This is a genomic window from Microbacterium sp. Leaf288 (genome assembly GCF_001422925.1).
In the GTDB taxonomy this organism is placed as follows: domain Bacteria; phylum Actinomycetota; class Actinomycetes; order Actinomycetales; family Microbacteriaceae; genus Microbacterium.
The window spans coordinates 226,932-283,074 of record NZ_LMNI01000012.1 but is presented as its reverse complement, the minus strand read 5'-3'; the positions used below and the strand labels follow the sequence as shown (position 1 = coordinate 283,074).

Genomic DNA, 56,143 nt, shown 5'->3' with positions numbered 1-56,143 from the left:
GTTCGACGAGTCGCTGCCGGTCGTCGTCACCGGCCGGGCGCCGTGGCGTGCCGACCTGGAGGCCCGCGGCGTGACCGTCTCGCTGCGGACCATTCCGCTGCGCGACCACGGCACGCGCATCGGCGCCATCGTGCTCTGCCGCGACGTCACCGAGATCCGTCATCAGGAGCAGGAACTCATCACCAAGGACGCGACGATCCGCGAGATCCACCACCGCGTCAAGAACAACCTCCAGACGGTCGCGTCGCTGCTGCGCATCCAGGCCCGCCGCTCGCACACCGACGAGGCCCGTGAAGCGCTCACGCAGGCCATGCGCCGGGTCTCGGCCATCGCGGTGGTGCACGACACGCTCTCGGAAGGCCTCGCGCAGAACGTCGACTTCGACGAGGTGTTCGCCCGCGTGCTCAAGCTCGTGGCCGAGGTCGCCGCGGCGCCGAACACACGCGCCAAGACGCACTCAACGGGCCGCTTCGGCACCCTGCCCAGCGAATACGCGACGCCGCTCGCGCTCGCCCTCACCGAACTCGTCACGAACGCCGTCGAGCACGGGCTGGCGGGGCAGGAGGGCGACGTCGAGATCATCGCCGAGCGCACCGACGACCGCCTCGAGGTGCGCGTGCGCGACACCGGCTCCGGCCTCCCCGAGGGTCAGGTCGGTCGCGGCCTCGGCACGCAGATCGTGCGCACCCTCATCCAGGGCGAGCTCGGCGGCACCATCGACTGGCACACCATCATGGGCAGCGGCACGGAGGTCACGATCGACATCCCGCTGCGCTACATCGAGCGCGCCAAGAACTGAGTCTCACGCGCTCATCCTGCGACATGCAGAACGGATGCCGCGGGATGCGGCATCCGTTCTCTGCAGGTTCTCGCTATGAGGCGCGGCGCGCGCGGGCGGCGCGGCGCTTGAGCGCGCGGCGCTCGTCCTCGGAGAGACCGCCCCACACGCCCGAGTCCTGACCGGTCTCGAGGGCGTACTGCAGGCAGATCTCGGTGACGGTGCAGCGTGCGCACACCGACTTGGCCTTCTCGATCTGATCGACGGCCGGACCGGTGTTCCCGACGGGGAAGAACAGTTCGGGGTCGACGGTCAGGCAGGCGGCCTTGTCGCGCCAGTCCATGGTGGTGCTCCTTGTGACAGAGGGGTGGGGAATAAGGGCCCGGTTCGGGTCCGGTACCCTGTGGGATGTGCGAGAAGAATCTCGCCCCACGTCGCTGTGGGAGCACACGGCTTCACCAATCGTCCCATAGCGGTTTACCTGAATCAAGGGTTCATCGGCGGGTTTGTGTAGGACTTGCTGAGTGTTCCCCAGGGGGTGTGGAGGGTTCGCACAAACCGCTGTCGGTGGAAGAAGGAGTCGACGGAGAATGCGGACAAACCTGTCCGGAAGGATCGCCGCCGTGCTGGTCGGGCTCGAGGGACTCGGGCTCGCCGCGCTCACGGTGCGCGAGATCGTCGCGATCGCCTCGGGCGACACTGGCGCGATCGAGAGCGCGATCGCGCTGGCGGTGCTGACCCTCGTCGCCGCTGCCGCGGTCATCGCCTTCGCGTTCGCCATCTGGCGCGGCCAGTCGTGGGGGCGTTCGGGCGGCATCGTCACGCAGCTGCTGATCCTCGCGGTGGCCCTCGGAGCGGCGACGGGCGCGTTCGCCGATCCCGCAGCGGCGCTCGCGCTCGCCGCCCCGGCCGTGGTCGTCCTGGTGCTCCTGGTGCTCGCCGTACGCGACGCCGGCCGGGCGGCGCGCCGGCAGCGCGACGAGGAGGCCGACGGGCAGGCTTCGGGCAGCGCTTAGACGCCCAGGAGCGTCCGCACGCGCGCGACGTGGCCGGTGGCGCGCACGTTGTACAGCGCGTGCGTGAGACGGCCCTTCTCGTCGATGACGAAGGTGGAGCGGATGACGCCCATGAAGGTCTTGCCGTAGTTCATCTTCTCGCCCCATGCGCCGTACTTCTCGAGCACCTTGTGGCCGGGATCGCTCAGCAGGTCGTACGTCAGGCCGTCGCGCTCCCGGAACCGGCGGAGCTTCTCGGGCTCGTCGGGAGAGATGCCCAGCACCGTGTACCCGGCCGCCTGCAGCGGGGCGAGGCTGTCGCGGAAGTCGCACGCCTCCTTGGTGCAGCCGGGCGTCATCGCCGCCGGATAGAAGAACAGGATCACGCGCCCGCCCCGCAGGTCCTTCAGCGTCACGGCCCGCTCGTCCTGGTCGACGAGGGTGAAGGCGGGGGCGAGGGAGCCGGGTTCGAGGCGTGTCGTGGTCACCGTCCCACTCTAGGCGCCGTGCTCCTGGCCCTTCTTGGCGAACGTCTCGAGCAGTCGCTGCAGTGAGTCGAGTCGGGCGGCGCCGCCGGGGCCCAGCCGGCCCTCCTCGACGGCCTCGACGATGGCGCAATCCGGCGCGTCGGGGAGGTGCGTGCACCCGCGAGGGCACTCCTCGGCGATCGCGTCGAGGTCGGAGAAGGCCCGCAGGATGTTCGCGGGATCGACGTGGCCGAGGCCGAACGAACGCACGCCGGGGGTGTCGATGACCCAGCCGTTGCCGCCTTCGCCGCGGTAGCGCAGCGACACGGTCGAGCTGGATGTGTGCCGCCCACGACCGGTCACGACGTTGACGTGGCCGGTGGCGCGCTTCGCATCGGGCACGAGCGCGTTGACGAGCGTCGACTTGCCGACGCCCGAGTGTCCGACGAAGACCGTCGAGTGGCCGACGAGCGCCGCGCCGACGCGCTCGAGCGGCATCTCCTCCCGCCCGCTCGTGAACACCTCGAGGTCGAGGCCTTCGAAGTGCGCGAGGAACTCCGCCGGGTCGGCGAGGTCGGTCTTGGTGACGACGAGGAGAGGGCGGATGCCGGCATCCAGCGCCGCGACGAGGTAGCGGTCGACGAGCCGCGGGCGCGGCTCGGGGTCCGCCGCGGCGACCACGACGAGCATCTGGTCGGCGTTGGCGACGACCACGCGCTCGACCTGGTCGGTGTCATCGGCGCTGCGTCTGAGCAGCGAGGTGCGCTCCTCGATGCCGACGATGCGCCCCAGTGTGCCGTCGTCGCCCGACGCGTCGCCGACGACGCGAGCGCGGTCGCCCGTCACGATCGGCGTCTTGCGCAGTTCGCGCGCCCGGGCGGCGAGCGCCGTGCGCTCGGTCGGCAGGTCCTCGTCGACCAGCACGGTGTACCGGCCGCGGTCGACGCCCAGCACGCGCGCGATCTCGGCGTCGCTGTGGGCCGGGCGGCGTTTCGTCCGGGGGCGGTTGGCCTTCGGATTGGGCCGCACGCGCACGTCGGCCTCGTCGAACTCCGGCTCGTCGTCGTCGAGGTCGTCGAGCCAGCTCACGGTGTCGTCCCGCTCATCGAGTCATCCCGGATCGGTTCACGCTGGTCATCCCGATCGCTCCGCGAAGGTGTCCACGCGCCCTCTCACGAGACGCGCATCGTCTCCTCGGAGACCCCGCCGTCGGCGTGCTCGCCGTCGAGCATCCGCTGCCAGATCTGCGGGAACTCGGGCATGGTCTTCGCGGTCGTGCCGATGTCGTCGACCTCGACCCCGGGCACGGCCAGGCCGATCAGGGCGCCCGTGGTCGCCATGCGGTGGTCGTGGTACGCGTGCCAGGTTCCGCCGTGGAGAGGGCGGGGGACGATGCGGATGCCGTCGGGCAGCTCCTCGGCCTCGCCGCCGAGGCCGCGCAGCTCGGCGACGAGCGCCGCGATGCGGTCGGTCTCGTGGCCGCGGATGTGACCGATGCCGTGCAGGGTCGAGGGGGAGTCCGCGAAGGCGGCGAGCGCGAAGATGGTGGGCGTCAGCTCGCCGGCGGCCGACAGATCGAGATCGACCCCCTGGATGCCGGCTCCGGCGGTCACGGTGAGCGCGCCGCCGCGGCGCACCACGCGGGCGCCCATGAGCGACAGGATCTCGGTGAGCATCGCGCCCGGCTGGGTGGAGTGCGCGGGCCAGCCGGTGACCGACACCGCACCGCCGGCCACCATGGCCGCAGCCAGGAACGGCGCTGCGTTCGAGAGGTCGGGCTCGATCGCGACGTCCTTGCCGCGGATCGGACCGGCCGGCACGATCCACTCGCCCACGCCTGGGCGCTCGACGTGCACGCCGCGGTGCCCGAGGGCTTCGACGGTCATGTCGATGTGCGGGATGCTCGGCAGCCGCTCGCCGGCGTGACGCAGCTGCAGCCCGACGTCGAAGCGCGGCGCCGCGAGCAGGAGACCGGAGACGAACTGGCTCGACGCGCTGGCGTCGATCGTCACCTCGCCGCCGCGGACGTGGCCGTGGCCGCGGATGATGAACGGGAGCGCCCAGTGGCCGCCGTCGTCGATGTCGACGCCGACGTCGCGGAGCGCCGTGATCATGGCGCCCATCGGGCGGTGCAGCGCGCTCTCGTGCGCCGTGAGGGTGACGTCGCCGCGGGCGAAGCCCCCGAGGCCGGCCACGAACCGCATGACGGTGCCCGCCTGCCCGCAGTCCACGACGGTGTCGCCGCGCAGCGGCCACACCGGTGTCACCTCGATGTCGTCGCCGTACAGTCCGTTGCCTTCGACGAGCTCGATGCCGACGCCGAGCGAGCGCAGCGCGTCGATCATGCGGGCGGAGTCGTCGGAGTGCAGCGGCGCGATCAGGCGGCTCGGGGCGTCCGCGAGGGCGGCCAGGATCAGCTCCCGGTTCGTCAGCGATTTCGACCCGGGGACGGTCACCGTGGCGTGCAGTGCTCCGTCCGCGACAGGCGCGGGCCAGGGGCCGCGCTCGATCGGCGCGGAGGGCGGGGAATACGCGTCGGCTGTCATCGGGTTCTACCCTACTGAACCCGGTGGGCACGAGCCGGGAGCAACCTACTGAGCGGAGCCGGATGTTCGCCACCCTCGAGCGTCTCGATCGTGAGGCGCCCCTCCTCGCAGAGCGCGACGCGCCTCTTTCAGGCGGCCTGGAACAGGCCGCCGTAGACTGGCGCGTGATGAGCGACTCGACCGACCAGGCTGCCGAGGCGGACCGCGATCAGGATCCCCGCGCGCAGTTCGAAGAGCAGGCGCTGCCCTTCATGGACCAGCTGTACGCCGCGGCCATGCGCATGACCCGCAACCCCGCCGATGCGGCTGATCTCGTGCAGGAGACCTTCGTCAAGGCGTTCGCCTCGTGGAAGACCTTCACGCAGGGCACCAACCTCAAGGCGTGGCTGTACCGCATCCTGACGAACACCTATATCAACACCTACCGCAAGAAGCAGCGCGAGCCGTATCAGGGCACGATCGACGACCTCGAGGACTGGCAGCTCGGCGGTGCCGAGTCGACCACCGCGACGAGCACCCGCTCGGCCGAGGCCGAGGCGATCGACCACATGCCCGCGTCGGTCGTGAAGGACGCGCTGCAGTCCATCCCGGAGGACTTCCGGCTGGCGGTGTACCTCGCCGACGTCGAGGGCTTCGCCTACCAGGAGATCGCCGACATCATGAAGACCCCCATCGGCACGGTCATGAGCCGTCTGCATCGTGGCAGGCGGATGCTGCGTGAACTGCTGGCCGACTACGCAAAAGAGCGCGGCATCACCCCCGCCGCCACGAGGAGCACGAAATGACCGACTGCGGCTGTGAGAAGGCGCGGCGCGACCTGGAGGAGTACCTGCGCCACGAGGTCTGCAAGACCGAGCAGAGCGACATCGCCGAGCACCTGGCCAACTGCGAGGGCTGCCGCGACGAGGCGCTCGTCGCGACCACGCTGACCGAGGTGCTCGCCCGGGCGTGCAAGGAGAGCGCGCCCGAAGAGCTGCGGGATCAGGTGCTGGCCAAGCTGCGGGCGGTCCAGGCGGCGCACTGACGCCGCTGCCCGCCGGGTCACCCCGCGGGCGTGAAGATCGTGAGCGCGCCGGGCGCCACGTCGACGGTCACAGGCAGCGCGCCGATCGGGTCGCCGTCGGCGTACGCCGTGACCCCCGGTGACGACAACCGCACCGAGCGCACACGTCGCATCGCGACCTCCGACACGCCCGCGTGCGTGCCCTTGTACACCCGGGGGAGGAGCCGCAGCAGGCGCAGTCTCCCGGCGGGACGCACGAGCACGACGTCGAGCAGGCCGTCGGCCGGGTCGGCATCGGGACAGATCGGGATGCCGCCGCCATACGTGCGCCCGTTGCCGACGGTCGCCATCACGAGGTCGCCGCCCACGTGTTCGCGCGTGCCGTCGGCGAGTTCGAGCTCGACCTCGTACGGGATGCCGGCGAGCGTCAGGAACTCGACGAGGATCGCGATGTTGTAGCGCGAGCCGCCGCGCGGCCAGCGCATCGCGTTGGCGCGGTCGTTGACCTTGGAGTCGAACCCGCTCGCGAGCACCGATCCGAAGTACCGCGTCGATCCGTCCTCGCGGGTGACGCGAGCCAGGTCGATCGCCCGGGTGACGCCCGCGGCGATGGCGTCGGCCGCCGCGGTGGCGTCGAGCTCGCGCAGCCCCAGCGTCGCCGCGAAGTCGTTGCCGGTGCCCGACGGCACGATGCCGAGCGGGATGCCGGTGCCGGCGACCTCCTGGATCGCGAGGTTCACGGTGCCGTCGCCGCCGGCGACGACGACCGCGTCCACGCCCACCCCGATCGCGGTCCGCAGGAGTGCGGACGACTCCGCCGCGCTGCCACCGCTCAGGATCGACGTCTGGACGCCGTGCGCGCGAAGGCGCTCGGCGGCGCTGGTCGCGGCACCGGTGTGGGCGCCTGCCCGCGCCGCGGGGTTGACGAGCAGCGCGACCTTCATGGGCGCTCCGTCGCAGAGGCGGCCGGTTCGACCAGTGCGCCGGGGTTCATGATCCCGCGCGGGTCGAGCACGTTCTTCACCGCGCGCAGCACCTGCACGCCGAGGGGTCCGATCTCGGCCTCGAGATACGGCCGATGATCGCGCCCCACGGCGTGATGGTGGGTGATCGTGCCGTGGGCGTCGCCGATCGCGCGGGACGCGGCATCCTTCGCCCTCATCCACTGGGTCTCTGGATCGTCGGTGAGCGCGGCGACCACCGTGAAGTAGAGCGACGCGCCCGCCGGGTACACGTGCGAGATGTGGCACAGCACGAGGGGCTTCGTGCCTGCGGCGGCGAGGCTCGCGGTGAGCGCGGCGGTGACCGCGGCCTTGAGGGCGGGCAGGTTCGCCCACGTCGTCGCGGTCTCGAGGGTCTCGGCGAGGACGCCGATGTCCATGAGGGTGTCGCGCAGCGCGGGCGAGGCGAAGCGGCCGCGCTCCCACGACCGCGCCGGGTCCTCACCTCGCGACGTCGCGCCGTGCGCGCGGAAGACCGCGTCGAGCGCATCGCGTGTCGCCTCGGCCTCGGCGGACGTCGCGCCCTCGAAGGTGGCGACGGCGAGGCATCCGCGCATCCGCGTGAGGTGCCCGCCCATCGCTGCGTTCACCCGCGTCTCGGTCTCGTCGCTCAGCCGCAGGACGGTGGGACGGATGCCGCGCTGCGTGGCTTCGCGGAACGCCGACGCCCCCGCGGCGAAATCGGGGAACGACCAGGCGCGGTACGCGGTCGCCGCGGGGACCGGGCGGATCCGCACGGTCACCTCGGTGAGGACGCCGAAGGCGCCCTCCGAGCCCAGGAACAGCTCGCGCAGGTCGGGGCCGGCGGCGCTCGCGGGGGAGCGCCCGAGGTCGAGGTCTCCCGCCGGAGTGGCGACGCGCAGCGCGTGGACGAGGTCGTCGAAGCGGCCGTAGCCGCGCGAGGCCTGGCCGCTCGACCGCGTCGCCGCGTACCCGCCGAGGGAGGCGTACAGGAAGCTCTGCGGGAAGTGCCCGAGCGTGTAGCCGCGGGTGCCGAGAAGCTCCTCGGCCTGAGGACCGGTCGTGCCGGCGCCGAACGTCGCGAGAAGCGCCACCTCGTCGAGCGCGAGGAGCGCCGCGGTGCGGCTGAGGTCGAGGGCGATCACGGCGCGCTGCGCGCCGCGCACGGGGTCGACGCCGCCTACGACCGACGTGCCCCCGCCGAAGGGCACGACGGCGATGCCGCGCTCGCCGCACACGCGGAGCACGGCGGCGACCTCGGAGTGATCCGCGGGCGAGACCACCGCGTCGGGAGCGGCCTGCAGGTCGTCGAGCCGGCGGCGCAGCAGGTCGGGCGTGCTCTTGCCCCCGAGGTGCATCATGCGCACCGCATCGTCACGCGTCGCCGCGTCGGCGCCGACCACGCCGGCCAGTGCCGCGAGGTCGCCGTCGGGCAGCAGCGAGGGCGTGAGGACGGGCGCGGTGCGGCGCGCAACGGGGTGCGCCTTGCCCGGCAGCAGCGTCGCGACGATCGCCTTCGCGGCCGTAGGCAGACGCGCGGGCTCCGACCCCCAGGCGTCCCACTCGCCGCGGGGGCGGGGCGTCGGGACGGCGAGCGGACGCACCGGGTCGCTCGAGGGATCGGTGGGCACCGTCGCAGCCATGGCGACAGTATGACACATTCTGTATGGTTGTCACATGGCCGATGGAGTGCCCGATACCGAGACCGCGATCCTCGACGCCGCGCTCGCCGAGGTGCTGGCGCACGGCATCCGCCGGACGACGGCCTCCGACATCGCACGGCGCTGCGGGATCGCCCGCCAGACGCTCTATCGCTACTGGCCCGACGCGCAGGCGGTGTTCGCCGCGCTCGTGACGCGCGAGCTCGTCGCGGCGCTTCCCGCCGAGGCCGGGGATTCCGCCGACCTCGGCGAGCTCGTCGCACTGCTCGTCGAGACCGCCGACCGCGTGCGACGTCTTCCCCTCGTCGACCGGCTCCGCGACACCGATCCCGAGCTGTTCGCCCGGTACATCCTCGATCGGCTCGGCACGAGCCAGCGGGCGATCCACGCCGAGACCGCCCGGCGCATCGCCGCGGGCCAGCGTGCCGGCTTCGTACGCGCGGGCGAGCCGCCGCAGCTGGCGGCCATGGTGCTGCTCGTGGCGCAGTCGGCGGTGCAGTCGGCGCCGCTCGTCGCCGAGTGGCTGCCCGAGGGCGCGTGGCGCGCCGAACTCGTGCACGCGCTGCGCGGCTACCTCGCACCGGCCGTGGGGGAGCAGCGATGACGACGCGCATCGTGGGACGCACGCCCGGATCGTCCGCGCTCTCGGCGGGCCGGCGCTCGCGCGAGCTCGACGCACTCGCCGACCGCGGCGAGATCGACGTGCTCGTCATCGGCGGCGGCATCACCGGAGCCGGGATCGCGCTGGATGCCGCGAGCCGGGGCCTGCGCACGGTTCTGGTCGAACGGCACGACCTCGCGCACGGCACCAGCCGCTTCAGCTCCAAGCTCGTGCACGGCGGCCTGCGGTACCTCGCGTCGGGCCAGATCGGGATCGCGCACGAGAGTGCGACAGAGCGTCACATCCTCCTCACCCGGACGGCGCCGCACCTCACGCGCGCGCTGGCGCAGGTCGTGCCACTGCACGACCCCGGGCACCTCGCGCGCGGTGCGTACATCGGCATGGGCTACGAGCTCGGCGACGGCCTGCGCCGCGCGGTCGGAACCCCCGGGTCGCTGCTGCGGCCGCCCGGCCCGATCGGCCGCGACGCCACCCTCGCGCTCGCGCCCGCCGTTCGCGCCGAGGGGCTCCGCGGCGGGGTGCGGGGCTGGGACGGACAGCTCATCGACGACGCCCGGCTCGTCGTCGCCGTCGCGCGGACGGCCGCCGGGTACGGGGCATCCGTCCTCACCCGTGTCGAGGCCGTCTCGGTCACCGGACGCGAGGCGACCCTGCGCGACCTCGTGACGGGCGAGACGCTCCATGTGCACGCGCGCGCCGTCGTGAGCGCGACGGGTGTGTGGGCGGGAGATCTCGACCGCGACGTCCGCCTGCGGCCGAGCCGCGGCACGCACCTCGTGGTGTCGACGGCCCGCCTCGGCGGTTCGGACGTGTCGCTCACCGTGCCGGTCCCCGGGTCGTCGAGCCGCTTCGTCTTCACTCTGCCGGCGCAGCACGGTCGCACCTACATCGGCCTCACGGACGTGCCCGCCGACGGGCCGATCCCCGACGTCGCGCACGCGACCGAGGCCGAGATCGACATGCTCCTCGGCACGGTCAACACCGTGCTGGAGGAGCCCCTCGTCCGCGCCGACGTGCTCTCCACCTTCGCCGGCCTGCGGCCGCTGCTCGCCGGCGGCGACGACCACGACACCAGCGACCTGTCGCGCCGTCACGCGATCATCGAGTCCTCCAGCGGCGTGCTCAGCATCGTCGGGGGCAAGCTCACGACGTACCGGCGGATGGCGGAGGACGCCGTCGATGCCGTGATCCGGCGCGACCCCGGGTTCGCCTCCCGCCCGTCGCGAACGCGTTCGATCCCGCTCGTCGGCGCGTGGCCGCGGCACCGTCTCGGCGAGATCGCCGCGGCGCCGCGTCTGGTGCGCCGGTTCGGTGCCGAGGCGCCCTACGCCGCCGCCCTCCCGAAGGGTCCGGCCGCCGCGTGCGGCGTGACGGCCCAGGAGCTGCAGTGGGGGGTCGCGGTCGAGGGCGCCCTGAGCGTCGCCGACCTCCTCGACCGGCGTACCCGCCTCGGTCTCGTCGAGACCGACCGTGAGCAGTCGACGGATGCCGCCACCGCCGCCTTCGCGCGCGCGGGTGTCGAGCCGATCGAGGCCTGAGCCGCAGCTCGCAACCGATCCTCGGTTGAGGAGCATTGCCGATGTGAGGGGCGACATGCCCTGATTCGGTCCGCATCTCGGAGCAGAACCTCGTGTGAGGAACGTCCGTACGCGGGTTGGCAGGAATCCGCTCCAGGACGGCGGCGCAGGCGGGTCGGGGTGTCGCACGTCCCCCTCACACTGGAACGGTGACTCACAGCGGAACCCACGGCGGACTCGGCGTCGTCCAGGGCACGGCGCTCTACATCGCGTCGGTGCTCGGAACCGGGCTCCTCGTGCTTCCCGGCCTCGCGGCCGACGTGGCGGGTCCGGCGTCCATCGTCTCGGTGCTGGCGGTCATCGTGCTCGCCGTGCCGCTGGCGGGCACCTTCGCCGCCCTGGCCGCGCGCTACCCCGATCCGGGCGGCGTCGCCAGCTACGTGCGCCGCGCGCTCGGTCGCACGGCCGCCCGCGCGACCGGCTACTGGTTCTACTTCGGCGTGGCCGCGGGGTTCCCGGTGCTGGCGGTCCTCGGCGCCGAGTACCTGAGCGCGATCCTGCACATCGACCGCGTCGCCGTGCCCATCCTGGTGTTCGCGATCCTCATCCCGCCGTTCGCCGTCAACATGCTGGGTGTGCGGGTCGCCGGCTGGGTGCAGTTCGTCCTCACCGGCCTCCTCGTCGGCATCGTCGTCTTCGTCGTCGCCACGGCCTTCCCCGCCGTCGAGGGGTCGAGCTTCACGCCGTTCCTGCCCCACGGCTGGTCGGGCGTCGGCACGGCGATCAGCCTCTTCGTCTGGGCGTTCGCGGGCTGGGAGGTCGGCACGCACATCTCGGGGGAGTTCCGCGACCCGCGCCGCAGCATCCCGATCGCCACCGCCATCGCGCTCGTCGTGACCGGGCTCGCGTACCTGCTGCTGCAGGTCGTGACCGTGGGCGTGCTCGGCGAGGACGCGGGCGCCGGTGCCGTGCCGCTGCTCTCGCTCGCCGAGGCGGTGGCGCCCGGATTCGGTCCGACGGCGATCGGCGCCGTCGCCGCGATCGTGGTGCTGGGCGTGATGAACGCCTACCTCGCCGCGTTCGGCAAGCTGGGCGCGTCGCTCGCGTCGTCGGGCGATCTGCCCCGGGTGCTCGCGCCCGGTGCCGAGTCGGGTGGAGTGCCTCGGCGCGCCCTGATGCTGACGTTCGTGATCGCGATGGTCTACTGCACGATCGCGCTCGCGACCGGCGGCGACCTGCAGACGTTCATCCTCATCCACACCAGCAACATGGTGTCGATCTACGCCGCCGGCATGATCGCGGCGACGCTGATCCTGCCGCGCTTCACGGCGGGCTGGTTCATGGCGGTCGTCGCGGCCGTCCTGTCGGTGGGCCTGCTGCTCCTGGCCGGAGCGAATCTGCTCCCCGCCGCCGCGCTCGCGCTCGCCGCGATCCTCGTGACGGTCGGGAAGCGGCTGCGGCGCTCGTCGCGGCAGGCGGTCGCGCTCGGCGGCGAGACCGTGGCAGCAGAAGCCGCAGACCCCGGGTCCATCGTCGAGGTGAAGACGACGGCGGTCCCGGCAGAACGCAGTTCGGCCCTGGAATCCTCAGCGCAGGGCTGAGTCCTCCAGGGCCGGACCGGCGGAGCGCTCCGCTTACAGCGTGAGCGCCTGCTGCATGATCGCAGCCTGCTCGGCGGCGTGCACCTTCGGCGAACCGGTCGCGGTCGACGCCGCCGACGCGCGCGAGACGCGGCTGATGGTGCGACCGTTGAGGTTCTTCACGACCTCGAGGGCGATGAAGGGCCATGCGCCCTGGTTCTCGGGCTCGTCCTGCACCCACACCAGTTCGGCGTTCGGGTAGGCGTCGATGACGGCGTTGAGCTCGTCGATGGGGGCCGGGTAGTACTGCTCCAGGCGCACCAGGGCGATCTCGGGGTTCGGGTTCTTGTCGAGCTCGGCGCGCAGATCCCAGTGGATCTTGCCGGCGTGCAGCAGCACGCGCTTGACCGCCGACTTGTCGAGACCGCGGTTGTCGTCGATCACCGGTTCGAAGCGGCCGGTGAGGAAGTCCTCGACCGGGCTCGTCGCGCCGCGCAGGCGCAGCATCGCCTTCGGGGTGAAGACGATCAGCGGGCGGCGCGGACGCGCGTACGCCTGGCGGCGCAGCAGGTGGAAGTACGACGCCGGGGTCGACGGGCGCGCGACGGTCATGTTGTCCTGCGCGCACATCTGCAGGTACCGCTCGATGCGTGCCGACGAGTGGTCGGGTCCCTGACCCTCGTAGCCGTGGGGGAGCAGCAGCACGACGCTCGACTGCTGGCCCCACTTCTGGTCGGCAGCCGAGATGTACTCATCGATGACCGACTGGGCGCCGTTGGCGAAGTCGCCGAACTGGGCCTCCCACAGCACGAGCGAGTCGGCGCGCTCGACCGAGTAGCCGTACTCGAACGCCATCGCCGCGTACTCGCTCAGCAGCGAGTCGTAGACGTAGAAGCGCCCCTGGTCCTCGCTGAGGTTCGTGAGCGGGATCCACTCCTGGCCGTTCGCGCGATCGTGCAGCACGGCGTGGCGCTGCACGAAGGTGCCGCGACGCGAGTCCTGACCCGCGAGACGCACGTTGGTCTTCTCGAGCAGCAGCGAGCCGAAGGCCAGCAGCTCGCCGAAGCCCCAGTCGATCGAGCCGTTGCGGCTCATGTCGAGCCGCTTGTCGAGCAGCTGCTGCAGCTTGGCGTGGACCGTGAAGCCGTTCGGCTTGTTCACGAACGTGTCGCCGATCAGGTTCACCATCTCGCGGGAGACGCCCGTGGTCGCCGGCTCTCCGGCGGCCGGCACGTCGCCCGCTTCGGGCACGAGGATCGGCGAGGAGCCGGTCTCGGCCGCGTGGGTCTCGGCGAACGCGATCTCGAGGCGGCTCTGGAAGTCCTGCTTCGCCTTCTCGTACTCTTCTTCGGTGATGTCGCCGCGACCGACGAGAGCCTCGGTGTAGAGGCGGCGCACGGAGCGCTTCGCCTCGATGAGGTTCGTCATGAGGGGCTGGGTCATCGACGGGTCGTCGCCCTCGTTGTGACCGCGGCGGCGGTAGCAGACGACGTCTACGACGACATCGCGGTGGAACCGCTCGCGGTAGGCGAAGGCCAGCTGCGCCACGCGCGTGACGGCCTCCGGGTCGTCGCCGTTCACGTGGAAGATCGGCGCTTGGATCGTCTTGGCGACGTCGGTCGCGTACACCGAGGTGCGGGCGTCGGTCGGCGTCGTGGTGAAGCCGACCTGGTTGTTGACGACCACGTGGACGGTGCCGCCGGTGCGGTAACCGCGCAGCTGCGACATCTGCAGCGTCTCGACGACGACGCCCTGGCCGGAGAAGGCCGCGTCGCCGTGGACGAGGATCGGCAGCCATGTGAACGTGCCGATGGGCTTGCGGTCCTGCTTCGCGCGGACGATGCCCTCGAGCACGCCGTCGACGGTCTCGAGGTGCGACGGGTTCGCGGCGAGGTACACCGGCAGCTCGGACTCGTTGTCGGCGACGAACGTGCCCTCGGTGCCGAGGTGGTACTTGACGTCGCCCGACCCGCTCTTCGAGCCGATCGCGACGGAGCCCTCGAACTCGCGGAACACCTGGCCGTACGTCTTGCCGGCGATGTTCGTCAGCACATTGAGGCGACCGCGGTGCGCCATGCCGATCGCAGCACCGTCGAGGCCCGCCTGGGCCGCGCCCTGCAGGATCTCGTCGAGGAGGGGGATCAGCGACTCGCCACCCTCGAGGCTGAAGCGCTTCTGGCCGACGTACTTCGTCTGCAGGAACGTCTCGAACGCCTCGGCCTGGTTCAGCTTGTCGAGGATGCGCAGCTGCTCGTCGTGCCCGGGCTTCTGGTACTTGACCTCGACGTTCTCCTGGAACCACGCGCGCTGCGTCGGGTCCTGGATGTGCATGTACTCGATGCCGATGGTGCGGCAGTACGAGTCGCGCAGCACGCCGAGGATGTCGCGGAGCTTCATCTGGCGCTTGCCGCCGAAGCCGCCGGTGACGAACTCGCGGTCGAGGTCCCAGAACGTGAGGCCGTGCTGCTCGATCTCGAGGTCGGGGTGCGTGCGCTGCTGGTACTGGAGCGGGTCGATGTCGGCCATGAGGTGACCGCGCACCCGGAACGAGTTGATGAGCTCCTGCACGCGCGCGGTCTTGTCGACGCGCTCGGCGAGGTCGACGTTGATGTCGGACGCCCAGTGGATCGGCGCATACGGGATGCGCAGCGCGGCGAAGATGTCCTCGTAGAAGCTGCGCTGCCCGATGAGCAGCTCGTGCACCTTCTTGAGGAACTCGCCCGACCCGGCACCCTGGATGACGCGGTGGTCGTAGGTGCTCGTCAGCGTGATCGTCTTGCCGATCGCGAGCTCGTTGAGCGTCTTGTCGCTCGCGCCCTGGAACTCGGCGGGGTACTCGAGGGCGCCGGCGCCGACGATGCAGCCCTGGCCCTTCATGAGCCGCGGCACGGAGTGCACCGTGCCGATGCCGCCGGGGTTGGTCAGCGAGATCGTGGTGCCCTGGAAGTCGGCCGCGGTGAGCTTGTTGCCGCGTGCACGCGTGACCAGGTCCTCGTAAGTGGTGAGGTACTCGTTGAACGTCAGCTGCTCGGCGCGCTTGATGCTCGGAACGAGGAGAGCGCGGGTGCCGTCGGGCTTCGGGAGGTCGATCGCGATGCCGAGGTTGATGTGCGCGGGCGCGACGAGCGACGGCTTGCCGTCGACCTCGGCGTAGAACACGTTCTGGCTCGGGAACTCCTTGAGCGCCTGGATGATCGCCCACCCGATGAGGTGCGTGAAGCTCACCTTGCCGCCGCGCGTGCGCGACATGTGGTTGTTGATGACGATGCGGTTGTCGATCATCAGCTTCGCCGGCACCGTGCGCACGCTCGTCGCCGTCGGCACGGTCAGCGACTCGTCCATGTTGGCGGCGAGGGCCTTCGGCATGCCGCGCAGCGTCGTGACGACATCGGCGTCGGCCTCGCCGTCGGCTGCCGACGGCTGTGCCTTCGGCGCCTGCGCCGGGATCGGCTGCGGCGCGGCCGGGCGCGCGGTGGTGCGCGCCACCGGCTGCGTGCCGATCACCGGGATCGGCGCCGTCACCGGACGCGGCTCGGATGCCGTCGGCGGGGTCGTCGCCGGGGGCGCGGCGGGCGCGGCCGCCGCGGGCGCGGCCTGGGTCGGTGCTGCTCCGTCGACGGGGTGGTAGGCCTCGAGAACGGGCCACCACGCCTTGTCGACGGAGTTCCGGTCGATCTTGAACTGTTCGTACAGCTCCTCGACGAGCCACTCGTTGGCTCCGAACTCTCCCTCGTTCGAAACCCCGACGCCCGTCACCTGGCTCGACACGCTGAATCGCCTGCTTTCATCGGTGAAGTTCTGGGATGCGCGGGGGGCGCGAACCGCCCTCACACACGACGGTTAAGCCTAGCCCAGTCTGCGCGGGAGGTTCGGGCCCTCCGGGGCCGCGAACCTGAAAGAACCCGCATGATTATCCGCACAGGAACTGTCACTAACCTTGGCGGTCATGGAGTTCTACGGCGAAACACCCGACGTCGACCTGACCTACTCTGACGTCTTCCTCGTCCCGCGGCGCTCGGCGATCACGAGCCGCCTCGATGTCGACCTCGCTCCTGGCGACGGCACGACGGCCACCCTTCCTCTGGTCTCGGCGAATATGAACTCGGTCACGGGGGCGCGCCTCGCGGCCACGCTGGCGCGCCGCGGCGGCCTCGGAGTCCTCCCGCAGGACATGCCGCTGCAGGAGCTCGACGCCGCGATCCGCTGGGTCAAGGCGCAGCCGGTCGCGTGGGACACCCCGCTCGTGCTGCCGCCCGATGCGACCGTCGCCGACGCCGCGCGGCTGCTCCCCGCGACCGAGGGGCACGGCATCGTGGTCGCCGACGCCTCGTCCGGTCACGTCGACGCCGATGAGATCCTCGGCATCGTCCCGGCCGCCCGGCTCGGCACCGCCCTGCCCGACGCACGCCTGGGTGACCTCGCGCGTGGGCGCGCAGCATCCGTCGATGCCGATGACATCGAGAGCGCGCGCCACGCGTTCGACGTGATCGTCGCCGCGGAAGCCGAGACCGTGTGCGTGCTGCACCACGGGCACCTCGTCGGCACCCTCTCGCGCCGCAGCGCACTGCGCTCGACGCTGTACCGCCCGGCCGTCGACGCATCGGGTCGCCTCATCGTCGCCGCGGCCGTCGGCATCAACGGAGACGTCGCGTCGAAGGCGAAGGCCCTTGCCGGCGCGGGCGTCGACGTCCTCGTCGTCGACACCGCCCACGGGCACCAGGAGGGCATGCTCCGCGCGCTGCGGGCCGTCGCCGACCTCGACCTCGGCATTCCGATCGCAGCCGGCAACATCGTCAGCGCCGAGGGCGTGCACGACCTCGTCACCGCCGGCGCCACCATCCTCAAGGTCGGCGTGGGCCCCGGCGCCATGTGCACGACGCGCATGATGACCGCGGTCGGCCGTCCGCAGTTCTCCGCCGTCCTCGAGACGGCCGAGGCCGCCCGCATCATGGGGGCGCACGTGTGGGCGGACGGCGGTGTGCGCTACCCGCGCGACGTCGCGCTGGCGCTGGCGGCGGGTGCGGCATCCGTCATGATCGGCTCGTGGTTCGCGGGGACCATCGAGGCGCCCGGCGAGCTGCAGATCGACGACGCCGGCCGGGCCTACAAGGAATCGTGGGGCATGGCCTCGACGAAGGCCGTGCACGAGCGCTTCGGGCGTCTCGATCCTTACGAGCTCGCCCGCAAGGAGCTCTTCGCCGAGGGCATCTCGTCGTCGAAGATCTACCTCGACCCGCTCCGCCCCGGCCTCGAGGACCTGCTCGACATGATCACGTCGGGCGTGCGGTCCTCCTTCACGTACGCGGGCGCGTCGACGGTCGCCGAGTTCCATGACCGCGCGCGCGTCGGCCTGCAGTCGGCGGCCGGTTACGAAGAGGGCAAGGCGCTGCCGGTCAGCTGGTGAGGATGCTCCGGATGCTGCGGCCCGCGGCATCCGTGATGCCGAAGGCTTCGTCAGCGCAGGCGGGCGAGTGCCTGCTCGTGCACGGCCGGGTCGGAATCCATTCCGGCTGGTGACTCTGGGGCGTACACGACGAGCTCGGTGAACCCGAGCGACGCGGCGTGCTCGGCGGCCGCGAGGTACGCGTCGACGCTCGTCGTGGGGCGCACGCGGCCGAACCCCAGCAGCAGCGAGCGACGCACCGCCGACGGATCCCGGCCGGCGCTCCGGCACGCCTCGTCGAATCCCCGCGCCTGCTGTGCGAGCAGCGCCCAGTACTCCTCGGCGTCGAGCTGGGTCGACCCGGGGCCGCCGTACGAGTTCCAGGTGTCGGCATACGCGGCGGCGAGCGCCAGCGCACGGGGCCCGTGTGCGGCGAGCAGCAGCTCCGGGCGGGCGACCCCCTCGGGTGCCGGCAGGGTCTCGAGACCGCGGAACGAGGTCGTGCGACCTTCCCACTCGGTCGTCCCGTCGAGCACCGCCCGGTAACCCCGCACCACGTCCGCGAAGCGCGCCGACATCTCGGCAGGGCTCTCGCGGGTGCCGTGATCGGCCAGTGCGCACGTCGGCGCACCCATGCCGAGGCCGAGGACGAGGCGACCGCCCGAGATGTCCTGCACGGTCATCGCCACGCGGGCGAGCGTGACCGGCGTGCGGAACACGGCCGATGCCACGAGCGTGCCGAGGCGGATGCGCTCGGTGACGGCGGCCGCCGCGGTGAGCGTGGTGAAGGCCTCGCTCAGCCACAGGCCGGGCGCCGTCGCGTGCGTGAGGTGGTCGTAGGTGTACACGACGTCGTACCCGACCTGCTCGGCCCACCGGTACCACCGCTCCTGTTCGCGCCACGATCCGACCGGCGGAACCACGAGGCTGATCCTGTCCAGTGCCATAGCGCCATGGTGGCACCCATCCCAGGATCGTGCGGAGATGCCTGCCGTAGACTTGTCGGCACGATGGACGACCCTCCTAGTTGCAGACAATCGCCCCACCGACCCTCCACCCCGATGAACGGGGGTGATGCGTGATGGATTACGTCATGTTGGGCGTGGGGCTTCTTCTCACAATCGGCACCGGCCTGTTCGTCGCCAGCGAGTTCGCGCTCGTGAACCTCGACCGGGCGGACCTCGAGGCCCGCCAGGCCGCCGGTGAAAACCGGCTCTCGCTCACGATCAGCGCGTTGCGCATCACCTCGACCCACCTGTCGAGCGCGCAGCTCGGCATCACCCTCACCACCCTGCTCACCGGTTACACGATGGAGCCGGCGATCTCGAACCTGCTCGCGCCGGTGTTCGACGCGTGGGGCATCCCGAGCGGGGTGTCACGACCCCTCGCCGCCATCATCGGCGTCTCGATCGCGACCGTCTTCTCGATGATCATCGGCGAGCTCGTGCCCAAGAACTTCGCACTCGCGGTCCCACGTCAGACCGCCAAGCTCGTCATGCCGTTCCAGGTGGCGTTCACGACGGTGTTCCGCCCCGCGATCGTCGTGCTCAACGGCAGCGCCAACGGCGTGCTGCGCTCCGTCGGCATCGAGCCGAAGGAGGAGCTCTCCGGCGCCCGCACCGCCGAGGAGCTCTCGAGCCTCGTCCGCCGCTCGGCGAGCGCCGGCGTGCTCGAGGAGGACACCGCGTCGCTCCTCGACCGCAGTCTCACCTTCGCGCGGCTCTCGGCAGCCGACGTCATGACGCCGCGCCCGAGCATCCACGCCCTCGCGGCCGACGACTCCGCGGAGGACGTCATCCAGCTCGCCCGGCGCACCGGCCACAGCCGGTTCCCCGTCTACGGCGAGGACATGGACGACATCACCGGCATCGTGCACCTGAAGGCCGCGGTCGGCGTTCCCCGTGAGCGTCGGGCCGACGTGCCCGCCGCCGCGCTCGCGACCGAGCCGCTGCGCTTCCCCGAGGCGGTCCACCTCGACGTGCTGGTCGCCGAGCTGCGTGCCCGCGGGTACCAGATGGCCGTCGTCGTCGACGAGTACGGCGGCACGGCCGGCGTCGTCACCCTCGAGGACCTCGTCGAGGAGATCGTCGGCGAGGTGCTCGACGAGCACGACCGCCGTCGCGCGGGCATCGTCCGGGTGGAGGACACCGTGATCTTCCCCGGCGAGCTCCGCCCCGACGAGGTGCGCGACCGCACGGGCATCCGCATCCCCGAGGGCGACGTCTACGACACCGTCGGCGGGTACATCATGAGCGTGCTCGAGCGCATCCCGGTCGTCGGCGACAGCGTCGAGATCGAGGACGGCACCATCGAAGTGCAGCGCATGGAGGGCCGCCGCGTCGACCGCGTGAGGTTCACACCCACGCCGATGCCCCACGAAGGCGCGAACGAGGGGGGTGATCGCCGATGAACGACTGGGCAGGAATCGCCTGGCTGGTGGTGCTCCTCATCGCCAACGCCTTCTTCGTCGGCGCCGAGTTCGCCGTCATCTCGGCACGACGCTCGCAGATCGAGCCCCTCGCCGAGAAGGGATCGCGCGCGGCCAAGACGGCGCTGTACGCGATGGAGCACGCGACGCTCATGCTGGCGACGAGCCAGCTCGGCATCACGATCTGCTCGCTGCTGATCCTGAACGTGTCGGAGCCCGCCATCCACCACCTGCTGGCCGAGCCGCTGGGGCTCACCGGCTGGTCGGAGGCCGTCGTCGACGGCGTCGCCTTCGCGGTGGCGCTCATCGTGGTGTCCTACCTGCACGTCGTGTTCGGCGAGATGGTGCCGAAGAACCTCGCGTTCTCGGTGCCCGACCGCGCCGTGCTCATGCTCGCGACGCCGCTGGTGTGGGTGTCGAAGATCTTCCACCCGGTGATCGTGACCCTGAACTGGATCGCCAACCACATCGTGCGGCTGTTCCGCGTCGAGCCGAAGGACGAGGCCGCCTCGACCTTCACGCTCGAAGAGGTCGCCACGATCGTCAACCAGTCCCGCATCGAGGGCGTGCTCCACGACGCCTCGGGCACGGTGGCCGCGGCTGTCGAGTTCACCGACAAGAAGGCCGCGGACGTCGCGGTGCCGCTGTCGCAGCTCGTGACGCTCCCCGAGATCACGACTCCCGACGAGATCGAGCGCGCGGTCGCCAAGCACGGCTTCTCGCGCTACGTGATCGTCGACGAGGCGGGCCTGCCGCTCGGCTACGTGCACCTGAAGGACATCCTCCGGGCGGCCGAGGGGCCGGATGCCGCGACCGATGTCGCCCTCCCGATCGCGACGAAGCGCATCCACCACATGGTGCCCGTGCTCGAGTCGACCGATCTGGAGGACGCGCTCGCCGTGATGCGCCGCGCCGGACGCCACCTCGCGCAGGTGCGCAACGAGTCCGGTGAGATCACCGCGGTGCTGTTCCTCGAGGACATCATCGAGGAGCTCATCGGCGAGGTGCAGGACGCCACGCGCCGTCGCGGCTTCTGACGAACGAGATGAGCGGATGCTGCGGCCCCGGGCCGCGGCATCCGCTCATCGCCTTTCGTGTCAGAGGCGGGCGCGGAGGTACTGCGCCGGCCAGTAGTCGATGTCGGCCCCCAGCTCGGCGGCGGCACGCAGGCCGTAGTGCGGGTCGCGCAGCCACTCGCGGCCGGCCATCACCGCGTCGGCGAGGTCTTCGGCGAGCACGCGCTCCGCGTGGGCGGCGTCGTCGATCATGCCGACGGCGTTGACCGGAACCCCCGCCTCGCGCCGCACGCGCGCCGCGAGCTCGACCTGGTACCCCGGGCCCGTCGTGAGCTTCTGGTGGGCGACGAGTCCGCCGCTGGAGATGTCGAAGAAGTCCGCGCCGCGCTCCGCCGCCCAGCGGGCGACCGTCGCGGTCTCGTCGGGGTTCCAGCCGCCGTCGGCCCAGTCGGTGGCGGAGAACCGCACGATGACCGGAACGCCGGGGGCGGCCTCGGTCACCGCCTCCAGCACGCGCAGCAGCAGACGCGCCCGATTCTCGAGCGGACCGCCGTATTCGTCGTCGCGCAGGTTCGACAGCGGCGACAGGAACTGGTGCAGCAGGTACCCGTGCGCACCGTGCAGCTCGAGCACCTGGAATCCGGCGGCGACGGCGCGGCGCGCGGCCGCCGCGAAGTCCGCCACGATGCGGTCGATGCCCGCGAGATCGAGGGCGACGGGCTCGGCGTAGCCGTCGAACGCGATCGCCGACGGGGCGACGGTGGCCCAGCCGCCGTCAGCTGCGGCGACCGAGCCGCGGCGGCCGGAGAACGGCGACCAGGTGGAGGCCTTGCGGCCCGCGTGGGCGAGCTGCACGCCCGCGACGGCGCCGCGGCTGCGGATCGCGGCGACGATCGGCGCCCACGCGCCCTGCTGCGCGTCGTTCCACAGCCCGGTGTCCTCGGGTGAGATCCGGCCCTCGGGCGACACCGCCGTCGCCTCCGCCATGACGAGCCCGGCGCCACCCGAGGCAAACTGCGCGAGGTGCGTGTGGTGCCACTCCTGCGGCACCCCGTCCACCGCGCTGTACTGGCACATCGGCGAGACCCAGAGGCGGTTGCGCACCGTGAGGTCGCGCAGGGTGAGGGGGGTGAACAGGCGGCTCATCTGGTCTCCGGATCGGATCGGGTGGGCGGTACTGTGGCCGCATGGTGAGGACGTGGACGCGCGCCGATGCCGCTCGCGCCCTGCGGAGGCCAACCGCCGGCGACGACAAGTATTCCCGAGGCGTGCTCGGCATGCGGACGGGCTCCGAGGCCTACCCGGGGGCAGCGGTCCTCGGTGTCGAGGCCGCGTGGCGCACCGGCCTCGGCATGGTGCGCTACCTCGGACCCGCCCGTTCCACCGACCTGGTGCTGGCACGCCGGCCCGAGACGGTGACCGCCGACGGGCGCGTGCAGGCGTGGGTGATCGGATCGGGAACGGATGCCTCGGCCCGCACGCCGTCCGAAACCGCGGCGCTGCGGGCGATCCTCTCCGACACCGACCCGGTCGTCGTCGACGCCGGGGCGCTCGACCTCGCCGCGGAGGCCACGGCCCCCCGCATCCTCACGCCGCACGACCGCGAGCACGCACGCCTGCGCTCGGCGCTCGGACTCGGGCATGCGCCGGCCGACCGCGTCGCCGCCGCCCGCGAGACCGCCGAGGCCACTGGCGCCGTCGTCCTGCTCAAAGGCGCCGTCACCGTCGTCGTGGCGCCCGACGGATGGGCGGCGACGGTCGAGGCCGGCACGCCCTGGCTCGCCACCGCGGGCACGGGGGATGTGCTCGCCGGCGTCATCGGAGCCCTGGTCGCCGGAGCGATGGCGCACGAAGGACGCACGGTCCCCACGCCCTCTCCACACGGCGCTGGCGCGCCGCGCGGAGCCTCGGGGCGCGTGGGCCCAGCCGCGACCCTCGCCGCCCTCGCCGCCTCCGGCGCATGGCTGCACGGGCGGGCGGGGGCGATCGCCGCGCAGGGCGCGAGCATCGCGGGGGCGTCGAGCTCCCCACCGTTCGGCGACGGGCCGATCACGGCTCTGGATGTCGCGGACGCCCTGCCCCGCGCCGTCGCCGAGGCTCTCGCGCACTCCTGAACCAGCCCCACTGCGGGCACAGAATCGGAGGTCGCGCGCGACGCGCCGTGTCGCGGCATCCGTTTCCGGCGCGTCGGGCATCATCTCCGATTCTGTGCGCGTCCAGGACGTTCCGCGGGCGCTCCCTAGGATGAAGGGGTGTTGCGGCGGATGTGGGTGTGGATCGCGTTCGTCCTCGTCCACGCGGTCGTCATCTGGCTCGGCTTCGCCGGCGACCACGCCGCCTCGTGGGACGTCGATCAGCTGTACCGCTGGTGGGCCGGGCTCACGCTCGGCGGCGATGTCGTGCCGGGCATCACCGAGGACTGGATCTATCCGCCGCTGGCGCACCTGCCGATCCTTCTCGTCGGGGCGCTGCGCGGTGTCGTGGACTACACCCTGGGCTGGGGACTGCTCGTGACGGCGCTCGATGCCGCGGCCTTCGCGGTGCTCGTCGGCCGCGGGCGCTCGCGCGGCCGCATGATCGCGGCGTGGTTCTGGCTGGCGGCGATCCTCGCGCTCGGCGGCGTGGGCATGTTCCGGCTCGACGGCGTGACGGTGCCGATCGCGGTCGCCGGTTCGCTGTTTCTCGTCGGCCGACCGTGGCTGGGCTCCGTGCTCCTCGCCGTGGCCACGTGGATCAAGGTGTGGCCGGCGGCACTGCTCGCCGCGGCGGTGATCGCGGTGCGTCGCCGGCTCGCGGTCGTCGGCGGCGCTGCCGCCGTCTCGGCGGTCGTCGTGGGGGTCGTCCTGCTCGCCGGCGGCGGCCCGCACCTGCTCGGCTTCGTGGGCGACCAGACCTCGCGGGGCCTGCAGATCGAAGCGCCGGTGAGCAGCGCCTACCTGCTGCTCGCGCTGGCGGATGTGCCCGATGCGCGGATCTTCTACGACCCCGACCTGATCACTTTCCAGATCACCGGCCCGTCGGTCGACACCGTCATCATGCTGATGACCCCCGTCCTCATGCTCGGGATGCTCGCCATCGCGGTGATCGGCGCCGTCAAGGCGTGGCGCGGGGCGTCGTTCGTCGCGCTCTTCCCGCCGCTGGCCCTCGCGCTGGTGCTCGGCTTCATCGTCCTCAACAAAGTGGGGTCGCCGCAGTACATGACGTGGCTGATCGCGCCGGTCGTCGTGGGTCTCGCGATCGATCGGCGGCGGTGGCTGCGCCCCGCAGTCCTGACCGTGGTGATCCTCGCCCTCACCCAGTGGCTCTTCCCGTTCGCCTACGACTGGCTGCTCGTGCTGTGGCCCGCGGCAGTCTGGCTCGTCGTCCTGCGCAACGTGATGCTCGTCGCGCTGTTCGCGTGGGTCGTCGTGAGGCTGGTGCGGCTCCCGGTGCGGCAGCCGGTGGCGCTGCGCGTGTCAGAGTAGACCCCGTCCCCCTCGAGACCCGGAGGTCCCCATGCTCGTCGCCTTCTCTGTCGCCCCCAGCGGAACCGGCCGCGCCGACGGCTCGGTGCACGACGCCGTGGCTGCCGCCGTGCGAGTCGTGCGCGACAGCGGTCTGCCGCACCGCACGACCTCGATGTTCACCGAGATCGAGGGGGAGTGGGACGAGGTCTTCGACGTCGTCAAGCGCGCGACCGACGCCGTCGCGCCGTACGGCTCCCGCGTCTCGCTCGTGCTCAAGGCCGACATCCGGCCGGGCTACGCGGGCGAGCTCGACGGCAAGATCGAGCGCCTCGAGGCCGCGATCGACCGCCAGGAGGGCGACGCCGGCGCCGAGTGAGACTCCTCCTGCCGAGCACTCATGACACTCCGCGACGAGGGCGCCCGAATCGATTCGACAGGATCATCCGGCCGCCGGTAGCATGACGCCGTGACCTCCTCGAATCTGACGAGGGGGGCGGCGACGTGGGCGCTCCTTTCCCTCGCCGTCGGCAGCTTCGGCATCGGCATGACCGAGTTCGTCGTCATGGGCCTGCTGCCGAACATCGGCTCCGACCTGCTCCCGTCGCTCTGGCAGCTCCGCCAAGAGGACGCCATCTACCAGGCCGGCTGGCTCATCTCGCTCTACGCCCTCGGTGTCGTGGTCGGTGCCCCGACCATCGCCGGTGCGGTGGCGAAGTATCCGCGCCACCGCGTGATGATCGGGCTCGCGCTCGCCCTCACGGTCTTCAACGCGCTCACCTTCCTGGCGCCGACGTTCGAGTGGGTCGCGGCATCCCGGTTCCTCGCGGGGCTCCCGCACGGCGCGTACTTCGGCATCGGGGCGCTCGTCGCCGCCGACGTCCTCGGGCCGGGCAAGCGGGCGAAAGGCGTCGCGTTCGTGCTCACCGGCCTCACGGTCGCGAACGTCGTCGGCGTGCCACTGGGCACCTACCTCGGCCAGCAGCTGGGATGGCGGGCGGCGTTCATGGTCGTCGCGGCCATCTTCGCGGCGGCCACCGTGCTCATCGCGTTCTTCGTGCCCGAGCATCCGGGGGATCCCTCCCGCACGCTGCGTGCGGAGCTCAAGGTGTTCCGCATCGGTCAGGTCTGGCTGGCGCTCGGCGTCGGCGCGATCGGCTTCGGCGGGTTCTTCGCGGTGTACAGCTACGTCGCGCCGCTGGTGACCGAGGTCGCGGGATCGCCGGAGTGGGTCGTGCCGATCGTGCTCGTGCTCATCGGGCTCGGCATGACCGTCGGCAACCTCGTCGGCGGCCACCTCGCCGACGTCGACCTGACGCGGACGCTCATTGGGGGCCTCGTGGGGCTCGCGGCGGTGCTCGCGCTGCTCGCGCTGACCGCCCACTGGATCTGGGCGCTCGCGTTCTTCGTGTTCGCCGTAGGGTTCGTGGCGTCGGCGCTCAGTCCCACGATCCAGACGCGGCTGATGGATGTCGCCGAGGACAACCAGTCGATCGCGGCGGCCCTGAACCACTCGGCCCTCAACATCGGCAACAGCCTGGGCGCCTTCCTCGGCGGCGTCGTCATCGCGGCCGGATGGGGGTTCGGCGCACCCGCGTGGGTGGGCGTGGGCCTTGCTCTCGCCGGGCTGGTGCTGGCGTCGGCGAGCCTGATCCTCGAGCGCCGCAGGGTGCCCGTCGCTGTCTGAGCTCCGCGCCGCGGGCTTCGGCCATGGATAGAGTGTGCGGATGCCGGAACCGACGCCGTCCTCCGACCGCGCTCTGCAGGCGCTGAGCGACTCGATCGGCGGCGCTCGCACGCGCCGCCCCGAGGACGCCACAGACCCGGCCATCCCCGTCGCCGCGACCGTCGTGCTGCTGCGCGACGCCGGCGAGGGGCTTGAGGTGCTGATGATCGAGCGGCCGGACCGTGGATCTTTCGCCGGTGCGTGGGTGTTCCCCGGCGGCAAGCTCGAAGACGCCGACCGGGGCGCCGAGGGCGACCCGGAGGAGGCCGTCGCCCGTCGCGCCGGCGTGCGCGAGACGCACGAGGAGACCGGGCTCGCACTCGACATGGACGCGCTCGTGACGCTGTCGTGCTGGGACCCGCCGCCAGGCCTCGCGCTGCGCATCCGCACGTGGTTCTTCGTCGCACCGGCCGCGGCGGGCGCCATCACGCTGTCGGCCGACGAGGCTGTCGCCGCCGAGTGGCTGCGCCCCGCCGACGCGCTCGCGCGACACGGGCGTGGCGGGTTGACGCTGTATCCGCCGACGTGGGTGACCCTGCACGGGCTGGCCGAGCACGCCGACGTCGACTCCGTGGTCGGGGCCGTGCGCCTCCGCGGCGTCGAGCGCTTCGAGACGGTCGCGCGCCGTGGTGGCGAGGGACCCCTCCTCATGTGGCAGGGAGACGACGAATGGGAGGCGGACGCCGAGGGCGCAGCATCCGGATCCCGTCATCGCCTCGAGATCGGCGCCCTGCCGTGGCGCTACGAGCGCACGGACTGAGACCCCGAGGGGTCAGGCTTCGAGCAGCCGCCGCAGGTGCGCCCCGACGGCGTTCGTCTCGATGAGGAACCCGTCGTGGCCGAAGTCGCTCGACAGCACCACGGCGCGATCGCCGTCGAGCGTGTTGCGGATGCCGCGCGCGATGCGGTGCTGACCGTCGATGGGGAAGAGACGGTCGCTGTCGATGCCGAGCACCAGGGCCTTGGCGGTGACCAGGGACAGGGCGTCCTCGACGCCGCCGCGATCGCGGCCGACGTCGTGCGAGTTCATCGCCTCGACGAGTGTGATGTACGAGTTGGCGTCGAAGCGGCGCGTGAACTTGTTGCCGTGGAAGTCGAGGTAGGACTCGACGGCGAAGCGCCCGCCATGCCCGAGCGGGCTCACCCCGGATTGCCACGTGCGCTGGAAGCGCTGGTTGAGCTCGGTGGGGGACCGGTAGTTGAGCAGCGCCATCCGCCGGGCGAGCGCGAGCCCGCGGTTCGGACCGTCGCCGTCACCCGCGTCGTAGTACTCGCCGCCCTGGAACCGCGGATCGATGCGGATCGCCTCGAGCTGCACCGAGTTGAGCGCGACCTGGTCGGCCGTGTTGACGGGCGGCGACGACAGGATGCCGACCCGCTCCACGCGGTCGGGGAGCATGACCGACCACTCGAGCGCATGCATGCCGCCCATCGATCCGCCGACGACGGCGGCCCACACGTCGATGCCCAGGGCGTCGGCCAGGCGCACCTGCGCGGCGACCTGGTCGCGGATCGTCAGGTACGGGAAGCGCGACGCCCACTCATAGCCGTCGGGTCCGATGGATGCGGGGCCGGTCGATCCCTGGCATCCGCCGAGCATGTTCGGGGCGACGACGAACCAGCGGTCGGTGTCGATGGGCGCGCCGGGGCCGACGATGTCGTCCCACCAGCCCGAGGTCGGATGCCCCGCGCCGGCCGGCCCGCGCACGTGGCTGTCGCCGGTGAGGGCGTGCAGCACGAGCACGGCGTTGTCGCGCGCGGCGTTGAGCTCGCCCCATGTCTCGTAGGCGAGGCGGTACGCGGGAAGCTCGCGGCCTCCCTCGGTGCGGAACGCCCCGAACGCGGCGAAGTGGCGCTCGCCCACGGGATCGCCGTCGCGCCACGCGCCGGTCGCCGGAGGGCGGCCCAGCAGCAGGCGCGCGTCGGCCTCCGTCACAGGTGCGCTCGGCACCGTGTCTTCGGAGGTCTGCCAGTCCATCCGTCCATTCTCGCCTGAGCATGCGCCTGCATGCTGTCTGTTACGGGTACGGGAATGACGGATGCCGTGTGCCGGCGCAGTGCGCAGGCACACGGCATCCGTGTCCCGAGGAGGGGGATCAGGCGCGAGCGGCCTCCGACACGCGGCGTGCCGCGGCGAGTGCCTGCTCGAGGTCGGCCTTGAGGTCGTCGATGTTCTCGAGACCCACCGAGAGGCGCACGAGGCCCGGCGTGACACCGGTCGTGAGCTGCTGCTCGGGCGTGAGCTGCGAGTGCGTCGTCGACGCGGGGTGGATGACGAGCGAGCGCACGTCGCCGATGTTGGCGAGGTGGCTGAAGAGCGTCAGCGAGTTGACGAACTCGCGGCCCGCCTCGACGCCGCCCTTGAGCTCGAACGACAGCACCGCGCCGACGCCCTTCGGGGCGTACGCGTTGGCGGCCGCGTACCACGGCGACGTCGGCAGGCCCGAGTAGTTGACCGAGGCGACGTCGGAGTGGTTCTCGAGCCACTCCGCGATCTCCTGCGCGTTCTGCACGTGGCGCTCGACGCGCAGCGACAGCGTCTCGATGCCCTGGATCAGCAGCCACGCGCTGTTCGGCGAGATGGCCGAGCCGAGGTCGCGGAGCAGCTGCACGCGCGCCTTGATGATGTAGGCGAGGCCGTCGCCGACCGCGGCCGTGTAGGACGCGCCGTGGTACGACGGGTCCGGAACCGTGAGGCCCGGGAACTTGTCGACGTTCTTCGACCACTCGAACGTGCCGCCGTCGACGATCACGCCGCCGATGGTCGTGCCGTGGCCGCCGAGGAACTTCGTGGCCGAGTGGACGATGATGTCCGCGCCGTGCTCGAACGGCTTGATGAGGTACGGGGTCGCGATCGTGTTGTCGACGATGAGCGGCACGCCGTTCTCGTGGGCGACGTCGGCGACACCGCGGATGTCGAGCACGTTGATCTTCGGGTTGCCGATGGTCTCGGCGAAGAACAGCTTCGTGTTCGGGCGGACCGCGCGGCGCCACTCCTCGAGGTCGTCCTGGTTCTCGACGAACGTGACCTCGATGCCGAGCTTGGCGAGCGTGTACTTGAAGAGGTTGTAGGTGCCGCCGTAGATGGAGCTCGACGACACGATGTGGTCGCCCGCCTCGGCGATGTTGAGCACCGCGAACGTCGCCGCGGCCTGGCCGCTCGCGAGCAGCAGGGCGCCGGTGCCCCCCTCGAGCGCGGCAAGGCGCTCCTCGACGACGGCCTGCGTCGGGTTCTGGATGCGCGTGTAGATGTTGCCGAACTCGGCGAGCGCGAAGAGGTTGGCCGCGTGGTCCGCGTTGTCGAAGACGTACGACGTGGTCTGGTAGATCGGCGTCGCGCGAGCCTTGGTCACCGGGTCGGGCTGGGCCCCCGAGTGGATCTGCTTGGTCTCGAAACGCCAGTTCTCGGGTGCGGACATGGCCTGCTCCTGCGGGATCGGATGCCGGGAGCGTGCCCCCCAGCCGGGTTCGAGAGTACGGAGAACCCCGGGTTGTCAACAACGTGGGGGAAATGTGACGTAACGCGGTCGGGTCCCAGCAATCCCTGTCGGGGAGTGCCTCCGGGCGCGACGTGGGTAGCGTTGTGGTCATGGCGAACAGACGTGCAGTGGTGACCGGGGCGAGCTCGGGGATCGGCGAAGCGGCGGTGCGGGCGCTGCGGGCGAGCGGATGGGATGTGGTCGGCGTCGCCCGGCGCGCCGATCGGCTCGCCGCCCTGGAGGCCGAGACGGGTGCCGTCGCGTTCGCGGCAGATCTCACGGCCGACGCCGACGTCGAGGCGCTCGCCGCCTTCCTGGCGGACTCCGGCCCGGTGCACGCCCTCGTCCACGTCGCCGGCGGCGCACGCGGCACCGACCGCGTCGAGGACGGCCGCGTCGAAGACTGGCAGTGGATGTTCGACGTCAACGTGCTGTCGGCACAGCGGCTGGTCGCAGCGCTGCTGCCGCAGCTGCGCCGGGCTGCGGCATCCGACGGTCACGCCGACACCCTCTTCGTCACCTCCACCGCCGCGCAGACCGCGTACGCCGGCGGCGCCGGCTACAACGCCGCCAAGGCCGGCGAGGCGATGATCGCGCACGCGCTGCGGCTCGAGCTGAACGGCGAGCCGATCCGCGTGATCGAGGTCGCTCCGGGCATGGTGCAGACGCCGGAGTTCACCCTCAACCGCCTCGGCGGCGACAGTGCGGCGGCCGAGCGCGTGTACGACGGCGTCGAGAAGCCGCTCACTGCCGACGACGTGGCCGACGTCATCGCGTACGCGCTCAATGCACCCGGCCACGTCAACCTCGACCTCATCACCATGCGCCCGGTCGCGCAGTCGGCGCAGTTCCTCCTCGCGCGCGGCCCGCTGCGCCCGCGCGGCACGGAGGAGCTGTGACCCTCGCCGACGGCATCGTCGTCACCTATCCGGCCGGCGCCACCTCCTCCCGCGGCACGGTCGTCCACGTCACCGATGCCGGCGACGGCCGAACCGCCGTCGTCCTCGACGAGACCGCGTTCCACCCGGTCGACACCGCGTGGCCCGATCAGCCCGCCGACCGCGGCACGCTGGGCGTGGGCGGCGCCGAGCTCGTCGTGGTCGACGCCGTCGTCGGCGCGACGCAGGGTGACGGGCTGCTGCTCGGCCCCGACGTCCCCGTGCGCACGGGCACCGAGGGCTGGACCTTCGTCGTCGCCCACCTCGTCGAGAACGGCGCCGCGGTTGCGGCGGGCGACACGGTGGACGTGACGGTGGATGCCGCCTACCGCGCCGCGCTCTCGGCAGGGCACACCGCCTGCCACCTGGCCTCTCTCGCCCTCGACGCGGCACTCGCCGACGCGTGGCGCAAGGACGCGCCCACCGATGCGCTCGGCGCCCCGGCCTTCGACGCCCTCGCGATCCAGGAGTCGCGGATCCTGCCGGACGGCTCTTGCGACGTCTACCGCATCGGCAAGTCTCTGCGGCGCAAGGGGTTCGACCCCGACGCGCTCGGCGACCTCGACGCCCTTGCGGCACGGGTGGACGCGCAGCTCGCGGACTGGATCGCCGCGGGCGGCGCGGTGCGCATCGAGCGCGACGGCGACACGCTCGCCGATCGGCGCACGTGGGTGTGCGAGCTGCCGGGCGCCGAAGCGAGGATCCCCTGCGGCGGTACTCACGTCGCCTCTCTCCACGAGCTCACGGCGGCGACCGTGGCGTTCACGTCCGCGCCGGTCGAGGGCGGCCTCGAGCTCGTCATGACCACGACGGTGGAGCGCGCCTGAGATGGCGATGACCCTGCCCGAGCTCGCCGACGCCGGACTCATCGACCCGGAGTGGTCGGCGGCGCTCGCACCCGTCGCTGCGGACATCGCGGCGCTCGGCGAACGCCTCCGCGCCGAGGTCGCCGCCGGACGCCAGTATCTGCCGGCCGGCGACCTCGTGCTGCGGGCGTTCCAGCGCCCGCTTCCCGACGTGAAGGTGCTCATCGTCGGGCAGGACCCGTACCCCACGCCGGGGCATCCGATCGGGCTCTCGTTCGCGGTCGACGCGCATGTGCGACCGCTGCCGCGCAGCCTCGGGAACATCTACCAGGAGCTGGAGACCGACCTCGGCATCCCGCGCGCGCCGCACGGCGACCTGTCGGCGTGGAGCGACCAGGGGGTCATGCTGCTGAACCGCGTGCTCACGGTCGCGCCGGGCGCGCCGGCATCCCATCGCGGCTGGGGCTGGGAGAAGGTGACCGAGCACGCCATCCGCACGCTCGTCGCGCGCGACAGGCCGCTCGTGGCGATCCTGTGGGGACGGGATGCCGCGAACCTCCGACCGCTCCTCGGCACGACGCCGATCATCGAATCGCCGCACCCGTCGCCGCTGTCGGCGAGCCGTGGGTTCTTCGGCTCGCGGCCGTTCTCGCGGTCGAACGAGCTGCTCGCCCAGCAGGGCGCCGACCCCGTCGACTGGCGAGTGCCCGCGTAGGGGCCGCCGGCCGATCGCAGACATCGAGGAGGAGTTCATGCTCGAAGAGGAATACGACAAGGACCGCCGCAAGCTGCCGCGCCATCTGCAGCGGCAGCCCGAGCCCGAGCGTCCGTTCTCGTTCACGATCCGTCCTGTCGAGGACCGGGACATCCCCGACATCCGCGAGATCTACAACTACTACGTCACCAACTCGGTCGTGACCTTCGACGAAGACGTGTGGTCGGTGGCCCAGTGGCGCAAGAAGCGCGACGGCCTCGCCAAGCAGGGGCTGCCCTTCCTCGTGGCGGAGTCACCGTCGGGTCAGGTCCTCGGCTATGCGCTCGTGCAGCCCATGTCGAGCAAGTCCGCGTACCGGTTCTCGGTCGAGAACTCGATCTACCTCGGCCAGGCCGCGACCGGCAAGGGGCTCGGTCGCGCGTTGCTCGAAGCCCTCATCGAGGCGTGCGAGGCAGCCGGGATCCGGCAGATGGTCGCGGTGATCAGCGACAAGGGCGCCGAAGGATCGGTCGCCCTGCACGAGAGGATGGGCTTCGTCGAGGTCGGCCGCATGGGCCGCGTCGGCTTCAAGTTCGGCAGGTGGCTCGGGACGATCTACATGCAGAAGGCGCTCAAGCCGGCGAAGAAGAAGGGCCTCTTCACGCGCTGAGCGTCAACGGCTCGGCCGATCGGGGTCGGCACTCTGCCGGCTCCAGTCGCGCACGGCGTCGACGAGTTCGCGCCAGGCGCCCACGACCTCGTCGTCGGGCAGCTCCGCCTCGAGGGGGCCGGTCCCCGACCACGTCGCGCGGATGAACCACACGAAACCGTCGGGCATCGGTTCGCGGTTGCCCGCTTCGCTCCACGGGCAGCGGTCGATGAGGGTGATCCACTCGGACGCCTCCGCCTCGGGCGGCTGCGCCGACCACCGTCGCGTCATGCCGGCGATGCCACCGGTGCGCGCGACGTCGATCTCGACCGCGGGCGGCGCCGCGGAAGGTGCGGTCGGGTCAGGACTCGGCTTCTCGGTCATTCGGGATCACGCCGACGCCCGTCCACCCGGCGCGGACGGCGGCGACCTCCTCCGACTCCTCACCGTACTCCGCAGCGGCCGCGGCGAGGGTGGCGCGTGCGAAGGTGGTGAAATCGGCCGTGGACGGGAGCGTCCCCGACGTCAGGGCGCGGTACCAGATGAGCCCGGCGCGCTCCCACGCATGGCCGCCGAGCGCCTTCGCCGTGAGGTAGAACGCGTGATTGGGGATGCCCGAGTTGATGTGCACTCCGCCGTTGTCGTCGCGGGTCTCGACGTAGTCGCGCATGTGCGCGGGCTGCGGGTCCTTGCCGAGCACGTCGTCGTCGTACGCCGTGCCGGGGGCCTTGAGCGACCGCAGCGCGACGCCCTGCACGGCGTCGGTGAAGATCCCCTCGCCGATGAGCCACGTCGCCTCGGCGACCGTCTCCCCATCGCGGTGCTGCTCGGCCAGGGCGCCGAAGACGTCGGCGATCGACTCGTTGAGCGCGCCGGATTGGCCGCGGTACAGGAGGCCTCCCTCGTCTTCGATCACGCCGTGCGCGAGCTCGTGCGCGATCACGCTGAGCGACCGGGTGAACCCGCGGAACACCTCGTCGTCGCCGTCGCCGAAGACCATGCGCTCACCGTTCCAGAACGCGTTGTCGTAGTCGCGGCCGTAGTGCACGGTCGCCAGGAGCGAGCTGCCCGAGCCGTCGATGCTGTCGCGGGCGTAGGAGTCCCACCAGAAGTCGTACGTCGCGCCGAGCCCGTCGTACGCTTCGTCGACGGAGGCGTCGCCCGTCGCCGGGTCGTCCTCGCCGCGCACCCGGGTACCCGGCAGCACTTCTCGGTGCTTCGCGTCGGAGATCTCGCGGTCGGGTGCGGGCGTCGCCTCGGCGACGAGCGTTCCCGGCTCCTGGATCGACAGGCGCAGGCGAGAGCGCACCGGACGGTATTCGCGCGGCGCCGCGAGGGTGCGGTGCGCCGCGTCGGCCGCACGAGCCCAGTTCTCCTCCTGCACGGCGGCGATGCGGGCGAGCAGGTACGGGGGGACGATTCCGGGGCTCATGCTCCGAACCTACTGGCCGTCACCGACAGGGTGCGCTGCCGACGCACGTGCGCGCGACGCGCCAGGCAGCGGCGATGTCGACCGCGGCGCGGTCACCTGACGAGGGGCGGCGAGCCCGATGAACCCTCACTGCCGAGGGGTCGCCGGCACCGGGGCGCCGCACAGCGTGGGCGGGGAGCTCGATGTGCAGGCGACCATCGTCGCCCACAGGCGCACCGCGGAGGCGCAGCGCGCTGAAACAAGCGAGCCGTCCGCCGAGACGCACCGCCTCCCGGACCGCAGCGTCGACACCCGGCGTGACGTACCAGCCGATCCGCACCCGCACCAGCCGCCCGTAGGACACGAACATCCGGATGTCGACGTCCGAGAGTCCGATGCGGTGCAGGTCGCGGGTGGACGCGACGTGACCCGAGCGCGCCATCGCCATCTGCCAGGACGTCACGAAGCCATGATCGCCGCCCACGCGCACGGTTGTTCCGCCGGAGATGCTCCTGGGGATGAGGACGACCCGCCACACCCCCGGGGAGGAAGCGGCCGCCGCGCAAACGGGCGGTCTCGGCGATGATCGCGGCATCCGTCTCTCGACGACCCTCGCGGGTCCTGACCGAGCGTCCTCATCCCCAGGACTGTTTCTCCAAGGGCCCGTCGCTCGTCGCGCGACACACCACCGGGGAGCGGCCGGGACGAGGCGAGGCCTCCGCGACTACCTGCCGTTCTCGATGACCGGGATGGAGGCCAGCAGCCGCCGCGTGTACGCGACCTGGGGCTGCAGCAGCACCTTCTCGGTCGGGCCCTCCTCGACGATGCGGCCGTCCTTCATGACGACGACCTCGTCGCACAGGTTCTGCACGACGCCGATGTCGTGCGACACCATCAGCAGCGTCAGGCCGTCGCGCACCCGCAGCTCGCCCAGCAGTTCGAGGATCTGCGCCCGGACCGTGACGTCGAGCGCCGACAGCGGCTCGTCGCCCACGAGCAGGCGGGGGCGGTGCACGATCGCGCGGGCGAGGGCGATGCGCTGCCGCTGGCCGCCCGAGAACTCGTGCGGGAAGCGGTCGGCCATGTCCGCCTCGAGGCCGACGTCCTCGAGCACCTCGCGCACGCGCGCGCGGCGGTCGCCGTCGATCCCCAGCGCCCACAGCGGCTCGCCGACGATGCGTCCGACGCTCATACGCGGGTCGAGCGACGCATACGGGTCCTGGAACACGATCCCCGTCTGCTTGCGCAGCCAGTGCAGCGACCGTGCCGAGGCGCTCGCGTCGACCGGTCGCCCATCGAACTCGAGGGTGCCGGCGGAAGGGGTGTCGAGCGCCAGCAGCAGGCGGACGAGCGTCGACTTGCCGGAGCCCGATTCGCCGATGAGGCCGACCGCAGAGCCTTCGCGCACGTCGATGTCCGCGTCCTCGAGTCCCGTCGTGAACGCCTGCTTCTCGAACAGGTGCGTCTTCGGCGTGGGGTAGCGCCGGGTGAGCCCGCGGCCGCGGATCAGCACGCTCACTCCGCGCCCCCCGGCCGCCACAGCGTCGCCGTCGCGTCGCGCAGCAGCTCTTGAGTGACGACGGATGCCGGAGCCGACAGCAGCTGGGACACCGGAGCCTCCTCGACGACACGTCCCCGCTCGAGCACGACACCGTGCGTCGCGATCTGCGACAGCACGGCGAGGTCGTGGGTGATGAAGACGAGGGACATGCCGTCGTCGCGCGCGAGCGACAGCAGCAGCTCGAGGATCTCGGCCTGGATCGTCACGTCCAGAGCCGTCGTCGGCTCGTCGGCGATCAGCAGGCGCGGACGGCAGGCGAGCGCCATCGCGATCGCGACGCGCTGGCGCTGGCCGCCCGACAGCTGATGGGGATAGCGAGCCATGATGCGGTCCGGATCGGGGAGGGCGACACGGGACGCCTCGGCGACCGCGCGGGCGGCAGCATCCCGTTTCGAGAGCCCCTCGTGGATGCGGATCGACTCGGCGATCTGGCGTCCGACGGTGCGGATCGGGTTGAGCGCGGTGCGCGGCTCCTGGAAGACGATGCCGATCTCGTCGCCGCGGAGCTCGGCGAGCTCGCGGTCGGGCAGGCCCAGGACCTCTCGTCCGTTCCACCGCACGCTGCCCGACGCCGTCGCACCGTCGGGCAGGAGGCCCAGGATCGCGAGGGCGGTGAGCGACTTGCCCGACCCCGACTCGCCGATGAGTCCCACGCGGGCGCCATCGGGCACGGCGAACGACACACCGTCCACGACACGGCGGTCGCCGATGTCGATCGTCAGGCCCTGCACCTCGAGGCTCACGAGACCACCTCCGGGATGTGCAGCCGTGCGCGCCGGGTCGCGAACGGACTGCGCGAGAGTGTCGGGTCGGTCGCCTCCCGCAGGGCGTCGCCGAGGAGGTTGAGCCCCAGCACGGTGATCGTGATGGCGAGACCCGGCCACACGACCGACAGCGGGTGCACCCCGATGAACTGCTGCAGCTGCGCGAGGAGCAGACCCCAGGACGGCTCGGTCACCGGCGCGCCGAATCCGAGGTACGACAGGCCGGCCTCCGCGAGCACCGCGACCGCCATGCCCCACGAGAGCTGCACGATGAACACCGGCGCGACGTTGGGGAGGAGGTGCCGCCAGAGGTTCTGGGCCGGCGTGAGGCCGGAGGCGCGCCCCGCCAGCACGAAGTCGCTCTGCAGAACGCGGCGCAGCTCGGGCCGCGTGACGCGGGCGATGTTGACGCCGAAGCCGATGCCGACCGCCCAGATCACGACCCACAACGACCCGCCCCACACCGCCGAGATCATCATCGCGATGATGAGCACCGGGAACGCGATCAGGATGTCGACGAACACCGCCACGGATTCGCGCACCCAGCGCGCGGTGAGGGCGCCGAGGGCCGCGAGGGAGATGCCGATCACGGTTGCGACGATGCCGGCGCCGATCGCGACGAACACCGTGGTGCGGGCGCCGGCCATCAGGAGGCTCAGGATGTCGCGCCCCGATCCGTCGGTGCCGAGCAGGTGCGGCCAGCCCGGAGGGGCCCAGCGGTCGGCGATGTCGACCTTCTGCGGGTCGAACGGCGTCCAGAAGCGCGCGACGATCGCGGTGATCCCCACGACGGCGACCACGATGAGCCCGAAGCGTCCTGTCGACAGAGACCACAGCCCGCCGAGCCACGCCCAGCGCGAACGACGTCGCGGGCTCACGATGCCTCCCGCTGCCGGGGGTCGATCACGCGGTGCACGAGGTCGACGACGAAGCCGACGATGAGCACGAACCCGGTGAGCGCGAGGAGCTCGCCCTGCACCTTCGGCAGGTCGCGCGCGGCGACGTCGGCCACGAGCATGCGGCCGATGCCGGGGAGGGAGAAGAGCTGCTCGATGACCACGGCGCCGACGATGATGCCGGCGACCTGCAGGCCCAGCACCGTGATGACCGACAGTCCCACGACGGGCAGGCCGTGGCGGAGGAGCGCCTGGTCGCGCGTGAGCCCCTTCGCGGCCGCGGTGCGCACGAAGTCCTGCCCGACCGCCTGCAGTGTCGCGCTGCGCACGAAACGCAGCAGCATGGCGCCCTCGACGATGCCGATCGTGAGGGCGGGGAGGATGAGGGCGCGCAGTGCCGCCCACGGGTCGCTCCACCCCGACCGCGGGAAGCCCTGCGCGGGCAGCCACCCGAGCCACACCGCGAAGACGACGACGAGCATCATGCCCGCCCACACCACGGGCACCGCGGCGAGGGTCTGCGCGCCGACGCTGAGTCCCGTGGCCGAGGCGCGCCCGCGCCGCATGGCCGAGAGCACGCCGAGCGGCACGCTGATCACCACGGCGATGAGGAGGGACAGGATGCCGAGGGGCACGGTCACCTCCGCCTTCTGGGCGAGCTCGTCCACGACGCTCGTGCCCGTGAGGAGGGAGGTGCCGAGGTCACCCCGGAACAGTCCGCCGATCCAGGTCAGGTACTGCTCGGGGAGCGGGCGGTCCAGGCCCAGCCGCTCCCGGATGGCGTCCTGCTGCTCGGGTGTGGACCCGACACCGGCGATGAGGTGCGCGATGTCACCGGGGAGCACCCGGAGGGTGAGGAAGATCAGCACGCTGGCGACGAGAAGCCCGAGCAGGAGCAGGGCGAATCGGGTCAGCGTGTATCGGATCACCCGTTGCTCTTGGCGATCTCGGCGACGTTCAGGCGCTCGTTCACGTTGATCGACGGCATACCGGCGATGTTAGTGCCGACGGCGACGACGGAGGCCCCGTTGTAGAGCCAGTCGGCGGCGGCGTCCTCCGACACGATGCGGGCGGCCTGCTTCCGCAGGTCTGCGGCCTCGGACTCGTCGGTGGCGGCCAGCGACTGGGCGTACAGGTCCTGCACCTCGGGGTTGTCGTAGGTGAAGTAGTAGTCCGGGTGCGCCCAGTTCTCGAAGTCGCGGGCCTCGGTGTGGAGCACGAAGCTCAGGTCGTAGTCGTGGTTCGTGTAGACGTCGGTGAGCCACGTGGTGAAGTCGACCGAGTCCACATCGAGGGTGATGCCGACCTCGTCGAGGTCCGACACGAGGATCTGCGGGATCGTCGTCGAGTAGAAGCTCGGGATGGTCAGCGTCAGCTCGAGGTCGTCCTCGTAGCCGGCCTCCTCGAGCAGCTTCTTCGCGGCCTCCGGGTCGTACGGCGCGACGTCCGACAGGTCCTCGTAACCGGGGTCGAGTTCGGGGATCGGACCGTACTGGGTCTGCCCTGACGCGAGGGCCTCGATGATGGCGTCGTGGTCGATCGCCTGACGGATCGCCTGGCGCACGCGCTTGTCGGCGAGCGGGCCGGAGGTCTGGTTGAACGCGAGCGTGCCCTTGTCGGTGGACGTGCCCAGCACGAGCGCGAAGTCGCCGTTCTGCTCGACCTGCTCCTTCAGGTTCGCGTCGAAGCCCGTCAGCACGTCGACCTCGCCCGCGAGCGCCGCGTTGAGGGCGGCCTGGTTGTCGGGGATGTACTCGAACACGACCTCGGCGGCGCCGGACGCGTCGCCCCAGTAGGCGTCGTTGCGCTCGAAGGTGATGCTGTCGCCCTGGCGCCACTGGGTCAGCACGAACGGACCGGTGCCGTTCGCCTTGGTCTTGTAGTCGACGGCGTCGCCCTCCTTGAGGACGATGCCGGCGCGGCCGGTGAGGTTCCACAGCAGGCTCGAGTCGGGCTCGCTGAGGGTGAGCGTGATGTCCTGCCCCTCCGCGGTGATCGAGGTGACGTTCGCCAGACGCGCCGCGTCGCGCCACGCCGGCGTGTCGCGGCGAGTCGTGAGCGACCACACGACGTCCTGCGCAGTCAGCGCCTGGCCGTCGTGGAACGTCACCCCCTCACGCAGCGTGAAGGTGTAGGTGAGGCCGTCGGGCGAGACGGTCCAGTCGCTCGCGAGCGCGGGAACGATGTCCTGCTCGGGTGTGCGGGCGACGAGGCCCTGGTAGATGTTGTCGACGAGGATCTGGTCGAGCGCCGACCCTGCGGTCTCGCGGATGTCGAGGTTGCCGGGCTCGAGCACCAGCCGGACCGCGACCGACGCGTCGGGGTCGGGCTCCCCGGGCGAGGTCGGCGCGGCATCGCCCCCGCCACCGCTGCAGGCGGTGAGGACGAGCAGACCGGCGGCCAGCAGCGAGGCTGCGGCGAGAGAGGTGCGACGGAGCATGAAGGTCCTTTCGGGGAGGAGCCCGTGTGTGGTGTGCGGGGCCCCGGGGCTGCCCAGGGGGGTCAGGACTGCCGGATGGGTATCAGCCTAGGGATATCGCCGAGGTGCGCGGCGACTCGGTACCCGGAACGCAACAGAAGTGTTAACGCTTCCCGACCAGCGCCGCAGCGGTCACGCGACGCCGGCGATCGCACGCAGGCGCGCGCCCAGTTCCAGCGGGATCTCCTCCTGCACGTTGTGCCCCGAGGGGACGACGGCGACGGATGCTGCGGGCACGCGTCGCGCGAACTCCGCGGCGTCGTCGTCCGTGACGTAGCCGCGCTCGCCGCGCAGGAGCGTCGTCGGGGCCGCCACGGCGGCGAGATCCGCCCAGCCGGACTCGCCGAGCACCGAGGCGACGGCGTCCTGCCCTTCGACGGGCTCGGGGACCGCCGGCCCGGAGGCCGCCGCGTTCGCGAGCCGGGCGAAGTGGTGCTTCCACTCGACTCTGCCGTCGGGGCGGACACGGGAGTTGAAGTACACGCCGCGCTCGGCCTTGCGGCGGGTGCCGCCGCCGAGCCCGAAGGAGAGCGCGCGGTCGACGAGCTCGTCGCGCGACCCCCAGTCGGCGGGGCCGGCGAAGAAGTCGCGGATCTGCTGCGCCCCCGCGTTCGGGTCCAGGCCCGGCGTGATGTCGATGACCACCAGCTCGCGCACGAGATCGGGTCGGGACGACGCCACGGCGGCCGCGGTCAGCCCGCCGAGCGACTGCCCCACGAGCAGCTGCGGGGCGTCGGTCCAGGTGTCGATGCCCGCCGCGACGTCCGGCGCGAGCACCCGCGCGACGTAGGCCGTGTCGTCGCGCCACGACGAATCGCCGTGGCCGGGCAGATCGATCGCGAGAGCGGGGAGCCCGAGCGCGAGGATCGTGGTGTCCCACGTGTGCGCGTTGAGGCCCGCGCCGTGGAGGAACGTCACCACGGGGGCGGCACCGGGGGAGTCCGCGGGCGTGTACCGCAGCGCGCTCAATGTGCGTCCGTCGGCCAGCGTCAGCGACAGCCGCTCGCCGTGGGGGACGAGAGCCGGGATGCCGGCCTCCGCGGCCTGCTCGGGAAGGAACGAGAACTCGTCGATGGGGTCGCTCACCCGCTCATCATGCCCCACCCCGGCGACGCCCGGCCTCGCGCGAGCCGGCCGTGGGTAGTCTGGCGTCATGACGGCAGAACACCGCGTGCATCTCTCGCGAGCGGCGCGACCCGCCTATCAGGCGCTCTCGGCCTTCTCGAAGACCGTGGGCGGCATCGCCGCCGAGAACGGCATCGACGACCGGCTCAAAGAACTCGTGCAGATCCACGCCTCGCAGCGCAACGGCTGCGCCTATTGCGTGCGGGTGCACGTCGAGCGGGCGCTCGCCGCCGGCGTCACGGCGGACGACATCGCGCAACTGCCGGTGTGGCGCGAGTCGGGCGTCTTCTCCGACCGTGAGCGGGCGGGCCTCGAGCTCGCCGAGGCGTATGTCTACATCCACGAGGACGGCATCCCCGACGACGTGTACAACCGCATCGGCGGCGTGCTCAGCGAGAAGGAGTACGTCGCCCTCAGCTGGATCCTCGTCTCGATCAACGCGTTCAACCGGATCGCCATCGCGGGCCGGTACAGCACGCCGCCCCGCGACGACCTCGTCGGCGAAGACAAGGACGCCGCCGCGGGCGCCGCCTGGTGACCATCCCCACACCCCCTCTCGATCCGGCACCGGTCGACCCCGTCGTACCGGGCGCGGTCAACCTCCGCGACGTCGGCGGCCTGCGCGCGGGTGACGCGGCCACGCGGTTCGGGGTGCTGTTCCGCTCGGGCAACCTCGCCCGGCTCGATCCCGCCGGCACCCAGGCGCTCGCGGATCTTCGCCTCCGGCGCATCATCGACCTCCGCGCCGACGACGAGGTCGCGCGCGAACCCAGCCGCATCGCCGGTCTCGACGTCGTGACGCAGCGCGTGCCCCTGTTCCTCGGATCGGTGGAGTCCTTCTTCCGCGACGACATCAGCCTCGACGAGATGTACCGCCGACTCGTCGACGACTCCTCCGAAGGTGTCACCGCGGTGGTCCGCGGCATCCTCGTCGACCAGCCGGTGCTCGTGCACTGCACCGTCGGCAAGGACCGCACGGGCGTGACGATCGCACTCACCCTCGCCGCTGCCGGTGTCGACCCCGACGCTGTCGTCGCCGACTACGTCCGCACCGAGGGTCTGCTTCCGCCGCAGCGCAATCGCAAGATCGTCGAGATGCTGCGCGCGATGCACCCCGACGCCGTCCACCTCGAGGACCTCGCGACCAGGTCCCCGGCGCCCGTCATGCGGGCACTGCTCGACGATGTCACGCGGCGGTACGGGTCCGCCGAGGAGTACCTGCGCGCCCATGGCTTGGCGGACGACGAGATCGCCGAGCTGCGCCGCGTGCTGCTGCACCGCAGCGCGTAGAGGCGAGGCATCCGCTCTTCACGATCGGTAATGAGGTAAGGCAACCCTTCATCAGCGGTTATAGTGGAGGGGTCATGGTCCAGAACATCCAGCCTCAGAGTGCCGCGCACAACGCGTCGGCGTGCCGTGCGTCGCGTCACACGCGCGTGCAGCACCTGATCACGGCCGACGAATCGTCGCTGGCCGAGCTCGAGGCCGTGCTCGCGACCCTGCCGATCTGCTCGACGGGCCGGGTGTTCATCGAGATCCCGGATGCCTCGTGGCTGGCCGAGATCACCGCTCCGAGCCGCATGATCGTGACGTGGCTCGACCGCTCGCAGCGGTCGGGCGCGCCCGGCACCGGCCGCGGCTGCGCGTCGGGCGAGGCGCTGACGCGTGCGGTCACCGCGTGGGCCGACGAGATGCTGTGCGCCGAAGACGACGAGACCCGCATCCACCTGCTGGGCGGCTACCTCGGCACCGCCGACATCGTCGACCACCTGGTCGAGCTGGGCATCCGCGCGGACGCGATCCACACCCCTGCGCAGTACGGCCTCGCCACCGCGCGCTGAGTCGCCGTGCGGCGTCGGCGCCGCGATGCGCGCTCCCTAGGTACTGCCCCGGTATTCACCTCATTGACGGGGCCCGAGCCTCGGAGTTCGATGAGCGCGGGCGAGCTCGCTGCCCGCCCTGTCGACTGGAGGGGGCGCATCATGCGCAGGAAGATCATGTTGGGGATCGCGGTGGGGGCTGTGCTGGTGCTCGGTTCCGCGGGCGGAGCGTTCGCGGGGGAGTACAACGCCAACGGCGAGGCGACCGGCGCACGCAGCAACGCGAATTCGCCGTGCGCGTTCTCCGGCCTGGAGGACCACGAGACCGACGGCTCGGGCGTGGAGCCCGGGGCCACGCAGAACTGGGGCCAGTTCGACCAGGAGGTCCGCAAGGCCGCCAGCCTGCACGGCGGCGGCGCCTCCGAGGTCAACATCCCTGGCCTCGGGGAGTGGGGCTGCAACGGTCACACCCAAGGGCAGAAGTGATCCGAGGACGCGGTCGGGGTATCCGGCCGCGTCCTTCGTGCTGTCGTCGCCTCGTGCGATCAGGCCGCGCCGCGCGGCACGTAGTTGCCGTCGGCGAGGCCGGCCTCGATCTCGAACCGGTTGCGAAGCGGGTTGCGGCCGGCCAGCAGGTAGAGCACGGGCATGAGCAGCCCGTACCGCTGCCACTGCCGCTTGTGCACCGCCTCGTGCCGCAGCAGCGCGTCGGTGACGCGCCCGTCGCCGGTGAGGAAGCACGCGCCGACGCACGAGCCGCCGCGCGGGAACGTCCAGCGGGGCATCCCGCGGAACACCCACAGGCCCTCGCGCTTCTCGACGCGCCCGGTGCTCCAGAGTGTGCCCCAGACCCATCCCACTGCGCAGCCGTACCAGTAGCCGATGCGGCTGATCGGCGAGTCCAGGAGGATCGACGGGATGGCGTCGTCGATGCGGCGCCCCCTGATGACGGCGCGCTCCGCGGCGGCGCGCCACCCGGCGGGCGGCGTGGGGATGGGACTCACGCCAGCGCCCCGATCACGCGCAGGATCGCGCCCAGGTCGTCGGTCGCCGCCGCGACCGAGGCGGGCGAGTAGCCGGCGAGGGATGCGCCGACCAGCGGCACCCGCTCGCGCAGGCGCGCGACCGCGACGGTCAGCTCCGCCACGGTGACCCCGAACGGTTCGGGGTGCGCGTTGCCCGCGATCTCGGCGGGGTCGAGCGCGTCGATGTCGATGTGGATGTACACGGCGTCGGCCCCCGTTGCGAGCACGGCGTCGGCGAGGGCGTCGGCTTCGCGCAGCGCGTCCACCGTGAGCGCCGTGATGCCGAGCTCCGCGACGACCTCGAGCTCGGGGTCGTCGAATGACCGCGCCCCGCCGACGATCACGCGCTCGGCGGCGATCGTGCCGGCGGGAAGCGCCAGGCCGGGATCCCCGTCGCCGATCACGGCGCGCAGCGCCATGCCCGCGAAGGCGCCCGACGGCGACGAGTCCGGCGAGTTGAGGTCGGGGTGCGCGTCGATCCAGACCACGGCGAGCCCGGGGGAGCGGCGGGCGGCGTGAGCGATCGGCGCCAGCGCGACGCCGCAGTCGCCGCCGATCGTGAGCACCGGCTCATCCGGCGCCGCGGCGTCGTGCGCGTCGAGCGCCTGCGCGACCATCACGCGCACGCGCTGCAATGCGCTCGGGCGGTGGATGCCGGTGCCCAGCGATTCGCCCGCCTCCATGGGCACGTCGAGCACGGTGGTCGAGGCCCGGGGGAGGTCTCCCGCGATCGCCTGGGCGCCGTCGATCAGCTGCATCGCGCGGGAGGACGGGCTTCCCTGCCACTGCGGGACCACGAGGTAACGCGTCATCTCCTCATCTTCGCGCAGACCGGGGGTCGAGGCATCCGTCCTGCCGTCCGTTCGCTGGAGGCAGACGCGAGGGGCGCCGGATCCGTGCGGATCCGACGCCCCGAGGCAGTGAGCGGTGGGCTCAGTTCTCGATCGCGGCCTGCACCGGAGCGCCGGACTTGAGCGCGGCGAGGCGCGCCTCGACCTCGGTCAGCTCGCCGACGTCCTCGAGGGCGTTGAACTGCGCGTCGAGGGTCGACGCGGCCAGCTCCTGCTTGCCGGCGGCGAGGGCCTCCTGGCGGCGCACCTTGTCTTCGAAGCGGCCGAGCTCGCTGGTCGGGTCGAGCACGTCGATCGACTTGACGGCGTCGTGCACCTTGTTCTGGGCCTCGGCGGTCTTGGCGCGGGCGAGAAGCTCGGAGCGCTTGGCCTTCAGCTGCTCCAGCTTCTGCTTCATGCCATTGAGGCCCTCCTTCAGCTTGTCGACGACCTCGTTCTGCGTCGCGATGGTGGGCGCGATCGCCTTGGCCTCGTTCTCCTCGCTGATCTGACGCTGCAGCGCGATCTTGGCGAGGTTGTCGAACTTGTCGGCGTCGGTGGTGTTGCCGGTCTTGCGCAGCTCGTCGGCCTTGCGGCTGGCGGCGAGGGCCTTGTTGCCCCACTCGGCGGCGGCCTGCACGTCCTCCTGGTGGTCGCGCTCGAGCAGACGCAGGTTGCCGATGGTCTCGGCGATGGCCGACTCGGCGTCGGCGATCGAGTTCGTGTAGTCGCGCACGAGCTGGTCGAGCATCTTCTGCGGGTCCTCAGCGGAGTCGAGGAGTGCGTTGATGTTCGCTTTCATGAGGGTCGAGATGCGACCGAAGATGGACTGCTTCGCCATCGGTTTTCCTTCCTATCGGACGTCAGTTCTGGGTCGGTGAGTCTGGTCTGGAGACGGATGCCGCAGCTCGCTGCCCGCGGGCGGCCGGGCGATTTCGGGTCAGAAGCGGCCACCTCCTCGACGCGCGCGCGTGCCGCCGCCTCCGAAGCTACCGGGTCGCATTCCGCCCGACGAGCGGCTCGGACCGCCGCCCAGCATGCCGCCGAGGCCGCCGCCCATGCCTCCCGAGGAGCGGCCACCGCTCAGCACGGAGTTCAGCACGATGCCGCCGAGGACGGCGCCGAGCATGCCGCCGCCGGACTGGCCGCCCTGCTGGCTTCCGCCGAACATGCCGCCCGAGCCGGCGTCGAACGCGCCGACGTCGTTCTGCGCGAGCTGGATCGCCTGCCCGGCGAGCTGGTCGGCACGCTGCGCCTGCTGCATCGCCTGCTGCGGGTCGCTCGCCTGCAGCGCCTGGGCGCGCGCGAGCGAGGCTCCGGCCTCGGCGAGGCGGGTGCGTGCCTGGGCGCCGACCGCGCCGCGCCGGGCGGTGATGTAGTCCTCGGCCGCCGACACCTGCGCCTGCGCCTGCATCATCACCTGGCCGACCATCTGCCGTGCGCGCTCAGCCTGGGCCTCGGCATCCCGGACGCCCTGCACGAGCGTGTCGATCTGCGTGTTGGCCGCTTCGAGGCTCTGGAGTGCCGCGAGCGGGCGCTTGGCGGTGCCGCTGAGCTGTGCGCGCGCGGCATCGAGCTGCTGGCGCGTCGACGCGATGACGCCGGCGATCCGCCCGTCGGTGTCGGGGAGGGCCGATGCCGCGGCGATGTCGGATTCGAGCTCGGCGACGAGGGCGGTGGCGTTGCGCTCGCCCTCGGCGAGGTCGGACTGGAGCTTGTCGATGGCGTTCTCGAGCAGCATCGCCTGGCCGACTGCCTCTTCGGCGGCCCTGATCCCGACCGCGGCCTCGCCGCCGTCGCCCGCGCCGATGGCGGCCTCCGCGGCCGTGAGCTGTTCGTCGGCGAACGCGAGGCGCTGCCGTGCCTGCTCGGGATTGTCGACGACGGTCGCGAGAGCCTCAGGCGCGTACGCCGTCTGCAGGCTCTGCAGCCGGGAGGTCGCCTGGTCGAGGGATGCCTCGGCCTTCGCCTTCGCGTCGTGCACCCGCGCGAGCGCCTCGGGGGCGTTCTGCTCGAGTTTGCGCAGCTCGTCGAACGCGGCCGCCTTCTCGTCGAGGAGGGCGTTGGAGGCCTCGCAGAGCGCGATGATCCGCTCGTTCCAGGCGCGCGTGTCCTGCTCGGAATCGGGGATGTGATCGTCGAGCTTCTGCTTGAGCCCGAACGCCTCGTCGAGGCTCTGCTGCGCGGTCGCGAGTGCCGCCTCGAACTCGGTGGTCGCGGCGTCGCCGAACTGCGCCTTCGCGAAGCCGAGCTCCTGCGTGCTCGTCTTGATGGCGTCGTCGGTCGCGACGAGCAGCGACGACGCGCGCCGCTCGAGTTCCTCGACGCTGGGCTGGGGCGGACCTGCCGGCCCGGCGGTCACCGCGCCCTTCTTGCGCCGGCGGAGGAACATCACCAGCAGCACGATGCCGATGCCGACGACGACGATGACGAGCAGCCAGGTGAGCCACCCGGTGCCGCCGGAGCCGGTGGCAGCGGCGCCGGACCCGCCGACGGCGTCCGTCAGACCGTCGGCCGCCGCGTCGACCGCGCCGAGCCAGTCGTCCTGGGCGAGGGCGGGCTGGATCTGCTGCTGCTCGATGGTCGCGAGCTGCTCGTCGCCGACGGGGCCGCCCGGGTCGCCCGACAGGTAGTACGCGCGGCCCTGGGTCGCGACGGCGAGCAGGTACTGGCTGACGCCGAGGTTGTTGTCGTCGGCGGTCTGGTTCGCCCAGTCGGCGGCGCTCGCCGGGTCGGTGAACTCGTCGACGTAGACGACCCAGAGATCGAGGCCGGTGTCGGACTTGAGCTGTTCGAGTCGCGACTGCGCCTCGGAACGCTGCGCGGACGAGAGCACGCCCGACTCGTCGAGCACGTACTCCGCGCTCGAGCCGAGCGTGACCGGCGGAGTCGCGAGCGCCGCCCCACCGCTGATCGCCGTGACCACGACCACCGCAGCGGACGCCAGCGCTGCAGCCCAACGCAGTCGCATCGATCCCCCCTCTGGGACTCGGGTTCCCCCTCCCGCGAGTCTATTCAGCCGCGGGGATACGACGATAGCCCACGGCCCCGACGCCGCTTGAGTGTTCGCCGAGAACGTACGCAGGCGCCGCCGATGCGGGTCGCTCCCGCCCTGGGTGCGGGGCGGCGGGTAGCCTTGCCGATCCGGAGGAGGACCATGGACGATCGCTACGGCGCCGATGTGCTGGCCACGGGCTGGAAGGGCCACGGGGTGCGGGAGCTGCCGCGGGTGGCGGCATCCCGTGATCTCGTCGTCGAGGTGGCGGACGACGGCTTCTGCGGCGCCGTCGTGGGTGCGTCGGGCGGCATGGTGGAGCTCGAGGACCGCCTCGGACGCCGCCGGCTGTTCGCGCTGGGCGCGGGGTTCCTCATCGACGGCAAGCTCGTCGTGCTCGGTCCGCCCGCACCGGCCGCGGCGCCCGCCGGGCCGAAGCGCACCGCGTCGGGCTCGTCCGCGACCGCCGACTCGCGCGCCCGCGTCGCGCGTGCCAGCCGCATCCTCGTCGAGGGGCGCCACGATGCCGAGCTCGTCGAGAAGGTCTGGGGTGACGACCTCCGGGAGGAGGGCGTCGTCGTCGAGTACCTCCAGGGCATCGATCTGCTCGACGCCGCGCTCGACGAGGAGCCGCCGTCGGCCGAGCGCCGCTACGGCGTGCTCGTCGACCACCTCGTGCCCGGGTCGAAGGAGTCGCGCATCGCCGACGCCATCGGGCGCGGCCGCCACGGGAAGCACGTGCTCATCGTCGGCCACCCCTGGATCGACGTGTGGCAGTGCGTCACGCCCCGCGCGGTCGGCATCGAGCGCTGGCCCGAGGTCCCCCGGGGCATCGAGTTCAAGGTGGGCGTGTGCCGGGCGCTCGGCTGGCCCGCGCGCGACCAGGCCGACATCGCCCGGGCCTGGCAGCGCATCCTCGCGTCGGTGAAGACCTACCGTGACCTCGAGCCCGCCTTCCTCGGCCGCGTCGAGGAGCTCATAGACTTCGTCACGGTCCCGCAGTAACCCGTCGGGGTCGGCCGCCCTGGGTAGCCTGGAGGGGTGACGAACCCTGCCACGCCTGCGCCCGAGCCCCGCACCTTCCGTGAGAAGCCGGTGTCGTTCGTCCGGCGCAGCGGCCGGATGTCGGACGCGCAGGAGCGCGCCTGGAGCGAGCTCGCCCCGCGGTACGTCATCGAGGTCCCCCGCGACCGCGCGGCCACGAGCATCCTGCCGGACTCTGAGATCGATCCGGGCACGGTGTGGGGGCGCGACGCGCCGCTCGTCGTCGAGATCGGATCGGGCCAGGGTCACGCCATCGTGCACGCAGCGACGTCGCGCCCCGACACGGACTTCCTCGCCATCGAGGTGTTCCGCGCCGGGCTCGCCCGCACCATGCTCGACGCCGACCGCGCCGGGGCGCGGAACCTCCGCCTCGTCGAGGCGAACGCGCCCGAGGTGCTGCAGCACCTGCTCCCCGAGGCATCCGTCGACGAGCTCTGGATCTTCTTCCCCGACCCGTGGCACAAGAAGAAGCACACCAAGCGGCGCCTCGTCGCCGAGGGCTTCGGCGCGATCGCGGCGCGGGCGTTGAAGGACGGCGGGATGCTGCGCCTCGCGACCGACTGGGAGGACTACGCGCTGCAGATGCGCGAGGTCATGTCGGTCGCGCCCGAGTTCGAGGCGACGTTCGAGGGGGAGTGGGCGCCGCGCTTCGACGGTCGCGTGCTGACCGCGTTCGAGCGCAAGGGCGCGCGCGTGGGCCGCGACATCCGAGATCTGTCGTACCGCCGCGTCGCGAGGTCATGAGCGGACCCACCGGACCCCTCACCGGCCCGGTCCCGCTGCCGGGACCGGCGCCCGACCACGCGCGAGAGCCCCAGTCCGCGTCCGGCGCGGTCGCCCCCGCGCCGCCGCGCGACCCGTGGCGCTTCGTCCGACCGCTCGGGCACCGCGACTTCCGGATGCTGTTCGGCGCCGTGGTGCTGTCGATCCTCGGCGCGGGCATGTGGGCCGTCGTCATGGTCTACACGGTCATCGGCGCGGGCGGCGGGCCGGTCGAGCTCTCGGCCGTCGCCGCGGCGAACGCCATCGGTCTGCTGGCGTGCGCGATCCCCGGGGGCATCGCGGCCGACCGCGTGCCGCGCCGACTTCTGCTGCGCATCGTGGAGCTCGTGAACCTGCTCGCGATCACATCGGTCGCGCTCGCGGGCTCGTTCGGCGTCGTGACGATCCCGCATCTCGCGGTCGTGGCCTTCGTGATGGGCGCGGGGGCGGGCTTCTTCTTCCCGGCGTACAGCGCGATCCTGCCCCGCATCCTGCCGCCCGCGCAGCTGCTCGCTGCGAACGGTCTCGAGGGCGCCATCCGTCCCGCGCTGCAGCAGGCCGCGGGCCCGGCGGCGGCCGGTGTCATCGTCGCGGCGGTGCTCGCACCCGCGCACGCGGCGTGGGGCGTCGTCGCCGCGCACGCGCTGGCGTTCGTGCTGCTGCTGTTCGTACGCCCTGAGCCGCCCGCCGCCCCAGGCGAGCAGCACGAGGCGCCCGAGGGCGTGCGCGGCGTGCTCCACGACCTGCGCGAGGCGGTGGGCTTCACGATCCGCACGCCCTGGCTGCTGTGGACGCTTCTGTTCGCGACGGGGTGGGTGCTCGTGTTCGTCGGTCCCGAAGAGGTGCTGCTGCCCTTCGTCACCCGCGACCGGGTCGGGGAGGATCCGCGGCTGTTCGGCTTCCTCCTCGCGATCTACGGCATCGGCGGCGTGCTCGGCTCGATCGTGGTGTCGTCGATGAGGCTGCCGCGCCGGTACCTCACGGTGATGATGGGCGTGTGGGGCGTCAGCACGCTGCCGTTCGCGATCGTCGGCATCACCCACCAGTACTGGCTCATGGCGCTGTGCCTGTTCCTCGTGGGCTTCGGGTTCAGCTACGGCAACGTCATCTGGGGCACGCTGCTGCAGCGCCGCGTGCCGCGCCACATGCTCGGGCGCGTCTCGAGCCTGGACTTCTTCGTGTCGCTTGCGCTCATGCCGCTGTCGATGGCGCTCGCCGGCCCCCTCGCCGAGGTGGTGCCGATCGAGGCGATCTTCATCGCCGCCGGCGTGATCCCGCTGATCCTCGGCGCGCTCGCGTACGTCGCCGCGCGCATGGCGAAGGATGAGATCGAGCACCCCCTCGACCACTGACCTGTCCCGACCCCGACCGACCGGAGCCGCCGCGCATGCCCGCACATCCCGACGCCCCGCCCGCGCCGGCCGTCCGCACGTGGTCCTGGGGGTTGGCGCCCGCCCTCCTCGTCTGCCTCGCCGCCCCGGCGTTCTTCGTCGTCCGCGTCCCGTGGCTCGGGTGGGTGCTGCTCGCCGCGGGCCTTGCGGCCGCGCTGCTGACAGAACGAACCGATACTGCCGCCAGACTGCCTGCGTCGGACTCCGGTCTCCGTCAGCCGTCCCTCCTGCGGGACCTTTCGCTCATCGCCGTGGGTCTGCTCATCGTGAGCGCGATCCCCCTCAAGGCGGAGCTCGACAACCTCGCGATCTTGCGGTTCGCGATGGCCCTCGGTGGCGCGGTCGCCGTGCCCTACGTGATCTCGCGATGGGTCTATCGCGATCGCGCCATCCGGTTCCCGTGGCGCGGCGGCGGCCGGTGGACGCGGTTCCAGTGGACGTGGCTCGTCGCCGTGCTGCTGCTCGGGTGGCTGATCCTGCCGTTCTACTTCATCACGTCGGGCGTCTACCTCAACTGGCCGGTCGTCGACACCCCGGAGCTCATCGCGCGCCTCTTCGTCGGCGTGGGTGCGGTGGGCATCTGGGACGAGCTGTTCTTCATCTGCACGTGCTTCGCTCTGCTGCGGCGGCACTTCCCGTTCTGGCAGGCGAACATCCTGCAGTCGGTCGTCTTCGTCTCGTTCCTGTGGGAGCTGGGGTACCAGGCGTGGGGTCCGGTGCTCACCATCCCGTTCGCGCTGCTGCAGGGCTTCATCTTCATGAAGACGCGCTCGCTCGCCTACGTGGTCACCGTGCACCTGCTGTTCGACGCGGTCGTCTTCCTCGTGCTCGTCCACGCGCACAACCCGGGGATGCTCGACTGGCTCTTCTTCGTCTGACCCGGACGGGCCGCAACCCTGCCCAGGCCCTGCCCAGCGGGGGCGGCTAGGGTGGTCAGCGGATCCCCGACCGGGGATCCCCGGACGACGGATCAGTACCCGGTACGCGACAAGACTGGCCAGGAGCACAGTCATGGCGTGGGTCATCCTCATCGTTTCCGGCATCCTCGAGGCCGTGTGGGCCACCGCCCTCGGCAAGACCGAGGGTTTCACGAAGCTCTGGCCGTCGGTGATCTTCGGCGTCGCCCTCGTCGCCAGCATGGGCGGACTCGCCTGGGCGATGCGCGACATCTCCACCGGCACGGCGTACGCGGTGTGGGTCGGCATCGGCGCGTCGCTGACCGTCGCCTACGCGATGATCACCGGCGACGAGGCGTTCTCGTTCGTCAAGATGCTGCTCATCCTCGGCCTGGTCGGCTGCGTCGTCGGCCTGAAGCTCGTCGGCCACGAGTGAGGTCCGGGAGACGGATGCTGCGACCCGGCGTCGTGCGCCAGGGCGCAGCATCCGTCCTGGTCGGGCCCCGATGATGAGAGCTCGATGAGAGTGCCCGCCGTGGGACTGGCCGTGCCGACGCGGAGTGTGTGAGCATCCCCGCAGGAAGCCGGTGACAGAGGGGTCGCCGGCGGAGAGGCACGACCATGCCCATGAGAACCAGGCGCGCCTGGGTTGTCGCTACCGCGACCGCCCTCGTCGCCACCGTCGCTCTCGCTGCTCCCGCGTACGCGGCACCGAACAACAACTCGGTGAACAAGATCACGAAAGCCGTGACGCTCGACGCCGTCTTGAACCATCTCGAGGCGTTCCAGGCGATCGCCGACCAGTACGGCGACCGTGCCGCCGGACGCCCGGGTTACAGGGCATCCGTCGACTACGTCGTGAGCCAGCTCACCGCCGCCGGGTACACACCCGAGGTGCAGCCGTTCGAGTTCGACTACTTCGAGGAGAACAGCGAGCTCATCCGTGTGTCGCCGAACCCCACCTCGTTCGTCGACGAGTCGGACTTCCTCCGCAACAGCTTCGACACCGGCAGTCCCAAGGGCACCGCGACCGGGCCGCTCGTGCCCGTCGGTGTCGTCTACCCGTCCGAGGCGCTCCCGCCGAACAGCAACACCAGCGGATGCGAATCGACGGACTTCGCCGGCTTCCCGACGGGCGGCATCGCCCTGGTCCAGCGCGGGTCGTGCGGGTTCGCGGTCAAGGTCCTCAACGCGCAGGCGGCGGGTGCCGCCGGCGTGATCGTCATGAACGAGGGGCAAGCGGGCCGCACCGGGCTCGTCGGCATGATCGGCGACGCCACCGGGCTCACCATCCCCGCGGTGTTCGCGACCTCGGCCACGGGTGCGAACCTGCTGTCGGTGCCGAACTCGATCGTCACCGTGACGGTCGACTACGAGGCCGATACGCGCACCGCGTGGAACGTGCTCGCCGAGACCAAGGCCGGCAACGACGCCAACACCGTCATGGCGGGCGCTCACCTGGACAGCGTCCAGGACGGCGCGGGCATCAACGACAACGGCTCGGGCAGCGCTGCGCTGCTGGAGACGGCCATCCAGATGCAGAAGACCAAGCCCAACAACACGGTGCGGTTCGCCTGGTGGGGTGCCGAGGAGAGCGGACTGCTCGGTTCGGAGCACTACGTCGGGGCTCTGTCGGATGAGCAGGCGGGCGACATCGCGCTCTACCTCAACTTCGACATGATCGGCTCGCCGAACTACTTCATGGGCGTCTACGACGGCGACAACTCCAGTGGGACGGCCGCACCCGGCTTCATCCCGGAGGGGTCCGCGCAGATCGAGGACGTCTTCGAGCAGTACTACACGAGCGTCGGAGAACCGTTCCAGGACACCGAGTTCTCGGGCCGCAGCGACTACGGACCCTTCATCGCCGTGGGCATCCCCGCGGGCGGTCTGTTCACCGGTGCCGAGGGGGTCAAGACCGCGCAGCAGGCGGCGATCTTCGGCGGCACGGCCGGCGTCGCGTTCGACCCGTGCTACCACGCTCCCTGCGATGACATCGACAACCTCAATGCGCACGCGCTCGACGTGAACTCCGACGCTGTTGCCGCGGCGGTCATGACGTTCGCGTTCGACACGTCGACGGTCAACGGCGTCCGCACACCGGGCAAGTCGCACGGTGCGGGCAAGAGCATGGACGCGTTCACGGACGACGCCACGCAGTGATCGAGCGGATGCTGCGCCTCGGCGACGTGCGCCGGGGCGCAGCATCCCTCACCCTCAACCTCACATCGAGATGACTTCTTCGTGAACTCTTGACGACGGGGTTTCGGAGGAGGACATTCGATCTTGCGAAGAGAAAACAGAGACGTAAGGCCCGAAAGGACCCGGAACACAGAAACCCCTTCGCATTGACGATCCCCCCGGCGCTTCGGCACCGAGGGGATCATCGTTTTGCGCCCGGCGTCGTCGGGGCCTCTCGTTCGAAGCCGGGGCCCCGGCGAGGCTCGCGCGACGCGCGCACCCCCGCTCGTATCCTGACGACGTGGATTTCAGCCAGCTCCTGAGCACGCCGATCACGTGGTGGCAGGTGCTGTGGGCGATCCTCGCCCTGCTCGCCGGGTGGATCGCCTCGCGCATCGCGAAGCGGGCCGTCACCGACCTCATGGGCCACGTGCCCACGGCGACGCCGGCCGCGACGCGGTTCGCCGCGCGTTTCGCCCAGTACACACTCCTGCTGCTCGGCTTCGGGATCGCTCTCGCATTCCTCGGGGCCAATGTGCAGCCGGTGCTGGCCGTCGTGATCGTGCTGGTCGTCGTCGCGGCGCTGGTGCTGAGGGGCGTCGCCGACAACTTCGCCGCGAGCGTGCTCATCGCCACCCGCAAGCCTGTGGTGCTCGGAGAGGAGATCACCGTCGAAGGACCCGACGGCAACCCCATCACCGGCACCGTCATCGAGCTCAACTCCCGCGCCGTGGTCTTCACCACACCCGACGGGCGCACCGCGCACGTGCCGAACTCGAAGCTCCTCGCCGAGACCCTCGTCAACAACTCGCGCCACGGCGGCAGACGCAGCGAAGTGCAGGTGCGCGTCGAGCGCGCCGGCGCCGGGGTCGACGTGGTCGTCGAGGCGCTCGCCGAGTCCGCCGCCGCTGCCGAGGGTGTGCTCGCCGATCCGGCGGTCGGCGTGCTGGTCACCGCCGTCTCCGCCACCCGGATCACCGGGCGCGTGCAGTTCTGGCACGATCCCGCGCGAGGTCTTTCCGTCACGTCGGGGGTGGTCGCCGCGCTCACCGCGGCACTGGCGCGGCGCGGGTGGTCGGCGACCGTCACGAGCGAAGCGGTCGTGCCGCCCCTCGTGCCCGGCGATCCCGTCTGACACCGCTCGACCATGCCAAGGTGGACACGACTGTCCCCCTTATCCAGGAGCAGGAATGCAGCGACCCCTCGCCGGGCTGACCGGGCGGAACCTCGTCACCGAGCTCACCGCAGGGGTCACCCTTCTCGCGATCGCCATCCCGCTCAATATCGGGTACGCGCAGATCGCGGGGCTCCCGCCGACGGCAGGGTTGTACGCGCTGGTCGTGCCGACGCTGATCTATGCGCTGGTCGTGTCGTCTCGTCAGCTCGTGGTGTCGCCGGATGCTGCCGCCGCCGCCCTCGTCGCCTCGTCGATCGGCGGGCTCGCCACAGCCGGCAGCACGGATTACGCCACGCTCGCACTCGCGCAGGCCATCATCTGCGGCGTCATGTTCGTGCTGATGGCATTCTTCAAGCTCGGCTTCCTCGCCAACTTCCTCTCCAAGCCGATCCTGATCGGGTTCGTCGGAGGCCTCGCCCTCGACATCCTGGTCAGCCAGATCGCGAAGATGCTCGGGGTCAAGATCGACTCGGGCGGCGAGTTCGTCGACAAGGTGGTCGGACTCGTGTCGAACCTCGAGACGATCAACGCGTGGTCGGTGGCGATCTCGGCGGCGTCCGTCGCCGTCCTCCTGCTCGGCAAGAGGTATCTGAAGGCCGTGCCGTGGGCGCTCGTCGTCCTGATCCTGTCCACGCTGCTGGTGGTGCTGACAGGCCTCGACCAGCGGGGCGTCGACGTTCTGGGCGCGGTCCCCTCGGGGCCGCCCACGCTCACGTGGCCCGTCATCGACTGGCAGATGTGGATGGCGCTGATCCCGTCGGCGATCGCGCTGACGCTCGTCACGACCGCCGAGGGCCTCCTCGTCTCGCGCTCGTACGGCGAGAAGCACGGCTACCCGTTCCACGCCAACCGCGACCTCCTGGCCTTCGGCCTCGGCAACATCGCCGCGGGCGCGCAGGGCAGCTTCTCGATGGGCTCCTCGACGTCCCGCACTGCCGCGATGGATCAGGCGGGCTCCCGCACCCAGCTTCCGTCGCTCGTGCTCGCCGTGGGCACGCTGCTGCTTCTGCTGTTCGGCACCACGCTGCTCGCCGACATCCCATCGCCCGCCATCGGCGCGGTGGTCGGCGTCGCGATCCTGCCGCTCCTCGGC

At 71.5% G+C, this 56,143-nt stretch carries 55 protein-coding genes and 1 riboswitch (2 of these 56 only partly in view); of the genes, 31 read left to right on the top strand and 24 right to left on the bottom strand.

From position 1 onward, the window contains the following. Positions 1-799 carry the 3' portion of a sensor histidine kinase gene (locus ASF40_RS14910; protein ID WP_056370434.1) on the top strand. The gene continues 686 nt to the left of window position 1, outside the view, so the window shows 799 of its 1,485 coding nt (coding positions 687-1,485); its start codon lies beyond the left edge, outside the window; the stop codon is at positions 797-799. Between the two features lie 73 nt (positions 800-872). Here ASF40_RS14910 and ASF40_RS14905 read toward each other — a convergent pair whose 3' ends face one another. Then, the gene (locus ASF40_RS14905; RefSeq protein WP_018171995.1) at positions 873-1,121 is read right to left on the bottom strand and encodes a WhiB family transcriptional regulator; all 249 of its coding nucleotides are present in this window, start codon (positions 1,119-1,121) and stop codon (positions 873-875) included. 247 nt (positions 1,122-1,368) lie between these two features. Between ASF40_RS14905 and ASF40_RS14900 the strand changes: the two genes are divergently transcribed. Beyond that, on the top strand, positions 1,369-1,794 hold the full coding sequence (locus ASF40_RS14900; RefSeq protein ID WP_056370433.1) for a hypothetical protein: 426 nt from the start codon (positions 1,369-1,371) through the stop codon (positions 1,792-1,794). Here ASF40_RS14900 and bcp read toward each other — a convergent pair. The 3 genes from bcp to aroA all read right to left on the bottom strand — a co-directional run bounded on the left by bcp (position 1,791) and on the right by aroA (position 4,786). After that, positions 1,791-2,261, bottom strand: coding sequence for a thioredoxin-dependent thiol peroxidase (gene bcp / locus ASF40_RS14895; protein WP_056370430.1), 471 nt, complete (start codon positions 2,259-2,261; stop codon positions 1,791-1,793). The genes ASF40_RS14900 and bcp overlap by 4 nt on opposite strands. 9 nt (positions 2,262-2,270) lie before the next feature. After that, positions 2,271-3,329, bottom strand: coding sequence for a ribosome small subunit-dependent GTPase A (gene rsgA / locus ASF40_RS14890; protein WP_056370428.1), 1,059 nt, complete (start codon positions 3,327-3,329; stop codon positions 2,271-2,273). 83 nt (positions 3,330-3,412) lie between these two features. Beyond that, positions 3,413-4,786, bottom strand: a complete 1,374-nt coding sequence (aroA, locus tag ASF40_RS14885; protein ID WP_056370426.1) for a 3-phosphoshikimate 1-carboxyvinyltransferase — start codon at positions 4,784-4,786, stop codon at positions 3,413-3,415. A gap of 167 nt (positions 4,787-4,953) precedes the next feature. Between aroA and ASF40_RS14880 the strand changes: the two genes are divergently transcribed. Continuing rightward, entirely contained in the window at positions 4,954-5,571 is a 618-nt protein-coding gene (locus tag ASF40_RS14880; RefSeq protein ID WP_056371499.1) for a sigma-70 family RNA polymerase sigma factor, read from the top strand. Then, entirely contained in the window at positions 5,568-5,810 is a 243-nt protein-coding gene (locus ASF40_RS14875) for a zf-HC2 domain-containing protein (protein ID WP_045297433.1), read from the top strand. Before ASF40_RS14880 ends, ASF40_RS14875 begins: the two co-directional genes overlap by 4 nt. 17 nt (positions 5,811-5,827) lie before the next feature. Here the strand turns inward: ASF40_RS14875 and ASF40_RS14870 are convergent, their stop codons facing one another. Both ASF40_RS14870 and ASF40_RS14865 read right to left on the bottom strand, forming a co-directional pair. Next, entirely contained in the window at positions 5,828-6,733 is a 906-nt protein-coding gene (locus ASF40_RS14870; RefSeq protein WP_056370424.1) for a diacylglycerol kinase, read from the bottom strand. Continuing rightward, entirely contained in the window at positions 6,730-8,394 is a 1,665-nt protein-coding gene (locus tag ASF40_RS14865; protein ID WP_082497090.1) for an FAD-binding oxidoreductase, read from the bottom strand. Before ASF40_RS14865 ends, ASF40_RS14870 begins: the two co-directional genes overlap by 4 nt. Positions 8,395-8,428: 34 nt before the next feature. Between ASF40_RS14865 and ASF40_RS14860 the strand changes: the two genes are divergently transcribed. From ASF40_RS14860 to ASF40_RS14850, 3 genes are all read left to right on the top strand, one after another. Then, positions 8,429-9,016 carry a TetR/AcrR family transcriptional regulator gene (locus ASF40_RS14860; protein ID WP_056370423.1) on the top strand — a complete coding sequence of 196 codons (588 nt, stop codon included), beginning with the start codon at positions 8,429-8,431 and terminating at the stop codon, positions 9,014-9,016. Then, positions 9,013-10,572, top strand: coding sequence for a glycerol-3-phosphate dehydrogenase/oxidase (locus ASF40_RS14855; protein ID WP_056370421.1), 1,560 nt, complete (start codon positions 9,013-9,015; stop codon positions 10,570-10,572). Before ASF40_RS14860 ends, ASF40_RS14855 begins: the two co-directional genes overlap by 4 nt. A 188-nt stretch (positions 10,573-10,760) precedes the next feature. Continuing rightward, positions 10,761-12,152, top strand: coding sequence for an APC family permease (locus tag ASF40_RS14850; RefSeq protein ID WP_082497089.1), 1,392 nt, complete (start codon positions 10,761-10,763; stop codon positions 12,150-12,152). 33 nt (positions 12,153-12,185) lie between these two features. On the opposite strand, the gene ASF40_RS14845 is transcribed toward ASF40_RS14850, so the two are convergent. Beyond that, the gene (locus ASF40_RS14845; protein WP_056370419.1) at positions 12,186-15,899 is read right to left on the bottom strand and encodes a multifunctional oxoglutarate decarboxylase/oxoglutarate dehydrogenase thiamine pyrophosphate-binding subunit/dihydrolipoyllysine-residue succinyltransferase subunit; all 3,714 of its coding nucleotides are present in this window, start codon (positions 15,897-15,899) and stop codon (positions 12,186-12,188) included. 178 nt (positions 15,900-16,077) lie between these two features. Here ASF40_RS14845 and ASF40_RS14840 point away from each other — a divergent pair, with 178 nt between their 5' ends. After that, on the top strand, positions 16,078-17,535 hold the full coding sequence (locus ASF40_RS14840) for a GuaB1 family IMP dehydrogenase-related protein (RefSeq protein WP_056370416.1): 1,458 nt from the start codon (positions 16,078-16,080) through the stop codon (positions 17,533-17,535). A 50-nt stretch (positions 17,536-17,585) separates the two neighbouring features. Here ASF40_RS14840 and ASF40_RS14835 read toward each other — a convergent pair whose 3' ends face one another. After that, complete coding sequence (locus ASF40_RS14835) at positions 17,586-18,461, bottom strand: LLM class flavin-dependent oxidoreductase (RefSeq protein ID WP_056370413.1); 876 nt, start codon at positions 18,459-18,461, stop codon at positions 17,586-17,588. A gap of 134 nt (positions 18,462-18,595) precedes the next feature. Here ASF40_RS14835 and ASF40_RS14830 point away from each other — a divergent pair, with 134 nt between their 5' ends. After that, the gene (locus ASF40_RS14830) at positions 18,596-19,924 is read left to right on the top strand and encodes a hemolysin family protein (RefSeq protein ID WP_056370412.1); all 1,329 of its coding nucleotides are present in this window, start codon (positions 18,596-18,598) and stop codon (positions 19,922-19,924) included. Next, positions 19,921-20,979 (top strand): hemolysin family protein, encoded by a 1,059-nt coding sequence (locus tag ASF40_RS14825; RefSeq protein WP_056370410.1) that lies wholly within the window; start codon positions 19,921-19,923, stop codon positions 20,977-20,979. Before ASF40_RS14830 ends, ASF40_RS14825 begins: the two co-directional genes overlap by 4 nt. A 60-nt stretch (positions 20,980-21,039) precedes the next feature. Here ASF40_RS14825 and ASF40_RS14820 read toward each other — a convergent pair whose 3' ends face one another. Then, positions 21,040-22,104, bottom strand: coding sequence for an NADH:flavin oxidoreductase/NADH oxidase (locus tag ASF40_RS14820; protein WP_056370408.1), 1,065 nt, complete (start codon positions 22,102-22,104; stop codon positions 21,040-21,042). A 41-nt stretch (positions 22,105-22,145) separates the two neighbouring features. On the opposite strand from ASF40_RS14820, the gene ASF40_RS14815 reads away from it, so the two are divergent. From ASF40_RS14815 to ASF40_RS14795, 5 genes are all read left to right on the top strand, one after another. Continuing rightward, positions 22,146-23,072 carry an ADP-dependent NAD(P)H-hydrate dehydratase gene (locus tag ASF40_RS14815; protein ID WP_056370406.1) on the top strand — a complete coding sequence of 309 codons (927 nt, stop codon included), beginning with the start codon at positions 22,146-22,148 and terminating at the stop codon, positions 23,070-23,072. Between the two features lie 138 nt (positions 23,073-23,210). After that, complete coding sequence (locus ASF40_RS14810) at positions 23,211-24,422, top strand: glycosyltransferase 87 family protein (RefSeq protein ID WP_157549702.1); 1,212 nt, start codon at positions 23,211-23,213, stop codon at positions 24,420-24,422. A gap of 31 nt (positions 24,423-24,453) precedes the next feature. After that, positions 24,454-24,780: a thiamine-binding protein gene (locus ASF40_RS14805; RefSeq protein ID WP_056370403.1), complete on the top strand. Its 327-nt coding sequence runs from the start codon at positions 24,454-24,456 to the stop codon at positions 24,778-24,780. Positions 24,781-24,870: 90 nt separating this feature from the next. Next, positions 24,871-26,088, top strand: a complete 1,218-nt coding sequence (locus ASF40_RS14800) for an MFS transporter (protein WP_268776134.1) — start codon at positions 24,871-24,873, stop codon at positions 26,086-26,088. A gap of 40 nt (positions 26,089-26,128) precedes the next feature. Next, positions 26,129-26,887 carry an NUDIX hydrolase gene (locus tag ASF40_RS14795; RefSeq protein WP_056370400.1) on the top strand — a complete coding sequence of 253 codons (759 nt, stop codon included), beginning with the start codon at positions 26,129-26,131 and terminating at the stop codon, positions 26,885-26,887. Between the two features lie 12 nt (positions 26,888-26,899). Here the strand turns inward: ASF40_RS14795 and metX are convergent, their stop codons facing one another. Together metX and ASF40_RS14785 are read right to left on the bottom strand one after the other, a co-directional pair. Continuing rightward, the gene (gene metX, locus ASF40_RS14790; RefSeq protein ID WP_056370397.1) at positions 26,900-28,105 is read right to left on the bottom strand and encodes a homoserine O-acetyltransferase MetX; all 1,206 of its coding nucleotides are present in this window, start codon (positions 28,103-28,105) and stop codon (positions 26,900-26,902) included. Positions 28,106-28,223: 118 nt separating this feature from the next. After that, entirely contained in the window at positions 28,224-29,546 is a 1,323-nt protein-coding gene (locus ASF40_RS14785) for a bifunctional o-acetylhomoserine/o-acetylserine sulfhydrylase (protein WP_045297454.1), read from the bottom strand. A 170-nt stretch (positions 29,547-29,716) separates the two neighbouring features. On the opposite strand from ASF40_RS14785, the gene ASF40_RS14780 reads away from it, so the two are divergent. The 4 genes from ASF40_RS14780 to ASF40_RS14765 are packed head-to-tail and all read left to right on the top strand — an operon-like array spanning position 29,717 to position 32,714. Continuing rightward, complete coding sequence (locus tag ASF40_RS14780) at positions 29,717-30,505, top strand: SDR family oxidoreductase (RefSeq protein WP_056370396.1); 789 nt, start codon at positions 29,717-29,719, stop codon at positions 30,503-30,505. Beyond that, positions 30,502-31,371, top strand: coding sequence for a hypothetical protein (locus tag ASF40_RS14775; RefSeq protein WP_056370393.1), 870 nt, complete (start codon positions 30,502-30,504; stop codon positions 31,369-31,371). The genes ASF40_RS14780 and ASF40_RS14775 overlap by 4 nt, the downstream gene beginning before the upstream one ends. Before the next feature lies 1 nt (position 31,372). After that, positions 31,373-32,065, top strand: a complete 693-nt coding sequence (locus ASF40_RS14770) for a uracil-DNA glycosylase (protein WP_056370391.1) — start codon at positions 31,373-31,375, stop codon at positions 32,063-32,065. Positions 32,066-32,102: 37 nt separating this feature from the next. Beyond that, complete coding sequence (locus ASF40_RS14765) at positions 32,103-32,714, top strand: GNAT family N-acetyltransferase (RefSeq protein WP_056370389.1); 612 nt, start codon at positions 32,103-32,105, stop codon at positions 32,712-32,714. A 3-nt stretch (positions 32,715-32,717) separates the two neighbouring features. Here the strand turns inward: ASF40_RS14765 and ASF40_RS14760 are convergent, their stop codons facing one another. The 9 genes from ASF40_RS14760 to ASF40_RS14720 all read right to left on the bottom strand — a co-directional run bounded on the left by ASF40_RS14760 (position 32,718) and on the right by ASF40_RS14720 (position 40,890). Further along, positions 32,718-33,077, bottom strand: a complete 360-nt coding sequence (locus ASF40_RS14760) for a protealysin inhibitor emfourin (protein WP_056370387.1) — start codon at positions 33,075-33,077, stop codon at positions 32,718-32,720. Further along, on the bottom strand, positions 33,055-34,125 hold the full coding sequence (locus ASF40_RS14755) for a M4 family metallopeptidase (protein ID WP_056370385.1): 1,071 nt from the start codon (positions 34,123-34,125) through the stop codon (positions 33,055-33,057). The genes ASF40_RS14760 and ASF40_RS14755 overlap by 23 nt, the downstream gene beginning before the upstream one ends. A 19-nt stretch (positions 34,126-34,144) precedes the next feature. Then, entirely contained in the window at positions 34,145-34,567 is a 423-nt protein-coding gene (locus ASF40_RS14750) for a type IV toxin-antitoxin system AbiEi family antitoxin domain-containing protein (RefSeq protein ID WP_157549700.1), read from the bottom strand. 261 nt (positions 34,568-34,828) lie between these two features. Then, positions 34,829-35,563 (bottom strand): ABC transporter ATP-binding protein, encoded by a 735-nt coding sequence (locus ASF40_RS14745; protein WP_442922707.1) that lies wholly within the window; start codon positions 35,561-35,563, stop codon positions 34,829-34,831. A gap of 56 nt (positions 35,564-35,619) precedes the next feature. Continuing rightward, positions 35,620-36,408 carry an ATP-binding cassette domain-containing protein gene (locus tag ASF40_RS14740; RefSeq protein WP_056370382.1) on the bottom strand — a complete coding sequence of 263 codons (789 nt, stop codon included), beginning with the start codon at positions 36,406-36,408 and terminating at the stop codon, positions 35,620-35,622. Further along, entirely contained in the window at positions 36,405-37,307 is a 903-nt protein-coding gene (locus tag ASF40_RS14735) for an ABC transporter permease (protein ID WP_056370380.1), read from the bottom strand. Before ASF40_RS14735 ends, ASF40_RS14740 begins: the two co-directional genes overlap by 4 nt. Next, positions 37,304-38,254 (bottom strand): ABC transporter permease, encoded by a 951-nt coding sequence (locus tag ASF40_RS14730; RefSeq protein WP_056370378.1) that lies wholly within the window; start codon positions 38,252-38,254, stop codon positions 37,304-37,306. Before ASF40_RS14730 ends, ASF40_RS14735 begins: the two co-directional genes overlap by 4 nt. After that, complete coding sequence (locus ASF40_RS14725; protein ID WP_056370376.1) at positions 38,251-39,765, bottom strand: ABC transporter substrate-binding protein; 1,515 nt, start codon at positions 39,763-39,765, stop codon at positions 38,251-38,253. The genes ASF40_RS14730 and ASF40_RS14725 overlap by 4 nt, the downstream gene beginning before the upstream one ends. A 171-nt stretch (positions 39,766-39,936) precedes the next feature. Then, positions 39,937-40,890 (bottom strand): alpha/beta fold hydrolase, encoded by a 954-nt coding sequence (locus ASF40_RS14720; RefSeq protein ID WP_235560252.1) that lies wholly within the window; start codon positions 40,888-40,890, stop codon positions 39,937-39,939. Between the two features lie 67 nt (positions 40,891-40,957). On the opposite strand from ASF40_RS14720, the gene ASF40_RS14715 reads away from it, so the two are divergent. From ASF40_RS14715 to ASF40_RS14700, 4 genes are all read left to right on the top strand, one after another. Further along, complete coding sequence (locus tag ASF40_RS14715) at positions 40,958-41,467, top strand: carboxymuconolactone decarboxylase family protein (RefSeq protein WP_045297469.1); 510 nt, start codon at positions 40,958-40,960, stop codon at positions 41,465-41,467. Next, positions 41,464-42,219: a tyrosine-protein phosphatase gene (locus ASF40_RS14710; RefSeq protein ID WP_442922704.1), complete on the top strand. Its 756-nt coding sequence runs from the start codon at positions 41,464-41,466 to the stop codon at positions 42,217-42,219. The genes ASF40_RS14715 and ASF40_RS14710 overlap by 4 nt, the downstream gene beginning before the upstream one ends. 74 nt (positions 42,220-42,293) lie before the next feature. Then, positions 42,294-42,770: an SIP domain-containing protein gene (locus tag ASF40_RS14705; protein ID WP_056370374.1), complete on the top strand. Its 477-nt coding sequence runs from the start codon at positions 42,294-42,296 to the stop codon at positions 42,768-42,770. A gap of 141 nt (positions 42,771-42,911) precedes the next feature. Next, complete coding sequence (locus ASF40_RS14700; RefSeq protein WP_157549698.1) at positions 42,912-43,235, top strand: hypothetical protein; 324 nt, start codon at positions 42,912-42,914, stop codon at positions 43,233-43,235. A 59-nt stretch (positions 43,236-43,294) separates the two neighbouring features. On the opposite strand, the gene ASF40_RS14695 is transcribed toward ASF40_RS14700, so the two are convergent. The 4 genes from ASF40_RS14695 to ASF40_RS14680 form a co-directional block, all read right to left on the bottom strand. After that, on the bottom strand, positions 43,295-43,753 hold the full coding sequence (locus ASF40_RS14695) for a Fe-S oxidoreductase (RefSeq protein WP_200919498.1): 459 nt from the start codon (positions 43,751-43,753) through the stop codon (positions 43,295-43,297). Then, a complete protein-coding gene (locus ASF40_RS14690) occupies positions 43,750-44,586 on the bottom strand; it encodes an arginase family protein (RefSeq protein WP_056370370.1) in 837 nt (278 codons plus the stop codon). The genes ASF40_RS14695 and ASF40_RS14690 overlap by 4 nt, the downstream gene beginning before the upstream one ends. Positions 44,587-44,707: 121 nt before the next feature. After that, positions 44,708-45,445 (bottom strand): PspA/IM30 family protein, encoded by a 738-nt coding sequence (locus tag ASF40_RS14685; RefSeq protein ID WP_056370369.1) that lies wholly within the window; start codon positions 45,443-45,445, stop codon positions 44,708-44,710. 99 nt (positions 45,446-45,544) lie between these two features. After that, positions 45,545-47,575 (bottom strand): TPM domain-containing protein, encoded by a 2,031-nt coding sequence (locus ASF40_RS14680; RefSeq protein WP_056370367.1) that lies wholly within the window; start codon positions 47,573-47,575, stop codon positions 45,545-45,547. Between the two features lie 186 nt (positions 47,576-47,761). Here ASF40_RS14680 and ASF40_RS14675 point away from each other — a divergent pair, with 186 nt between their 5' ends. The 8 genes from ASF40_RS14675 to ASF40_RS14640 all read left to right on the top strand — a co-directional run. After that, positions 47,762-48,604 (top strand): DUF3097 family protein, encoded by an 843-nt coding sequence (locus ASF40_RS14675; protein ID WP_056370365.1) that lies wholly within the window; start codon positions 47,762-47,764, stop codon positions 48,602-48,604. A 117-nt stretch (positions 48,605-48,721) separates the two neighbouring features. Beyond that, positions 48,722-49,387: a tRNA (guanosine(46)-N7)-methyltransferase TrmB gene (gene trmB, locus ASF40_RS14670; protein ID WP_396654124.1), complete on the top strand. Its 666-nt coding sequence runs from the start codon at positions 48,722-48,724 to the stop codon at positions 49,385-49,387. Then, positions 49,384-50,757 (top strand): MFS transporter, encoded by a 1,374-nt coding sequence (locus ASF40_RS14665; RefSeq protein ID WP_082497086.1) that lies wholly within the window; start codon positions 49,384-49,386, stop codon positions 50,755-50,757. The genes trmB and ASF40_RS14665 overlap by 4 nt, the downstream gene beginning before the upstream one ends. A gap of 35 nt (positions 50,758-50,792) precedes the next feature. Then, positions 50,793-51,674 (top strand): CPBP family intramembrane glutamic endopeptidase, encoded by an 882-nt coding sequence (locus ASF40_RS14660; protein WP_056370362.1) that lies wholly within the window; start codon positions 50,793-50,795, stop codon positions 51,672-51,674. Positions 51,675-51,732: 58 nt separating this feature from the next. Further along, positions 51,733-51,798: riboswitch (guanidine-III (ykkC-III) riboswitch) on the top strand. A gap of 9 nt (positions 51,799-51,807) precedes the next feature. Continuing rightward, positions 51,808-52,128: a DMT family transporter gene (locus tag ASF40_RS14655; protein ID WP_056370360.1), complete on the top strand. Its 321-nt coding sequence runs from the start codon at positions 51,808-51,810 to the stop codon at positions 52,126-52,128. Between the two features lie 185 nt (positions 52,129-52,313). Further along, a complete protein-coding gene (locus ASF40_RS14650; protein WP_056370358.1) occupies positions 52,314-53,855 on the top strand; it encodes a M20/M25/M40 family metallo-hydrolase in 1,542 nt (513 codons plus the stop codon). 319 nt (positions 53,856-54,174) lie between these two features. Beyond that, positions 54,175-55,008: a mechanosensitive ion channel domain-containing protein gene (locus ASF40_RS14645; RefSeq protein ID WP_056370356.1), complete on the top strand. Its 834-nt coding sequence runs from the start codon at positions 54,175-54,177 to the stop codon at positions 55,006-55,008. 55 nt (positions 55,009-55,063) lie between these two features. Then, positions 55,064-56,143 carry the 5' portion of a SulP family inorganic anion transporter gene (locus ASF40_RS14640; protein ID WP_056370353.1) on the top strand. The gene runs 573 nt beyond the window's last position, so 1,080 of the gene's 1,653 nt are visible here — the first part of the coding sequence; its start codon is at positions 55,064-55,066; the stop codon falls past the right edge of the window.

Coding starts and splice junctions, on each gene's coding strand:
- ASF40_RS14825 (WP_056370410.1), top strand. CDS start 19,921: ATGAACGACTGGGCAGGAATCGCCTGGCTGGTGGTGCTCCTCATCGCC.
- ASF40_RS14820 (WP_056370408.1), bottom strand. CDS start 22,104: ATGAGCCGCCTGTTCACCCCCCTCACCCTGCGCGACCTCACGGTGCGC.
- ASF40_RS14660 (WP_056370362.1), top strand. CDS start 50,793: ATGCCCGCACATCCCGACGCCCCGCCCGCGCCGGCCGTCCGCACGTGG.
- ASF40_RS14705 (WP_056370374.1), top strand. CDS start 42,294: ATGGTCCAGAACATCCAGCCTCAGAGTGCCGCGCACAACGCGTCGGCG.
- ASF40_RS14680 (WP_056370367.1), bottom strand. CDS start 47,575: ATGCGACTGCGTTGGGCTGCAGCGCTGGCGTCCGCTGCGGTGGTCGTG.
- ASF40_RS14880 (WP_056371499.1), top strand. CDS start 4,954: ATGAGCGACTCGACCGACCAGGCTGCCGAGGCGGACCGCGATCAGGAT.
- aroA (WP_056370426.1), bottom strand. CDS start 4,786: ATGACAGCCGACGCGTATTCCCCGCCCTCCGCGCCGATCGAGCGCGGC.
- ASF40_RS14865 (WP_082497090.1), bottom strand. CDS start 8,394: ATGGCTGCGACGGTGCCCACCGATCCCTCGAGCGACCCGGTGCGTCCG.
- ASF40_RS14830 (WP_056370412.1), top strand. CDS start 18,596: ATGGATTACGTCATGTTGGGCGTGGGGCTTCTTCTCACAATCGGCACC.
- ASF40_RS14685 (WP_056370369.1), bottom strand. CDS start 45,445: ATGGCGAAGCAGTCCATCTTCGGTCGCATCTCGACCCTCATGAAAGCG.
- ASF40_RS14855 (WP_056370421.1), top strand. CDS start 9,013: ATGACGACGCGCATCGTGGGACGCACGCCCGGATCGTCCGCGCTCTCG.
- ASF40_RS14755 (WP_056370385.1), bottom strand. CDS start 34,125: ATGAGCCCCGGAATCGTCCCCCCGTACCTGCTCGCCCGCATCGCCGCC.
- ASF40_RS14795 (WP_056370400.1), top strand. CDS start 26,129: ATGCCGGAACCGACGCCGTCCTCCGACCGCGCTCTGCAGGCGCTGAGC.
- ASF40_RS14805 (WP_056370403.1), top strand. CDS start 24,454: ATGCTCGTCGCCTTCTCTGTCGCCCCCAGCGGAACCGGCCGCGCCGAC.
- ASF40_RS14700 (WP_157549698.1), top strand. CDS start 42,912: ATGCGCAGGAAGATCATGTTGGGGATCGCGGTGGGGGCTGTGCTGGTG.
- ASF40_RS14765 (WP_056370389.1), top strand. CDS start 32,103: ATGCTCGAAGAGGAATACGACAAGGACCGCCGCAAGCTGCCGCGCCAT.
- ASF40_RS14905 (WP_018171995.1), bottom strand. CDS start 1,121: ATGGACTGGCGCGACAAGGCCGCCTGCCTGACCGTCGACCCCGAACTG.
- ASF40_RS14840 (WP_056370416.1), top strand. CDS start 16,078: ATGGAGTTCTACGGCGAAACACCCGACGTCGACCTGACCTACTCTGAC.
- ASF40_RS14780 (WP_056370396.1), top strand. CDS start 29,717: ATGGCGAACAGACGTGCAGTGGTGACCGGGGCGAGCTCGGGGATCGGC.
- ASF40_RS14675 (WP_056370365.1), top strand. CDS start 47,762: ATGGACGATCGCTACGGCGCCGATGTGCTGGCCACGGGCTGGAAGGGC.
- ASF40_RS14725 (WP_056370376.1), bottom strand. CDS start 39,765: ATGCTCCGTCGCACCTCTCTCGCCGCAGCCTCGCTGCTGGCCGCCGGT.
- ASF40_RS14815 (WP_056370406.1), top strand. CDS start 22,146: ATGGTGAGGACGTGGACGCGCGCCGATGCCGCTCGCGCCCTGCGGAGG.
- trmB (WP_396654124.1), top strand. CDS start 48,722: ATGTCGGACGCGCAGGAGCGCGCCTGGAGCGAGCTCGCCCCGCGGTAC.
- ASF40_RS14655 (WP_056370360.1), top strand. CDS start 51,808: ATGGCGTGGGTCATCCTCATCGTTTCCGGCATCCTCGAGGCCGTGTGG.
- ASF40_RS14715 (WP_045297469.1), top strand. CDS start 40,958: ATGACGGCAGAACACCGCGTGCATCTCTCGCGAGCGGCGCGACCCGCC.
- ASF40_RS14690 (WP_056370370.1), bottom strand. CDS start 44,586: ATGACGCGTTACCTCGTGGTCCCGCAGTGGCAGGGAAGCCCGTCCTCC.
- ASF40_RS14665 (WP_082497086.1), top strand. CDS start 49,384: ATGAGCGGACCCACCGGACCCCTCACCGGCCCGGTCCCGCTGCCGGGA.
- ASF40_RS14860 (WP_056370423.1), top strand. CDS start 8,429: ATGGCCGATGGAGTGCCCGATACCGAGACCGCGATCCTCGACGCCGCG.
- ASF40_RS14650 (WP_056370358.1), top strand. CDS start 52,314: ATGCCCATGAGAACCAGGCGCGCCTGGGTTGTCGCTACCGCGACCGCC.
- ASF40_RS14770 (WP_056370391.1), top strand. CDS start 31,373: ATGGCGATGACCCTGCCCGAGCTCGCCGACGCCGGACTCATCGACCCG.
- metX (WP_056370397.1), bottom strand. CDS start 28,105: ATGGACTGGCAGACCTCCGAAGACACGGTGCCGAGCGCACCTGTGACG.
- ASF40_RS14835 (WP_056370413.1), bottom strand. CDS start 18,461: ATGGCACTGGACAGGATCAGCCTCGTGGTTCCGCCGGTCGGATCGTGG.
- ASF40_RS14875 (WP_045297433.1), top strand. CDS start 5,568: ATGACCGACTGCGGCTGTGAGAAGGCGCGGCGCGACCTGGAGGAGTAC.
- ASF40_RS14760 (WP_056370387.1), bottom strand. CDS start 33,077: ATGACCGAGAAGCCGAGTCCTGACCCGACCGCACCTTCCGCGGCGCCG.
- ASF40_RS14785 (WP_045297454.1), bottom strand. CDS start 29,546: ATGTCCGCACCCGAGAACTGGCGTTTCGAGACCAAGCAGATCCACTCG.
- ASF40_RS14900 (WP_056370433.1), top strand. CDS start 1,369: ATGCGGACAAACCTGTCCGGAAGGATCGCCGCCGTGCTGGTCGGGCTC.
- ASF40_RS14870 (WP_056370424.1), bottom strand. CDS start 6,733: ATGAAGGTCGCGCTGCTCGTCAACCCCGCGGCGCGGGCAGGCGCCCAC.